Here is a 57671-nt window from a genome sequence, read left to right as displayed (position 1 = left end):
TGTAGAGCTGAATGTTACATCAATTTTCACGTAATGAATTAGCCTTCGGTAAAGAAGGACTTGAAATATTAAAAAATAGTACAGTCGGTATTTTAGGAATTGGCGGCGTAGGTTCATTTTCAGCTGAAGCGTTAGCGCGTTCTGGAGTAGGACGTCTCGTATTAGTTGATAAAGACGTTGTAGATATTACAAACGTAAACCGTCAAATTCACGCTTTAGTATCTACTGTAGGACGTTCAAAAGTAGAATTAATGAAAGAGCGTATTGCAGACATTAATCCGGAATGTGAAGTAATTGGACTAGAAATGTTTTATACAGATGAAACATATGAAGAGTTCTTTAAACACGGTTTAGATTTCGTAGTGGATGCATCTGATACGATTACGTTCAAAATCCATTTAATTAAACAATGTTTACGTCGTAAAATTAAAATTATCTCATGTATGGGTGCAGCAAATAAAATGGACCCAACTCGTTTCCGTATTGCGGACATTTCTAAAACACATACAGATCCAATTGCGAAAGTAATTCGTACGAAGCTTCGTAAAGAGGGTATTAAAAAAGGTGTAAAAGTTGTCTTCTCTGACGAAAACCCAATCGTAATTCGTGAAGAAGTACGTAAAGAAATCGTACCAGACGAGAATGCAAAAATTCGTAAAGCGAAATTACCGCCTTCATCAAATGCATTCGTACCATCTGTGGCAGGCTTAATTATGGCAAGTCACGTTGTACGTGAACGTATTAAAAATGTAGAAGTGAAACGTGTAGGGCAAGAATAAAAGAAAAGCATATATCCATTTTGGATATATGCTTTTTTATATGTATTAAAGAAATATGGAAATTTGCATCACTACTAGTTCAAATGTAAGTAAGGTTAGTAAGTAATAATCATATTTATCTGATTTATAGGCGGATGTCTTTTTTAGACTGTTAATGGTGAAAAGAGCTAAAGTCAGGACGAGAAGGTCAAGAGTTATTTTGAAGATTATTAATGAAATAGCAACCATCTCCCTTTAAAGGGAGATGGTTATAATAACACTTTAGTAAAAATTATCTAATATGTTTTAGGAGTTTTCTTGTATGACAGGGAGGAATGTTATTGTCAATCTTTGTCGTTAAATCGATATCCTTTATTGAATCGTTGATATATTGCAAGTTGTGATAGATATATTCGAAAAACCGTTAATATAATTTCATTTACCGATATCTATATATGGTTCACCGAAAACAAACAAGGATGTCACTTAGTTAAAAAAGTGACATCCTTGTTTGTTAATTCTCTGCAGAATAAATAATATCTAAATTCCCGTTTTGATCAGTTTTGAAAATCGGGGCAATTTGCTTTTCTTGCTCTTCGACTGAAACAAGTTTTCGAGCACGATCCATAATTCGAACAAGCATTGCATAATCTTCTTCAATTGCTTGTTGTTTTTTTGTGAGTACCGTTAATTTTGTTTCGAGCTCATTATTCGTCTTTTGCAGAGAAGTGAGCTGAGCTTGTAATACATCATTTTCAGTTTGCAACTTTGCAAGTGAAGGATTGTTATGTTCTAAATTTTGTAAAAATGAGATGACATTTTGCATTGTAAGATCTTGTTTACTTGGCGTAATATCTTCTGAAAAATCGGCGTCAATCACGAGTTGTTTCGTTTTCGTGAACCGATCTTTTTCTATATTAGCTTCAGAACGTTTTAATTCTTTACGTTGTTTTTTTGCAAGCTGCACCGCATCTTCGTAATTCGGTCTTACTTCAGCATTCCATCTAAAACCACAAGCTGCGGAAGTGCGGTTTAAAGCGTCGCCAACTTCATCAAACGCTTTTATTTGTGTACTTCCGCTGCGAATATGTCGCAAAACAGTTTCTGCTAAAAGGAGATCATCTTCTTTTGTCCATGCATCTTGACGTGTTTTCATAAGCGAAGCCTCCATAATGGTGACGTTTTCGTTTATGTTACCCTTTATTTTTCGTTTTATTCGAAGTTTGTAATCTTTCATAAACAGTAGAAAGTGCTTGCTCAAATTTCCCTGTCGTTTTCGGTTTATAATATTGCTTGTTTTTTATTTTATCAGGTAAGTATTGTTGCCTTACCCAGCCATTTGGATGGTCGTGTGGATATAAATATCCAATGCCTCTTCCGAGTGATTCTGCGCCTTTGTAATGACTATCTTTTAAATGGCTTGGAATGTCACCTGTTTGACCGTTGCGTAAATCGTGTAATGCAGCATCAAGTGCTTTATAAGCTGAATTTGATTTTGGTGATAAGCATAGCTCTATAACGGCATTTGCAAGTGGGATGCGTGCTTCTGGGAATCCAACTCGTTCAGCTGATTCAATTGCAGCTAGTGTACGCGGTCCAGCTTGTGGGCTAGCAAGTCCAATATCTTCATAAGCCATAATAAGAAGGCGTCTGCCAATACTTTGTAAATCACCTGCTTCAATAAGACGTGCTAAATAATGGAGCGCTGCATTTACATCACTTCCGCGTACTGATTTTTGAAATGCTGATAATACGTCATAATGAGCATCGCCGCCTTTGTCGTGAACGAAGCTCTTCTTTTGTAAGCATTCTTCTGCAATCTCGAGTGTGATTTCAGCCGCTTGATCGTCTGTAGTAAAGCTAGATAATACAGCAAGTTCAAGTGCGTTATAAGCGGAACGCATATCACCACCAGAGGCATTTGCAAAATGATGTAGTGCTTCATCTGTTACCGTTACAGCATATTCTCCAAGGCCTTTTTCTTTATCTTCTAAAGCTCTTTTTAACCCAATTAAAATATCATCTTCTGTTAGTGCGTGTAATTCGAAAATTTGACACCTGCTTCGAATAGCGGAGTTTATTGCATGGAATGGATTACTTGTCGTTGCACCAATTAAAGTAAGAAGTCCGCTTTCTAAGTGAGGTAATAGAAAGTCTTGCTTTGCTTTATCTAGACGGTGAACTTCATCTAAAATTAAAACGAGGTGTCGATGCATCTTTGCTTCTTGTACAACAACTTCCATATCTTTTTTATTGTGAGTAACAGCGTTTAATAGACGAAACGGGGTACCGGTACTTCCTGCAATTGCACTGGCAATGGATGTTTTTCCTGTACCTGGAGGACCGTATAAAATCATAGATTGAAAATGATTTGCTTGGACCATTCGCCATAAAATCTTTCCTTCACCAACTAAATGCTGTTGCCCAATAATTTCTTGAATATTTGTAGGGCGCATTCGATGTGCGAGTGGTTGTTTCATTTAGACCGTCTCCCTTAATATATAATCTCGTTCTATCGTATCATTTTTTTCTACGGAATTTGAAATAGGATGCTGTTTTATGGGAAAAATGAAGGTGAATATTTTCATTTTTCTTTCAATTGTAATAATTTCCGAGTTTTTCAATGTGATTTTATGTTATCATTTTGATACACAAGTTGAAATTTCTTATAATACTATATTATGCTATAATTTCATAGGATTTTAAATTGTGTTCTTTTTATAAATAAGATATAACCAATAGAAGTGAAAATTTGAAAAGAGGTGCAAAATAGATGAAAATTTCAACAAAAGGCCGCTATGGCTTAACAATTATGATTGATCTTGCGAAAAAGTTTGGTGAAGGTCCAATTTCATTAAAATCAATTGCGCAGGCGCATGACTTATCCGAGCATTACTTAGAGCAATTAATTTCACCACTTCGTAACGCTCGTCTTGTAAAGAGTACGCGCGGGGCATATGGCGGATATGTATTATCTGATCAACCGGCTAACATTACAGCTGGGGATGTAATCCGTGTATTAGAGGGACCGATTAGTGTTGTAGAAATGATAGAAGAAGAAGAGCCAGCACAGCGCCAGTTATGGATGCGTGTTCGTGATGCCGTGCAAGAAGTGTTAGATAGTACAACGTTAGAAGATTTAGTACGTTATGAGGAAGAAAATCACGGGGGCTATATGTTTTACATTTAATTCCTTGTGAAACGATTTGGAAAGAAGGAGATTTAATGGAACGCATTTACTTAGATCATGCTGCGACATCTCCGACTCACCCAGAAGTGGTCGAAAAGATGATTCCATATATGACAGAAATATTCGGGAACCCGTCTAGTATTCACTTTTATGGACGTCAAACTCGTCACACAGTAGATGAGGCGAGACGAGTGTGTGCACGCAGCATTCATGCGAATCCGAATGAAATTATATTTACGAGCGGTGGTACAGAAGCTGACAATTTAGCGCTTATAGGTGTAGCACGTGCGAACCGTCATAAAGGTAACCACATAATAACGACGCAAATTGAACATCATGCGATTTTGCATACGTGCGAATTGTTAGAGCGTGAAGGGTTTGAAGTGACATATTTACCTGTCGATGAAACAGGACGCATTCAAGTTTCTGACATACAAAAGGCATTAACAGAAGAGACGATTCTTGTATCTGTTATGTTTGGGAATAATGAAGTAGGGACAATGCAACCAATTGTGGAAATAGGAAAGCTGCTAAAAGAGCATCAAGCTTATTTCCATACAGATGCGGTACAAGCTTACGGTTTAGTAGAAATTAATGTGAAAGAGTTTGGTATTGATTTATTATCAATTTCAGCTCATAAAATTAATGGGCCAAAAGGTGTAGGGTTCTTATTCGCTGGTGCAAATGTGAAATTTGAGCCGTTATTAATAGGCGGAGAGCAAGAAAGAAAACGCCGTGCTGGTACGGAAAATGTGCCTAGTATTGCTGGGCTTCAGCATGCAATTCTTATAGCTGAAAAAACTCGTGAGCAAAAAAATGCCCAATATGAAGAGTTTAAAGATATAATGGTATCTGTCTTCAAAAATGAAGGCATTACTTTCGAGGTAAACGGAAACTTAGAACATCGCTTACCGCATGTACTTAATGTAAGTTTTACAGGAATGAACATTGAACCGTTTCTTGTGAACTTAGACCTAGCTGGCATTGCAGTATCAAGTGGTTCTGCTTGTACAGCTGGTTCGATTGATCCATCACATGTATTAGTAGCGATGTTTGGAAAAGACTCCGATCAAATACGTTCATCCGTACGCTTTAGTTTTGGACTTGGAAATACGAAAGAGCAAATTGAAAAAGCGGCGTACGAAACAGTGAAAATCGTGAAGCGATTAACACAAAATTAGCATGGGAGGTGACATGATGAACAAACTACCTCACGAAACACGCGTTGTCATCGGAATGTCCGGTGGCGTCGATTCATCTGTAGCAGCACTTTTATTAAAAGAGCAAGGTTATGATGTAATCGGAATTTTTATGAAAAACTGGGATGATACAGATGAGAATGGTGTCTGCACAGCAACAGAAGATTACAATGATGTAATTGAAGTGTGTAATCAAATTGGTATTCCGTATTATGCAGTAAACTTTGAAAAACAATACTGGGATAAAGTATTTACGTACTTCTTAGATGAGTACCGAGCTGGTCGTACACCAAACCCAGATGTAATGTGTAATAAAGAAATTAAATTTAAAGCATTTTTAGAGCATGCAATTGCGCTTGGTGCCGATTATGTAGCAACAGGTCATTATGCACGCGTTGCTTATATGGACGGCGAATATAAAATGCTTCGCGGCGTTGATGACAATAAAGATCAAACATACTTCTTAAATCAATTAAGCCAAGAGCAATTATCAAAAACAATGTTCCCGTTAGGTGAACTGAAGAAACCACAAATTCGTGAAATGGCGAAAGAAGCTGGCTTAGCGACAGCGGCGAAAAAAGATAGTACAGGTATTTGCTTCATTGGTGAGCGTAACTTTAAAGATTTCTTAAGTAACTACTTACCAGCACAACCAGGTGTAATGCAAACATTATCTGGTGAAGTGAAAGGGAAGCATGACGGTTTAATGTATTATACAATTGGACAACGTCATGGTCTTGGAATTGGTGGTAATGGTGATCCATGGTTTGCTGTTGGAAAAAATCTAAAAGAAAACATTTTATATGTTGATCAAGGATTCCATAACGAACTTCTATATGGTGATGAAGTTATTGCTACGAATGTAGGATGGGTAAGTAACAAAGAAAAAGAAACAGAATTTAAGTGCACGGCGAAATTCCGTTATCGTCAAGAAGACAATAAAGTAACGGTTCAAATCGTTGATGAAAATACAGTTCGTATTCTTTGTGATGAGCCAATTCGTGCAATTACACCAGGACAAGCAGTCGTTTTCTATGATGGAGATGAGTGCTTAGGCGGTGCTACAATTGATGAAGTATACCGTAGTGGTAAGAAATTGGATTATTTAGGATAAATGAGAAGCCTCTGCCGATTAGCGGTTAGAGGTTTCTTTTACATAAAGCGAATTTTCGTTCGCTTGGAAAATACATTCTTTGTTATAATTTGTTGTAGAGGTGAAGGACATGTCAAACAAACTTGAAACAGGTATTCAATATATGCAAGAAGGAAATTGGGAAGAAGCAGCTAAAAATTTTACAGAAGCAATTGAAGAAAATCCGAAAGATGCGCTTGGATACATTAATTTTGCAAATTTATTAGACGTATTAGGTGATAGTGAGCGAGCGATTTTATTTTATAAACGTGCATTAGAGTTAGATGATAAATCTGCAGCTGCTTATTATGGCTTAGGAAACGTATATTATGGCCAAGAGCAATTTACTGAGGCGAAAGTTGTATTCGAACAAGCAATGCAAGCTGGATTACAATCAGCTGATGTAACATTTATGTTAGGTATTACACATGTACAGCTTGGAAATGATCGTCTTGCACTACCATTCTTACAAAGAGCAACAGAATTAGATGAAAACGATGTAGAAGCTGTATTCCAGTGCGGACTTTGCTTTGCGCGACTAGAACATATTCAAGAGGCGAAACCTTATTTTGAAAAGGTATTAGAAATGGATGAAGAGCATGCAGATGCGTATTACAATTTAGGTGTTACTTACGTATTTGAAGAAAATAACGAGAAAGCTCTCGCTTTATTTAAGAAAGCAACTGAAATTCAGTCAGATCACTTTTTAGCTGGTAATGGCGTTCGTTTATTAGAGCAAGAAGCTGAATAAGATAAAAATATAGTTTAATGGGTAGTTATCCCTCATCTAAAAAGGTGGGGGATGTACTGCTCATTAAAGTGAAAATATCGGAAAGGAGAGGAAAGATGGGAAATCAACATGCAATGGATTTGTTTGAGGAAGAGAAAAAATTTATAAAAGCGCAAGTTCTTCATACCATTTTCCACAACGAAGAAAACCTCTATTCCGTTGTCAGTATGAAAGTCATTGAAACGAATGAAACGTATGACGAAAAGAAAGTAATGATAAACGGTCATTTTCCCCGCATGCATGAAGATGAAGTGTTTACATTGACAGGTCACTTTAAGGACCATCCAAAGTATGGAAAACAATATATGGTTGAAACATTTAAAAAAGAATTGCCGCAAACAAAAGCAGGTATGGTGCAATATTTAGCGAGTGATTTATTTAAAGGGATAGGAAAGCGTACAGCGGAAAAAATTGTGGATCATCTCGGGGAACATGCTATTTCTAAAATTATGGATGACCCTGAGGCGTTAAATGGTGTTGTTAACAAACAAAAGGCTCAGGAAATATATGAGACAATTGTTGAACATCAAGGATTAGAGAAAGTAATGAGCTTTTTAAATGGTTACGGTTTTGGAACGAAACTTTCTATTAAGATTTACCAGCAATATAAAGAGATGACATTAGAAGTGATTCGTAATAATCCGTATCAACTTATTGAAGAAGTGGACGGGATTGGTTTTGGACGAGCGGATGATATAGGGCGTGCGTTAGGGATATCGGGTAATCACGACGACCGTGTACGAGCGGGATGTTTTTACACATTAGAGAATGTCTCATTGCAACTTGGTCACGTTTATATGAGGAAAGATCAACTTGTAAGAGAAACGATGTCACTTTTAAACAATCAAGAAGGAAGAGTGACTGAAGAAGATATTATAGGTTGTATTGAAACGATGCAAAGTGAAGGGAAAGTCATCATAGAAGAAGAACGAGTGTATTTAGCAACTTTATTCTACTCTGAAAAAGGTGTTGTAAAGTCTATTCGTCGATTGATGAATCAAGAGGAAACACCTTCATTTCCTGAAGCAGAAGTGTTAAAAACATTAGGTGAAATTGAAGAACAGTTGAATGTACAATATGCACCGTTTCAGCAAGAAGCGATTCAAACGGCACTTCATAAACCGATGATGTTATTAACAGGTGGACCAGGAACAGGAAAAACAACCGTTATTAAAGGGATTGTTGAAATGTATGCGTCACTTCACGGATTATCGTTAAATCCGAATGAATACAGTGATGATAACCCATTTCCAATACTATTAACAGCTCCAACAGGAAGAGCAGCGAAGCGGATGAGTGAATCGACAGGACTTCCAGCTTGCACAATTCACCGTTTGCTTGGCTGGACGCCAGAAGGATCTTTCCAGCGTAATGAAACGGATCCTGTCCAAGGTAAGCTCCTTATTATCGATGAATTTTCAATGGTTGATATTTGGCTCGCAAATCAGCTATTTAAGTCGCTACCGACGAATATTCAAGTTATCGTTGTAGGTGATGAAGATCAGTTGCCATCTGTAGGACCTGGACAAGTATTAAAAGATTTATTAAATGCAGGTGCAGTTCCGACAGTGAAGCTTACTGAAATTTATCGTCAAGCAGAAGGCTCATCTGTTATTCAACTTGCCCATGCGATCAAAGACGGCACACTCCCGCCAGATTTAGCGCAAAATAAAAAAGATCGTTCGTTTATCAGCTGTACAGGGGCTCAAATTGTTGAGGTTGTGAAAAAAGTTTGCGAAAATGCTAAAACAAAAGGCTTTAGTGCAAGGGATGTTCAAGTATTAGCACCGATGTACCGCGGGCCTGCTGGTATTAATGTATTAAACGAAGCGCTGCAACAAGTTTTTAACCCGAAAAGGGAAAAGAGTAAAGAAATCCAGTACGGTGATGTTGTATACCGAAGAGGCGATAAAGTACTGCAACTTGTTAATCAGCCGGAGAGCCAAGTGTTTAATGGTGATATCGGAGAAATTGTTTCGGTGTTTTATGCGAAAGAAAACGTCGAGCAACAAGATATGATTATCGTTTCATTTGATGGAATTGAGGTAACGTATACAAAGCCGGATTTAAATCAAATTACACATGCATATTGTTGTTCCATTCATAAATCACAAGGTAGTGAATTTCCGATTGTTATTATGCCGATTGTGAAAAGTTACAACCGTATGTTACGCCGTAATTTAATTTACACGGGCATTACAAGAAGTAAGAAGTTCCTTATTATTTGCGGGGAGGAAGTAGCTTTCCAATCTGGTGTAAATCGCCTTGATGATGCAATGCGTCAAACGACTTTGGCTAATCGTTTGCAGGAATCACAAGGAGAAGTACAGATGGTAACAGTTAATGGCGAAGAAATGGACGTGGAAAACATTTCACCGTATGATTTCATGTAACAAGGTGAAAATATATAGTGAAACTTTCAAATGCATAGCGTTGAAAGGCTCCAGCAATGTATAAATGAATGCGGTTTGGACATAATGGCGAATAGAATCTGGGAGACTGTAAGGAGATGAAAGCCATATGTTCATTTGTCCAAATTGCAAAGGGAAAGACATTGGAAAAATAGGTGTCAACCAATTTTATTGCTGGAATTGTTATATCGAATTATCGGTTTCAAAGGGGAAAATCCATACGCATCAAGTTGAGGAAGATGGTTCATTAAGCTCTCTTGATGATTTATTTGATGAGAATGAAAGAACGATCGGATAACGAAAAGGGGGATTTACTTTGAATCTACGCAATTCATTAATCGCATTAGGTGTTGGAGCTGCAGCATATCAATATGCTCGTAAGCAAGATATGTTTTCAAAACGAAATATAAAAAAGGCGCGTAAGATGATTAAGTCTTACTTATAATCATTTTGATAAAGTGAAAAACTCCCTTATAGACAAGGGAGTTTTTTTATGCACTCATATGCAAATAAAAAAGTCCAATTTCTGAGAAAAGATAAGATAGACCGTAACAGCCGACGCCAAGTATTCCATACTGCCATAATTGCTTCGCTTTTTCTTTACGTGAGGAACGAATAAAGAACCCCTTCCAAATACCAAAGCCGATACAAATCCATTCAAGAATCATAAAAAGTGCTGATAATCCAAGCATAAACAAAACCATAATTAGCCCTCCTGATTACATTATTTCATGCTGTATTCTCAGGGGTGGTTGTCCTTGTTATGTTATTTATATGTACGTCTTTAAAAAACAGTATGGTCCGTATGAAAAGATTTTAAAAGTTTCACACATAACCTAACCCATTTATTTTCAAAATAAAGGTGGAGGAGGTTTTTCATGTGAAGAATCTTAAAATCATTTGGATATATCGTTTAGGATTATTGTTACTTGTTTTTCTTTGTTTGCTCGTCTTTTTAAAAATTAAGCCACTATGGGCACCGATTATTTTTGTATTTAAAGTAGCAATTACGCCGTTTCTTATCGCCTGTTTTATTGCGTATTTATTGCACCCTTTAATTGAAAAAATTCATAAGGAAGGGATGCCCCGTACACTTGCCATTTTGCTCATTTATATTCTTTTCTTTGGCGGAATTGGTTATGGGATTTATAAAGGAACACCAGTCGTTATTAAACAGTTACAAGAGATTAATGAACAATTTCCGCAGTTTACAAAGATGTACGATTCGTGGATGGATGGCGTTACAGAACAAACAGCGAATTTCCCTTCGTTCATTCATGAAAAGGTGAAACAACTTTTTGTGGGTGTGGAAACGAAGATTCAAGCGCTTTTAAATAAAGTGATGAGTACAGCTCGTGGTGTACTCGATTCATTGCTCATTATTTTCTTAATACCGTTCATTGTATTTTACATATTAAAAGATTATGGTGAGTTTTATCATATCTTTTGGAAACTAGTCCCAAGTAAATGGCGAGGTACGGGGCAAATGCTTGCGAAAGAAATTGATAAGTCACTTGGAAGTTATATTCGAGGACAGTTATTTGTTTGTTTAGTATTAGGGGGAGTATCAGCTCTTTCTTTTTGGTTTATCGGTATGAAATATCCATTATTGCTTGGCATTATTATTGGGGTAACGGATATAATCCCGTACTTTGGTCCTATTTTAGGAGCGATCCCGACGTTAATGATTGCAGCAACAGTATCAACGAGTTTACTTATTAAGGCGGGGATTACGATTGCTATTTTACAATTCGTTGAAAGTAACATTTTATCTCCCTACATTGTTGGTAAGTCACTTCGTATGCATCCTGTTATTATTATGCTTGCATTACTAGTTGGTGGAGAGGTAGCTGGGATTGTAGGTTTACTAATATCGGTTCCAATTTTAGCAGTTATTCGCACGGTCATTGTTCATGTAAGGCCTCTTTTGAAAAAAGAAGATGTGTAAGTATAGAAGCCCTCTATGTAAAAAAATAGAGGGCTAATCATATGTTTATTTAGAAAGTTGCTCGTGTATCTTTTGTACAAGGGAGCTCACATCATTTGTTTGAATATGTTTTATTTTTTTCCATTCATTATCATACGTAAATATAATTTGATTGCTGAAAAGACGTTTTTTTTCTTTTAGATTAGAAATTTTTCCGAAAGAGTATTCTTCAAATATTGGATTCTTACTTACATCTGGCCTTGCGACGGAACGATAAATAAATATGTCTAATGAACATGCTGCGTAAAACAATATTGTTTCGTTAGTCGTTAATATGTTTTTAGCTTTATTCAATAAGGTTGCCATAGTAATCGCTTCTGTGTTATTAATAATTTAATTGTAACAAAAATGCAATATTCAGAAAATTTTATGCGGATGTTTTTATGAAGATAGTACGATTTATTAATGAACTGCATAATATATGAAAAGGCTGTTAAGAATGAATAGTAGAATACCTATGATTAATAAGCGATTAATACAATATAAATGATTATCTACATTGACAAACTTAAGAGAATTCTATTATATTTAGTCATATAATATATTAAATCAATGACGGAACAAGTACGTTACAGTCCATTTATAGAGAGAAGCTTCCATATGGCTGAAAGAAGCTTTAAATGAAGGGTAACAGAAAGCTAATCCTGAGAGCAGCTAATCACTGCCGTCTTGCCACGTTACGGCACCATGAGGTGATGAATTGATTGTTATTGTAATCAATTCATAATTAGGGTGGTATCGCGAGTTAACTCTCGTCCCTTTTATAGGGGCGGGAGTTTTTTATATTTAAGGAGGAAAATACAATGAAACAACTAACAGGCGCACAAATTCGTCAAATGTTTTTAGACTTTTTCCAAGAAAAAGGACATGCAGTAGAACCTAGTGCATCACTAGTTCCACATGAAGATCCATCTCTTCTATGGATTAATAGTGGTGTAGCAACATTAAAAAAATATTTTGATGGACGTGTAATCCCACAAAATCCACGTATTACAAATGCTCAAAAATCAATTCGTACAAACGATATTGAAAACGTAGGGAAAACAGCTCGTCACCATACATTCTTTGAAATGTTAGGAAACTTCTCAATTGGTGATTACTTCAAAGAAGAAGCAATTACATGGGCTTGGGAATTCTTAACGAGCGACAAATGGATCGGATTCGATAAAGAATTACTATCAGTTACAATCCATCCAGAAGATGAAGAAGCATTTACAATTTGGAATGAGAAAATGGGCGTTCCAAAAGAGCGTATTATCCGCTTAGAAGAAAACTTCTGGGATATCGGTGAAGGACCAAGTGGACCGAATACAGAGATTTTCTATGACCGCGGAGAAGCTTACGGTAATGACTTTAGTGACCCAGAATTATATCCAGGCGGAGAAAACGAGCGTTACTTAGAAGTATGGAACCTTGTATTCTCTCAATTTAATCATAATCCAGATGGTTCATATACACCACTTCCTAAGAAAAACATTGATACAGGGATGGGTCTAGAACGTATGACATCTATCGTTCAAGATGTGCCTACGAACTTTGATACAGATCTATTCATGCCGATGATTGGTGCAACAGAATCAATTTCTGGTGAGAAATATCGTAATGGCGATTTAGAAAAAGATATGGCGTTTAAAGTAATTGCTGACCATATTCGTACAGTAACATTTGCTGTTGGTGACGGTGCTCTTCCTTCTAACGAAGGCCGTGGTTATGTATTACGTCGTTTATTACGCCGCGCTGTTCGTTATTCGAAGAAATTAAACATTAACCGTCCATTCATGTTTGAATTAGTACCGGTTGTTGGAGAAGTAATGAAAGACTTCTATCCAGAAGTACTTGAAAAGAAAGATTTCATTGCGAAAGTTGTGAAAAACGAAGAAGAGCGTTTCCATGAAACACTTCATGATGGTGAAGCAATTTTAGCTGAAGTTATTACAAAAGCAAAAGAAGAAAAAACAACTGTTATTTCTGGAGTAGATGCGTTCCGTCTATATGACACATACGGTTTCCCAATCGAATTAACAGAAGAATATGCAGAAGAAGCTGGTATGACAGTTGACCAAGAAGGCTTCGAAAATGAAATGGAAAAACAACGTGAGCGTGCACGTGCTGCTCGTCAAGACGTTGACTCAATGCAAGTTCAAGGCGGTATACTTGGAGAAGTTAAAGTAGCGAGTGAGTTCGTTGGTTACGGTACAGTTGCAACAGAAAGTAACGTTGTTGCACTTGTGAAAAACGGCGAATACACAGACAGCTTACAAGCTGGTGAAGAAGGACAATTAATGCTTGATGTAACACCATTCTATGCTGAGAGCGGTGGACAAATTGCAGACCGTGGTTACCTTCTTGCTGATGGCGTGAAAGTTCTTGTAAAAGACGTGCAAAAAGCACCAAATGGTCAAAACTTACACAAAGTTGTTGTTGAAGAAGGTACATTAACGAAAGATGCGGCTGTGAAAGCTATTATCGATACGAAAAACCGTAGTAGCGTTGTGAAAAATCATACAGCAACTCACTTACTACACCAAGCATTAAAAGATGTACTTGGAACACACGTTAACCAAGCAGGTTCTCTTGTAACTTCTGAACGTTTACGCTTTGACTTCTCTCACTTCGGTCAAGTACAAGCTGACGAATTAGAAAAAATTGAGCGTATGGTAAACGAGAAAATTTGGGAAAGTATTGATGTTGAGATTTCTCAAAAAGCAATCGAAGAAGCGAAAGAAATGGGCGCAATGGCATTATTCGGTGAAAAATACGGTGATGTTGTACGCGTTGTACAAGTTGGCGATTACAGCTTAGAGCTTTGTGGTGGTTGTCACGTTGATAATACAGCTTCTATCGGTATTTTCAAAATCGTTGCTGAGTCTGGTATCGGTGCAGGAACTCGTCGTATTGAAGCAGTAACTGGTAAGTCTGCATACGAATTAATGAACGATCAAGTAGGTTTATTAAAAGAAGCAGCAGGAAAAATGAAAACAAATCCGAAAGATATTTTAACAAGAGTTGATGGTCTATTTGCCGAAGTAAAACAACTGCAAAAAGAAAATGAATCTCTTGCTGCGAAATTAAGCAATATCGAAGCTGGAAACTTAACTGATTCTGTAATGACAGTTGATGGTGTGAATGTATTAGCAGCGAAAGTAAATGTTGCAGATATGAATAACTTACGTACGATGATGGATGATCTAAAAAATAAATTAGAGTCAGCAGTTGTTGTATTAGCGTCTGTTAATGACGATAAAGTAAACATCCTAGCAGGTGTAACGAAAGACTTAATTGGCCAAGGTTACCATGCTGGTAAACTTGTGAAAGAAGTAGCTTCTCGTTGCGGCGGTGGCGGTGGTGGCCGTCCTGATATGGCACAAGCAGGCGGTAAAAACCCAGCTCAAGTCGAAGAAGCTTTAGCATTTGTACAAGAGTACGTTAAATCTGTTTCAAAATAAAGAGATAGTAGTGTACAATGGTAGGGAGAGGAGAAGTTCTTCTCCCTATACTTACTATATAAGTGAGGTGCTTGAAATGGACGGTTTTGATAAAACAATGAAGTTTAGCATTCAAGATGAAAAACAGAGTGTCCATGTAAATGATGTACTTTTAACTGTGTATGATGCACTTCAAGAAAAAGGCTATAATCCGATTAACCAAATCGTCGGTTACTTATTAAGTGGAGACCCAGCATACATACCTCGCCATAAAGATGCACGTAGCATCGTTCGCAAGCTTGAACGTGATGAGATTATTGAAGAGCTTGTGAAGTCTTACTTGAAACATCATCGTGAGGAGTAGTTTATGCGGATATTAGGTTTAGATGTAGGTACAAAAACAGTCGGAGTTGCAATTAGCGACGAAATGGGCTGGACAGCACAAGGATTAGAAACAATTAAGATTAACGAAGAACGAGGTCACTTTGGTTTTGATCGTATTTCTGAGTTAGTAAAGCAGTACAATGTGGATAAAATAGTAGTAGGTTTACCTAAAAATATGAATGGTACAATTGGCCCACGTGGTGAAGCGTGCCAACAATTTGCAGAAAACCTACGAGAGCTGTTACAATTAGACGTTGTAATGTGGGACGAGCGTTTGTCGACGATGGCAGCGGAACGTCTACTCATTTCAGCTGATGTAAGTCGTAAGAAGCGAAAACAAGTAATCGATAAGATGGCTGCAGTCGTAATCTTACAAGGATTTTTAGATAGTAAATAAGAGGTGACCAAAATGGAAGAAAATCAAATTACAATTGTAGACGAAAAAGGTAACGAACATTTATGTGAAATTATTTTCACTTTTGATGCTGAAAAATTTGGTAAAAAATCATATGTAGTCTTCTCTCCAATCGGTGAAGTAGACGAAGATGGAGACCCAATTTATGATGCAATGGCTTATGAGCAAAATGAAGAAGAGGGCGGAAGCTTACTTCCAATCGAATCTGAAGAAGAGTGGGAAATGGTACAAGAAATGTTCAACACTCTTGCTGATGAGCAAGAAGCTGAATAATAAGTACTGAAAAGATGGACGACATACAGTCCATCTTTTTTTGTATTTATATGTAAAATGAAAGATTTTTTGTCGAAACTGTGTAAGTCTTTGTAGTATAATGAGACGGATTGTAGAAAAATAAAGTGTCTATTAAAAAAGATAAGTGAATTTGTTGCGTTTTTACATCGTGCTGTATAGAAAGGTGTACATACGGTCTACAATTAAGTAAGGAGGAAATGTTTTGATAGAGAATCAAGTGAAAAAGAAGCGTAGACGCATCTTTTTATTTTCGATTATTGCACTGCTTTTAGTTTGTGGTTCAGTCTATGCGTATATTTCATCCGCATTAGGACCAGTTGATAGCGGGAATAAAAAAGAGATTGAAGTAGAAATTCCTAAAGGAGCATCTACAAGTAAAATTGGAGAAATTTTAGAAGAAAAAGGCGCTGTGAAAAACGGTACAGTTTTTAGTTTTTATACAAAGGCTAAATCGAAAAGTTTACAAGCAGGTACATATTTATTAAATCCTTCGATGAATGCTAAAGATGTTATCGAACAAATGTCATCTGGCGACGTGCATCGTCCAGCTCTTTATAAAGTGACGATTAAAGAAGGGGCGCAAGTAACTGAAATTGCAGAAGCGATTGCGGCAGAACTAAAGTGGAATAAAGATGATGTTACGCGTCAATTAAACGATAAAGCATTTATTCAAAAAATGCAGCAAAAGTATCCGAAGTTATTAACGGATAAAATCTTTGATAGTAATATTAAATACCCATTAGAAGGTTATTTATATCCTGCGACGTATTCGTTTTATAAGAAAGATACGACGTTAGAAGAAATTGTAATTCCAATGCTTGAGAAAACAAATGCAATCATTGTTCAAAATGAGGCGAAAATGAAAGCGAAGAACTGGGATGTTCATCAGCTTTTAACATTATCTTCACTTATTGAAGAAGAGGCAACTGGTTTTACAGATCGTCAAAAGATCTCTAGTGTCTTTTATAATCGTTTAGCAAAAGGTATGCCGCTTCAAACGGATCCAACGGTATTATATGCACTTGGAAAGCATAAACAACGTGTATTATACGAAGATTTAAAGGTCAACTCACCGTACAATACGTATGTTGTAAAAGGATTGCCGGTAGGGCCGATCGCAAACTCTGGTAAACATTCAGTGGAAGCTGCGTTAGAACCTGCGCAAACAGATTATTATTATTTCTTAGCTGCACCAAGTGGTGAAGTGTACTATGCGAAAACATTAGAAGAGCATAATGCATTAAAGCAAAAATACATTACGAAAAAACAGTGAAATGGGGAGGGATAGCGAAAAAAGTCGCACATCCCTCTTTTTTGTGGTAAAATATATCGGGTTAAAAACTGGCAGAAGAATCGTTTTTAATATCAAAACGGGACGTACAAGCTAAGGGTAAAGCTGGCTTGTATTTTTATTGCATTCTATGTGGGAAAAGACGTCATAGAGGCACTTCTCCATGTAAATAAGGAGGACCATTTATGGAGGATGCAGTTAACGAGTACCTATTATCATTTATTGATCCGAAAGATAAATTAATTCTTGAAATGGAAGAATATGCAACAGAAAATCATGTGCCGATTATGGATCGACTTGGAATGGAATTTATGCTGCAATTTTTACGTTTAATTGGACCGAAAAGCATTTTAGAACTTGGAACAGCAATCGGTTATTCTAGTATTCGTATGATGCAAGCTATTCCAAATTCACGTATTGTGACAGTTGAGCGCAATCGTGAGCGATATGAAAAAGCACTTGAATATATAGAACGTTCCCCAGTAACAGATCGTATTTCAGTTATTTACGGTGATGCGTTAGAGACAGGTGAACAAGTAAAAGAACACGGGACATTTGACGTTATTTTTATTGATGCAGCAAAAGGACAGTATCGTCGCTTTTTTGACTTATATGAACCGTTATTAAATCCTGGTGGCGTAATTATTTCAGATAATGTTATGTACCATGGTCTTGTAACGACAAAAGAGAAAATTGAAAACAGACGTACACGTGGTTTAATCCGTCGTATTAAGACGTACAATGAGTGGCTTATGAACCATGAAGGATATGATACAACGATTTTCCCAATTGGTGATGGAGTAGCTGTTAGTAAAAAGAGAGGGTGACCAAGGTATGAAGAAACCTGAATTGTTAGTAACGCCAAGAGCGGTGGCGGATATCGAACTTCTTGCGAAAGCAGGAGCAGATGCGGTAATGATCGGTGAGCAAAAGTTTGGTTTACGTTTAGCAGGGGAGTTTTCACGTGAAGATGTAAAACAAACTGTGAAGATTGCGCATAAAAATGGTGTGAAAGTATACGTAGCAATGAACGCTATGTTCCACAACGATAAAGTAGAAGAATTAACAGATTACGTTTCATTTTTAAATGAAGTAAATGTAGATGCAATTGTTTTCGGAGATCCAGCGGTATTAATGGCTGTTCGCGAAGTGGCACCAAATATGCAGTTGCACTGGAATACAGAAACGACAGCAACAAACTGGTTCACTTGTAATTACTGGGGACAAAGAGGAGCGAAGCGTGCTGTATTAGCTCGTGAGCTGAGCTTAGATGAAATTGTTGATTTAAAAGAAAATGCTGAAGTGGAACTAGAAGTACAAATTCACGGTATGACTTGTATGTTCCAATCGAAGCGTTCATTAGTAGGAAACTACTTTGAGTATCAAGGACGTAATCTTGACATTGAAAAGAAAAAATATGAAGAGAATATGTTCTTATATGACCCAGAGCGTAACAATAAATATCCAATTTATGAAGATGAAAATGGTACTCACATTATGAGTCCGAACGATATTTGTTTCATCGATGAATTAGAGGAACTAATCGAAGCTGAAGTTGATAGCTTAAAAATCGACGGTGTACTAAAAAGTTCTGAATACATTATTGAAGTAACGAAGAAATATCGTCAAGCGATCGATTTATGCGTAGAAGATCGTGATGCATATTATGACGTGAAAGATGATCTATATAAAGGAATAGAAGAAATGCAACCAGTAAATCGTCCGTTAGATACAGGATTCTTCTTTAAAGAAACGGTTTACTAAACGAGGAGGGTGTAGGAAATGACTGTACAAGAAATTTCACGAGTGATCGATGGCAAACGTGTTATTGTGAAGAAACCTGAACTGTTAATCCCTGCGGGTAACTTAGAAAAATTAAAAGTAGCTATCCATTACGGGGCAGATGCTGTATATTTAGGTGGACAAGAATTTGGTCTTCGTTCGAATGCAGGTAACTTTACGCTAGAAGAAATGGCAGAAGGCGTTGAGTTTGCAAAGAAGTATGGAGCGAAAATATATGTAACAACAAATATCTTTGCACATAATGAAAATATGGACGGGCTAGAGGAATATTTAAAAGGGATTGAAAAAGCTGGCGTAACGGGAATTATCGTTGCTGATCCGCTTATCATTGAGACTTGTAAACGCGTAGCGCCTTCTGTTGAGGTGCATTTAAGCACACAGCAATCACTATCCAACTGGAAAGCAGCACAGTATTGGAAAGAAGAAGGTTTACATCGTCTTGTATTAGCTCGTGAAGCAAGCTATGAAGAAATGAAAGAAATTAAAGAAAAAGTGGATATTGAAATTGAAGCATTCGTACATGGTGCAATGTGTATCGCATATTCAGGAAGATGTACATTAAGTAACCATATGACAGCGCGTGATTCTAATCGTGGTGGTTGTTGCCAATCTTGCCGCTGGGATTATGATTTAGTTCAAACAGTATCACAACATAAAGATGCAAAAGAGCTTCCTCTATTCCAAGAAGGAGATGCTCACTTTGCGATGAGTCCAAAAGATTTAAATTTAATTTTATCAATTCCGAAAATGATTGAAATCGGAATCGATAGCTTAAAGGTAGAAGGACGTATGAAATCAATCCATTACGTAGCGACTGTAGCAACTGTATATCGTAAAGTAATTGATGCTTATTGTGCGGATCCAGATAACTTTGAGTTTAAACAAGAATGGTTAGATGAGCTTGATAAATGTGCAAATCGTGATACAGCTCCTGCATTCTTTGAAGGGGTTCCAGGACATCAAGAGCAAATGTTTGGAAATCATAGTAAGAAAACAACGTATGATTTTGCTGGTTTAGTGTTAGATTATAATGAAGAAACGGGCATTGTAACGATTGAGCAACGTAATCATTTCAAACCAGGACATGAAGTGGAGTTCTTTGGACCAGAAATAGAAAACTTTACGCAAACGGTGGAGAAAATTTGGGATGAGGATGGAAACGAATTAGATGCAGCGAGACATCCGTTGCAAATCGTGAAATTCAAAGTGGATCAACGAGTGTATGTGAATAATATGATGCGCAAAAGCATACTTCAATAAGAAAGAGTGATAGTCGAATGGGGACGAATAAGCCTGTTGTAATTGGAATTGCTGGTGGTTCGGGATCAGGTAAAACGAGTGTAACGAAAGCGATTTTTGACCATTTTAAAGGTCATTCTATTTTAATCTTAGAGCAAGATTATTATTACAAAGATCAAAGCCATTTACCAATGGAAGAGCGTTTAAAAACAAATTATGATCATCCGCTTGCGTTTGATAATGATCTGTTAATTGAACATTTGCAGCAGTTGCTTGCATATGAGCAAATTGATAAGCCTGTATATGACTATACATTGCATACGCGTTCAGAAGAAATTATTCCAGTTGAGCCGAAAGATGTAATTATTTTAGAAGGAATTCTTATTTTAGAAGACCCACGTCTTTGCGAGTTAATGGACATTAAATTATTCGTTGATACGGATGCTGACCTTCGTATTCTGCGCCGCATGCAGCGTGATATTAAAGAGCGCGGTCGTACGATGGATTCAGTTATTGATCAGTACGTAAATGTTGTACGTCCAATGCACAATCAATTTATTGAGCCTTCTAAGAAATTTGCGGATATTATTATCCCTGAAGGTGGACAAAACCACGTTGCAATTGATATTATGGTGACAAAAATTGCAACAATTCTTGAACAAAAAGTAAATTTGTAATAGCATAGTAAAAGATATACGGTAGGAAGGGATTTTTTCCCTTCCCATCGAATACAATGAAACATGCAACCTCATCTATATATAGGTGAGGGCATATTTATATCAACTTTCCATACATATCTTCTTGATATAAAGAAGAATTGGAAATACGGGGTTGTATGTGACAACTCCGCTAGTGCGAGGGTACTAGAAACCTCCGCTAACAATGGAAGCGGAGGAGTTTTCATATGGAACTCCTCTTTTTTTCGGGGGATTGGTATATAAAAGGAGTGGAAAATATGTCAACAGAAAAAACATACCCTATGACGCAAGAGGGTAAGCAAAAACTAGAGAACGAACTTGAGCAATTAAAAACAGTAAGACGTAAAGAAGTAGTAGAACGTATTAAAATCGCACGTAGCTTCGGGGACCTTTCTGAGAACTCTGAGTACGATGCAGCAAAAGATGAGCAAGCGTTCGTAGAAGGACGTATTACACAATTAGAAAATATGATTCGTAATGCAGTTATCATTAAAGATACTGGCGAAGTATCAACTGTTGTTACATTAGGTAAAACAGTAACATTTAAAGAATTACCAAACGGAGATGAAGAAGCGTACACAATCGTAGGTAGCGCGGAAGCTGATCCATTTGAAGGAAGAATTTCTAACGATTCTCCAATCGCAAAAAGCTTATTAGGTAAGCAAATTGGTGAGAAAGTAACAATCCAAACACCAGGTGGAGAAATGCAAGTAGAGATTGTCTCTGTAAAATAATAAAAAAATCACTCGTGTAAAAACGAGTGATTTTTTTATTTGTATAAAAGATGAAACACTCCGTCCAAACTATAATAGACGAGGTGTTTTTTTATGAAAATAAAACGGAGAATTACAATTGTTTTAATTTGTTTTATGGGCATTATGTTTTTATTGCTTTGTCGTTTAATTCAAATCCAAATTATAGATACAGAATCATTTACTGATCGCAAAATAAATTTAATTGAAAAAAGTGTTACGCAACGTACGCAATCCATTGCAGTAGACGATGGACGTGGGCAGTTTATAGATCGTAGTGGTAAAGAAATAGGTGAGGAAAAGTATCCTGTTTTAATTGTTTTTCCATTTTTACAAATAAAAAATGACATGTTAGAGAAAATCGCGCATATCATTGGTGTGTCGAGACAAGAGATCAGAAGACAAATGAAAAATAAAAAAAATGCATTTATACTGCAAGGGGAAACTGCTCCATTTCGAGTGACACGAGAGCAGATGGAGAAGGTGAATCAATTACATGTATTAGGTATTGTAGCAGCTGAAGTGCGATTAAAACAAACTGGGGAGATAAATCATTTAATTGGTGATGTAGGGGAGAACGAAAGAGAATTTCAAAAGCGATATGGAGAAGTGAAAAAAATTTCAAAACAAACGCCGATAGGTATTTCAGGATTACAGCAATCATTTGATGAATTTCTATTGACTGATGGAGAGGCAAAAGTATTATATCAAGTAGATCGGCAAGGAGAACCAATTTTCGGAAAGCAAGCGAAATACACTTCACCAGGAAATCCATTTTATCCAGTTAGGATTCAAACTACTTTACATAAAGAGTTGCAGCAAAAAGCAGAAGAAGTGATTGAAGCAAACGAAATAAAGAAGGGGGGATTAGTATTACTTGATGTAAAGACAAATGAAATATTAGCGATGGTTAGTAAGCCGTCTTTACAAGTAAGGGATGAGAATTTATATAAAACTACACTTGAAAATCAAATGTTAACGCCGCATTTTCCAGGCTCTGTTTTTAAAACAGTAGTTGCAGCTGCAGTCATTGATCAAAAAGTAAATTTGTTTAATCGGACATTTAATTGTAATAAAGATTTATATGGTGAAAACGACCCACAAGTTATGATGGGTACACTTAACTTCAAAGAGAGCTTTGCTAGGAGCTGTAACAGGACATTTTCCGAGTTAGGTAACGAGCTATTACAAAAGGATAGAACGGTGCTAGAAACATACGTAGCAGCTTTAGGAGCAAATGAAAAGGTCGGATGGAAAGGTTCTGTATTTCATACACCTCATTTCGAGCAAATGCCAGAAGAAAAAGGCTCTACTATTTGGGGGAATGAAGAAAACAAAAATAGTAAAAAAGCGGTAGAGCAAACAGCGATTGGACAGAAAGATGTACGTATATCACCTCTAGCAATTGCTAATATGATGGCGACGATTGCGAGGAATGGAGAAAAGATGGAAGTGAAAGCTGTTGAAAAAATAGTATATAAAAATGGAGCGGATTTTTTTACATTTGAGAACCATACGTTACATGGAAAACAGCTTTCGTATGAAACAGTGAAAACATTACAAGAGTTATTAAGAGGCGTTGTAACAAGGGAGAAAGGAACAGGAACGGCATTCCGCTCGTTGCCGCTCAGTGTCGCTGGAAAATCCGGGACAGCGCAAACAGGGAAAGGGACGAGGGTGAATCGCTGGTTTGCAGGTTATTTTCCGTATGAGAATCCAAGATATGCTTTAGTTGTTGTTGATCTAGAGACTGATAACAAAGTGAATAAAGTCACACCTATTTTTAAAGATATGGTAGGAGCAATCTATCAATTGGAGAATGAAAAGTAATCTTGCAATTTATAGTGAATTGTTTTCATTTCATGAAAATATCATTGTAAATGTTCAACCTTTCTAGATTTAATGTTACAATAGCAATTAGGAAAAACTGCATGGAGGTTTGGAGAATGGCAGGAGGATCAAGATTCCAACAGAAACAACAAAAACGTCGTCAAAACGGTGTTTTAAATATTGCAATCGCTATTGTATTACTATTAGTAGCTATTGTAGCATATCAATTGTTCGTTCCTAGTACGAAAGAGCAAGCATCTTCTACTGATAAGAAAGTCTCTCAACAAACAACAAAGAATGAGAAAGCTGGAAAATCAGAAGATAAAGAATCTGCTAAGAAAAAAGAAAAAGAAAAAGAGCAAGCAGAAGCTAAGCAAAAAGCTGAAGAAGAGAAGTTAAAGGCTGAGGAAGAAAAGAAAAAAGCTGAAGAAGAAGCGAAAGCTAACGAGAAAGTATCAGCTGAAAAAACTGTATCCAAGGCAAAAGAGGCTTATACAAAACCTTCTTGGAAAGCTGTAGGAACAGAACAAGGTTCATCACCAGCGATGACGTTTAAACAGGGGTCATCAGATTGGAATGAGATGCAAAGTGCAATTGCTGCAGGTATTGAAGTACCGAAGGAGCAATTAGTATTCCATTTTGTTGGAAGAGACAAAACTGGAAAGAGCAAAGCTTATGGTGACGTTCAAGATAAGCAAAGTGGAAAAAGATATTACGTAAATATTGATTGGGTAGACAATGAGGGCTGGAAACCAGTACTTGTTCAAACTCTAAACTAAAAAAGAGAAGCTCCTTAGGAGCTTCTCTTTTTTAGTTAACGCAATTTCTTTAATTTAAAATGAACAACCGCGCTATAATAAGGTCTTTTGCTTTCAGGATCCATAACCATTTGATGTGAGATGTGATGGACTTCAAGCATAAGTGCTTTATTATTATCGATTTGTTCACTAATTTTTCGTTCTAAAGAAGCTAAGTCTCCCGCTTCAAAAAATTCTACTTTATCTTCTAACATTTCAAAGGTAAATGACATGAAGACGGCCCCTCTCCTATGTAATCAACTATAGTGTAACAAAGAAAAGAAGGAAATACCATGTACATTTCAATTGACATTTTTAGAAAGAGGGAATATCATACTGATAAAACCGATAAGAAAAAGGGGAATTTTTATGGGCACAGAATTTAATGGTTTATTTGATGAGTGGGCTCATACGTACGACTCATTCGTACAAGGCGAAGATATACAATATAAAGAAGTTTTCGCCCATTATGAGGATATTCTAGAGGATGTAGTTAACAAGTCATTTGGTAATGTATTAGAATTTGGTGTCGGTACAGGTAATTTAACAAATAAATTATTACTTGCTGGCCGCACAGTTTACGGTATAGAACCGTCGCGTGAAATGCGTATGATTGCAAAAGAGAAATTGCCAAAAGAATTTTCGATTACAGAAGGTGATTTTCTTTCGTTTGAAGTCCCAAATTCAATTGATACCATTGTAAGCACCTATGCATTTCATCATTTAACAGATGATGAAAAAAATGTAGCGGTTGCGAAGTATAGTCAATTGCTAAACAAAGGTGGTAAAATAGTGTTTGCTGATACGATATTTGCAGATCAAGATGCATATGATAAAACTGTTGAAACAGCAAAACAAAGAGGTTTTCACCAGTTAGCAAACGATTTGCAAACGGAATACTATACACGTATTCCAGTTATGCAGACTATTTTTGAAAACAATGGCTTCCATGTAACGTTTACGAGATTAAATCATTTCGTTTGGGTAATGGAGGCAACTAAGCAATAGAAAGAGGGATTAGATTGAGAATTGCTGTAATTGGAGCAATGGAAGAAGAAGTACGTATTTTACGTGACAAATTAGAACAAGCAGAGACAGAAACGGTTGCAGGTTGTGAATTTACGAAAGGACTATTAGCAGGACATGAAGTAATCTTGTTAAAGTCTGGTATTGGTAAAGTAAACGCAGCGATGTCAACGACAATTTTATTAGAAAAATATAAGCCTGAAAAAGTAATTAATACTGGTTCAGCTGGTGGATTCCATCATTCTCTAAACGTTGGTGATGTAGTTATTTCCACTGAAGTTCGTCACCATGACGTAGATGTAACAGCATTTAACTATGAATATGGTCAAGTACCAGGAATGCCGCCTGGATTTAAAGCTGATGAGGCGTTAGTTGCATTAGCTGAGAAATGTATGCAAACTGAAGAAAATATTCAAGTTGTAAAAGGCATGATTGCAACAGGCGATTCATTTATGAGTGATCCGAACCGCGTTGCAGCCATCCGTGATAAATTTGAAAATCTTTATGCGGTAGAAATGGAAGCAGCAGCTGTCGCACAAGTATGCCACCAATATGAAGTTCCGTTTGTTATCATTCGCGCACTTTCTGATATTGCTGGTAAAGAATCAAATGTTTCATTTGATCAGTTTTTAGATCAAGCAGCTCTTCATTCTACAAACTTTATCGTAAAAGTGTTAGAAGAGTTAAAGTAATGTAACAAAAAGGCAACTGTCTCATATAAAGAAAATACATACAGTTGCCTTTTCTTTATTGGCAAACAAGGGGGAGAACACGATGAATGTATATCGTGGAGTTCATGAGTTAATTGGTCATACACCAATTGTAGAAATTACTCGTTTTTCACTTCCGAAAGGGGTCCGCTTATTTGCAAAGCTTGAATTTTATAACCCAGGCGGAAGCGTTAAGGATCGTTTAGGAAGAGAATTAATCGAAGATGTGCTAGAAAAAGGGCTTGTTACCCAAGGTGGAACAATTATTGAACCGACTGCTGGGAATACTGGTATTGGACTGGCACTTGCAGCATTAGAACATGATTTACGTGTTATCGTTTGTGTACCAGAGAAATTTAGTATTGAAAAACAAGAATTAATGAAAGCACTAGGTGCAACGGTCGTGCATACACCGACTGAGCAAGGAATGACCGGTGCAATTGCAAAAGCAAAAGAATTAGTAAATGAAATACCGAATTCATACTCTCCAAGTCAGTTTGCGAATGAAGCAAACCCGCGTGCTTATTTCAAAACACTAGGTCCTGAACTTTGGGATGCACTGAATGGAGAAATTAACATATTTGTTGCTGGAGCAGGAACTGGCGGTACGTTTATGGGGACTGCATCTTATTTGAAAGAAAAAAATATAGATATTAAAACAGTTATCGTAGAGCCAGAAGGATCTATTTTAAATGGTGGTAAGGCTGGTTCACATGAGACCGAAGGAATTGGACTGGAATTTATCCCGCCATTTTTGAAAACATCTTATTTTGATGAAATTCATACGATTTCTGATCGAAATGCATTTTTACGAGTGAAAGAATTAGCGCAAAAAGAAGGACTTCTCGTTGGGAGCTCTTCAGGAGCAGCATTTCATGCGAGCTTACTTGAGGCAGAGAAGGCAGCACCAGGTACAAATATTGTAACCATTTTTCCTGATAGTAGTGAGCGCTATTTAAGTAAAGACATATACAAAGGATGGGAATAAAAAATGAGAGCAAAGACAAAGTTAATTCATGGTATTCGCATAGGAGAACCTTCAACTGGATCTGTAAACGTACCGATCTATCAAACAAGTACGTACAAACAAGAAGCGGTTGGTAAGCATCAAGGATATGAATATTCACGTACAGGTAACCCAACACGTGCAGCTTTAGAAGAAATGATTGCTGTATTAGAAAATGGTCATGCTGGATTTGCATTCGGTTCTGGAATGGCTGCTATTACAGCGACAATTATGTTGTTCTCAAAAGGTGACCACGTTATTTTAACAGATGATGTTTATGGTGGAACGTATCGTGTTATTACGAAAGTATTAAACCGCTTCGGTATTGAACATACATTTGTAGACACAACAAACTTAGAGGAAGTTGTAGAAGCAATTCGTCCAAATACGAAAGCGATCTATGTGGAAACACCAACGAATCCATTACTAAAAATTACTGATATTAAGAAAATATCTACTCTTGCTAAAGAGAAAGACTTATTAACAATTATTGATAACACATTCATGACGCCATATTGGCAGTCGCCGATTTCTTTAGGAGCAGATATTGTGCTTCATAGTGCAACGAAATATTTAGGAGGTCATAGTGACGTAGTTGCAGGTCTAGTAGTTGTAAATAGCCCACAACTAGCAGAAGACCTTCACTTTGTACAAAACTCAACAGGAGGTATTCTTGGACCACAAGATAGCTTCTTACTACTTCGCGGTTTAAAAACATTAGGAATTCGTATGGAAGAACATGAAACGAATTCACGCGCTATTGCTGAATTCTTAAATAATCATCCAAAAGTAAATAAAGTATATTACCCAGGTCTTGAATCACATCAAAACCACGAATTAGCAACAGAACAAGCAAATGGATTTGGTGCTATTATCTCGTTTGATGTAGATAGTGAGGAAACATTAAATAAAGTACTTGAGAAACTGCAATACTTTACACTTGCTGAAAGCTTAGGAGCAGTAGAAAGTTTAATTTCTATTCCATCTCAAATGACACATGCATCAATCCCAGCAGATCGCCGTAAAGAATTAGGAATTACAGATACATTAATTCGTATTTCTGTCGGTATTGAAGATGGTGAAGATTTAATTGAAGATTTAGCACAAGCGCTAGCATAATAAAAATGCACTGCTAATGTGGAGCAGTGCATTTTTATTACGTTAATTTGTGAAATTTTTCACAAATTAGACATACACAAATGAAATGATTTCATGTATATTGAATTCATGAAATGTTATTCACGAGTAAACTTGTGAAATGTTTCACAAACAATGGGATTCATGTAGGACGGTAACTCTATTTTTTTCGCTAATCGGGACTTATTATGACCTATAGGGACTTATAAAGACCGTGATAACAGAATAGGAGGAAATTTACATGGTAGTCAAAGAGAAAGTTGTAAATGAAATGCAAGAGATAAAAGAGATGATTGATACGTTAGTAAATAACGGTCAACAAGCTTTACAAGCATTAGAAAGTTTTACACAAGAGCAGATTGACAACATTGTTCATGAAATGGCACTAGCGGGTGTTGATCAACATATGCCACTTGCAAAATTGGCTGTTGAAGAAACAGGCCGTGGTGTCTATGAAGACAAATGCATTAAAAATATTTTTGCCACTGAATATATTTGGCATAGTATAAAGCAAGATAAAACGGTAGGAATTATTCACGAAGATCCTCATGAAGAAATAATAGAAATTGCAGAACCTGTCGGTGTAGTAGCTGGGGTAACACCAGTAACGAATCCAACGTCGACAACAATGTTTAAAGCGTTGATTGCGATAAAAACGAGAAATCCAATTATTTTCGCATTTCATCCTTCTGCACAAAATTGTTCGGTGGCAGCAGCGAAAACCGTATATGATGCAGCAATGAAAGCTGGTGCACCAAAACATTGTATTCAATGGATTGAAAGACCGTCTGTCGAAGCGACGAAACAATTAATGAACCATGAGGGTGTGGCACTCGTTCTAGCAACTGGAGGCGCTGGTATGGTGAAATCAGCTTACTCTACTGGAAAACCAGCGCTAGGTGTAGGTCCTGGTAATGTACCGTGTTATATAGAAAAATCAGCACATGTAAAACGAGCTGTTAATGATTTAATTTTATCGAAAACATTTGATAACGGTATGATTTGTGCATCGGAACAAGCAATCATTGTCGATAAAGAAATCTATGATGATGTTAAAACAGAAATGATTGAAAACAATTGTTACTTTGTAACAGAAGAAGAAAGAAAAAAATTAGAAAAGCTCGTTATAAATGAAAATACATGTGCAGTAAATAGTGATATTGTAGGAAAATCAGCACAGTATATTGCCGAATTAGTTGGGATTACTGTTCCTGAACATACAAAAATGCTTGTAGCTGAAATTCAAGGTATCGGAGCAGCATACCCGTTATCTCGTGAGAAACTGAGCCCAGTATTAGCCTGTGTGAAGGCGAATTCATTAGAAAAAGGATTTACATATTGCGAAGAAATGTTGAACCTCGGTGGTTTAGGACATTCAGCAGTTATTCATTCTACAAATAAAGAAGTGCAAAAGCAATTTGGATTACGTATGAAAGCTTGCCGTCTCATTGTAAATGCACCTTCATCACAAGGTGGAATAGGGGATATATATAACGGATTTATTCCATCACTTACACTTGGTTGTGGTTCATACGGAAAGAATTCAGTTTCTAAAAATGTAACGGCGACTCATTTATTAAATATAAAAAGGCTGGCAAATAGAAAAAAGAATATGCAGTGGTTCAAATTGCCACCAAAGATTTATTTTGAAAAACATGCTACAGCGTATTTAGCAAATATGCCTAACATTTCACGCGCATTTATTGTAACGGATCCTGGAATGGTTGAACATGGCTATGTCGATACAGTCGCGCACTATTTACGCAAGCATGCAAATGATGTGAAAGTTGAAGTTTTCTATGAGGTCGAACCAGATCCATCAGATGAAACTGTCTTTAAAGGTGCGGAAATGATGAGAAGCTTTCAGCCAGATGTAATTATCGCACTTGGTGGTGGTTCAGCTATGGATGCAGCAAAAGGGATGTGGTTGTTCTATGAGCATCCAGAAACAACATTCTATGGCATTAAACAGAAGTTTTTAGATATAAGAAAACGCACATGTAAATACCCGGAATTAGGAAATAAGGCACAGTTTGTTGCCATTCCAACAACGTCAGGAACAGGATCAGAAGTGACACCATTTGCGGTTATTACAGATAAGAAAAATAATATAAAGTATCCGCTCGCAGATTATGAATTAACACCAGATGTAGCAATTGTTGATCCGCAATTTGTAATGACAGTACCACCACACGTAACAGCGGATACTGGTATGGATGTTTTAACACATGCAATTGAGGCGTATGTGTCTGTTATGGCAAATGACTATACAGATGGATTAGCATTAAAAGCTATTGATCTCGTATTTAAATATTTACCGAGAGCATATAAAGACGGAAATGATGAAGAAGCAAGAGAAAAAATGCATAACGCTTCTGCAATTGCAGGGATGGCATTTGCAAATGCTTTTCTAGGTATTAATCACAGCTTAGCACATAAGATTGGACCAGAATTCCATATACCGCATGGACGTGCAAATGCAATTCTTATGCCGCACGTAGTTCGTTATAATGCTATTAACCCAAGAAAACACGCATTGTTCCCAAAATATGAGTACTTTGTAGCAGATGAACGCTATGCACATATTGCGAGAATGCTAGGGCTTCCAGCAAGCTCAGTAGCAGAAGGTGTGGAATCACTCGTCCAAGCAATTATTGAGCTTGGAAAAAGCTTGAATATTAATATGAGTATTGCAGGGCAAGGAGTAGATAAAGAGCAATTTGAAGAGGTTATTGGAGTATTAGCAGAAAGGGCTTTTGAAGATCAATGTACAACTGCTAATCCAAAGTTACCGCTTATTTCAGAGCTGAAAGAAATTTATATGCAAGCATATAAAGGTGAGTAATGGTTATGAAAGAGCCGCAGTAAAGCGGCTCTTTTTTTGTTGGAAAACATCTCCCAGAATGGCTGTATTTACTGGTCTTTCAGTTTCATAGAATATGATACAGTGAAATGGAGGAGTGAGAATCTAATGAAAGAATTACAAGGGAAAATAGAAGATTATACTCGGTTCGGACAAATTCTTCTCGCTGTAAGTACATTGTTAATGGTTGGCTTGTTGATTCCAAATGGAGCAAAAGAGACAATCCAATTTTTTGTTATGATGGGGAGCATCGGTATATTTTTAAGTTTATCGTTCTTTTTCTTTCAGCGTGTGAAAGTGATGCGTGACCAGCTAGAGGAAAATGAATGTGAATAATATTGTTAACTAGAGCGCGGCGAAAAGAAAGAATCTTTTTGTCGCGCTTTTTGTTTTTTGTAGAAAAATGTATGGGTTTCATATTGACAATGATAATCCTTATCAATTAAAGTAGAGTAATAGTTAATGATTATCATTATCAATTAGAGGTGAAGAAATGAAAAAATCTATTACGCTATTTACAGCGATTTTATCTATTTTTTTCTTGTTAATAGGTTGCAGTGCCAAAGGGGACGAAAAAGCATCTGCAACCAAAACAGAAAAAGGAAAAGAGAAAATCGAAATTACCGACCTATCAGGAAGAAAGGTAACATTCGATAAAGTGCCAGAGAGTTTTGCAACATTAAGTATGGGGGATATGGATATTATTCATGCTTTAGGTGGAAAAATAGTAGGTCGTCCGGATACGAAATTAACTCTTCCAGAGGAGTTAAAGAAAGCGCAAGTAATCGGGAATGCACATCAACCGAATTTTGAGCAAATTGCTAGTTTAAAGCCCGATGTACTTGTTGCTAACAATGGGTTCCAAAAGAATGTGCCAACGGTTGAAGGACAAGGAACGAAAGTAATCATTTCTTCTGCGAATTCTGTACAAGATATTCAAAAGAATATTGAACTATATGGAACGGTAATGAAGAAAGAAGAGAAAGCAAAAGAACTTAATCAAAAAATGAATGATCAAATGAAGAAATATGAGAAAAAGAGCGATGTGAAAGCATTGCTAGTGTATGGCGCACCAGGTACTTATTTAGCGGCATTACCAACATCTTTATCAGGTGATATTTTAGAAAAAACAGGCGGGAAAAATATTGCTTCTGATTTTCCAGAAATGAAAGAATATCCGCAATATGCACAGCTAAGTGTAGAACGCATTATTGAGGCGGATCCAGATGTTATTTATTTAATTACACACGGGGATCCAAATAGTGTAAAAAAAGCATTCGAAGGCGAAATGATGAAAAATGAAGCGTGGAAAAATTTAGATGCAGTAAAACAAAACCGCGTAGTTATTTTGCCACCTGATTTATTTGGATCGAATCCTGGAACAAAAGTTACAGAAGCAATGGACTTTATGTATAAAAGTATACAAGATGTAAGGAAATGATACGTATGGAAAGTAGTGAAGTAGTAAGAGAAAAGGAACATCCTTTTGCGAAAAAAAGATGGATAATAGCAGTTACTTTAGTTGTATTAACAATTCTAGGCCTCTTTTATGGTCTTTTCGCAGGAAGTTTATCCTTTTCTGTACGAGACATTCTAACAGGTATACAAGATGAAGGTTCGACAGTTCATCGAATTGTATGGGATCTTCGCATACCGAGAGTTCTCGTTGGGTTTATAGTAGGAACATGTTTAGCTGCATCTGGTACACTGCTGCAAGGGGTTATGAGAAACCCTCTTGCAGATCCTGGTATTATCGGGGTTTCATCTGGGGCAGGCCTTGTAGCAATTGTCATCATGATTTTATTCCCACAGCATCTAGCTTTTTTACCACTAGGGGCGTTTTTAGGAGCTTTCATAACAGCGATGGTTATTTATGCTTTATCATGGCAAAAAGGGGCACCACCTTCAAGAATCGTCTTAGTAGGAGTGTCAATCAATGCATTAATTGGTGCAGCAACGTCAGCTTTAATGTTATTACATAGTGACAAAGTACAATCCGTGTTACCGTGGCTAGCGGGCGGTATTGGTGGTGTAAGTTGGGCACATTTAAACATGATTATTTATTATGCAATATTCGCCATTATATTAGCTTTCTTTGGTATTAAGCATATTCGAGTGTTAATGCTTGGAGATGAAATGGCAAAGTTATTAGGACATAATGTGGAAAAAAGTCGGTTTTATTTAATCGTAGTAAGTACATTATTAGCTGGAATTGCAGTAAGTGTGTCTGGTCTTATTGGATTTGTCGGTCTTGTCGTACCACATATGCTACGTTTATTAGTTGGAAATGATTATAGATATTTGCTACCTTTATCATGCCTTGGCGGCGGGGTATTACTTGTTTTTGCGGATGCAATAGCTCGAAGTTGGTTTGACCCAATCGAATTGCCTGTTGGTATTTTACTGTCCTTCTTAGGTGGTCCTTTCTTCTTATATTTAATTCATAGAGGAGGAAAACAACGTGATTTCCGTTAACAAAGTGTTTTATGCACACTCTGAAAGATTTCAAATGCAAAATATGAATGTACATATTAAGGCTGGAGAAATCGTTAGTTTAATTGGTCCGAATGGATCGGGAAAATCTACTTTGCTTCGTTTAATAGCAAGGCTACTGAAACAAAGCGAAGGGGACATCATTTTAGATGGGAAAAATATTCATATGATGAAGAGTGCTGATGTAGCGAAGCAATTAGCGATGTTACCACAAATGCATGATCATCAATTAGATTTGACAGTGAAAGAACTAATTGAGTTCGGAAGAGGTCCACATAAATCATGGAGTAGCCGCTTAAATAAAGAAGATCAAGAAATTGTTGATTGGGCATTGTCTGTTACAAATCTTGAAGGGTATGAATATCGTCTTTTACATTCTTTATCAGGAGGGGAACGGCAACGTGCTTGGATTGCGATGACGCTAGCGCAACGTACAAATGTCTTATTATTGGATGAACCAACAATCTTTTTAGATATCGTTCACCAGTTGGAAGTAATGGAACTTGTGAAACGATTAAATGAGGAGTTTGGAATGACAATTATAATGGTTTTACATGACATTAACCAAGCTGCTCAATATAGCGATCGTTTACTTGTATTAAAGCGAGGAAAGATTCAGTATGATGGTATACCAGAAGAAGTACTATGCCATGAAATGTTTCAACATGTATTTGGCATAGAAGTAGATATTTTTCAAGGAAATGACAAGCCGTTTTTTACACCGAAACGAATTTCTAAAAGGGGAGAAGAGCGATGCAAACAGAAGAGCGTATTACCACTGAATTAGTAAGAGAATTTGTTATGGCAGCTCACGGGGATTTAGAGAAAGTACAAGAGCTATTGGCTGAATCGCCAAGCTTACTTCACGCCTCTTATAATTGGGGTGGATCAGATTGGGAAAGTGCGTTAGGGGCATCGGCACATGTAGGTCGTAAAGATATTGCTCTTTATTTACTAGAAAAGGGTGCTCGGATGGATATTTTTGCAGCAGCTATGCTTGGTGAATTAGAAATTGTACAAGCTATTTTAGTAGCTCAACCAGAAGCATTGCATGCATCTGGTCCTCATGGTATTTCTCTTCTTCAGCATGCACGAATGGGTGGAGAGAAATCTAAGCGTGTATATGATTATTTAGCAATACTATCTTAATGAATGAAGTTCTTATGTGCGGTAAACTTTTCACTTGAAAAAATTGGAAAGTTTACCGCCCGTTAGAACGGGATAAGTATCTAGTATATTTGAAAATCCTACACCCCCCTCAATTGTAGTTTTCTTTATGCTAGTTATGATATGGATGCAGTAGACAATATTTGTCTACTGCTTTTTTTAGGTTTATAAGAATGAAAATTCTGTGTTTTTATGTTGGTTCATTTATCCCGCTATTTTCCAGGCAGTAAGACTCCCGCCTAAAAATTCAGCTAAAGTAAAGAAGTTAGACGGGAGATCCACTGCCCGTAAACGCCCGATTGGTGAAGGCTAATAATCAGTGGGGATGAACAAAATTCCCCACTAATTAAAGTTTCACTTTATAATAGATAGTAACATTTCGTATACATACAAAACATGATCGTGAAATTAAGAACAAATTAGTGGAAAGGAGTGCCAGCATGTTTCATACAGAACGTTTACAAATTCGCAAATATACAATGGATGATTTACAGTTCTACGCTTCACTATGGGGGAACGAGAAGGTAATGCGCTATATTGGAAATGGGACGTTAAAAACATATATACAGTGTAAAAAAAGTCTGGAGGAATGGGTGATTCCTAGCTATAAAAACGGTCTCGGTTTATTTGTATTGATTGAAAAGGAAACGGGAACAAGAATTGGTCATGCAGGGCTGATACAGCAGAAGATAGATGGAAAAGAGGAAATTGAAATTGGTTATTGGTTACTTCCTCAGTATTGGGGAAAAGGGTATGCAAAAGAAGCGGCGGCAGCATTTCGTGACTATGGTTTCCAAGCATTACGAATGAATAAATTAATTTCTCTTATTAATCCGAATCATCCGGCCTCAATATTTGTTGCTAGAAAAACAGGGCTCAGCTATGAGAAAACAACGTCATTTCATGGAATCGATGTTCTAGTTTATTCTATTAAGCGTGTTGGATGAAAAGATTACTTTTTTAAAGGTAAATTACATTTTTTGAAGAATGGTATATGAAAATAAAGGGAGGGGTTACATGTACATTTATCATAATGGACTTATTATTCGTGAGGGAACGAGTAGTGTACCAGCATATGCAATTAAAGCTTTGTTTGAAGATGCCGGTTGGAGTAATGATAATATCCCTTCTTGGCAAATTGAAAAATTTACGATAGCATTCGAAAATTCAACATGGGCTTTCACAATTTGGGATGAGGAAGAGATGGTTGCGATGGTTAGAGTCATTTCTGATGGAATTATGATTGCGAACATAGTAAATTTAGTTGTGAAGTGTGAATATAGAGGGAAGGGATTAGGTAAGAAGCTTGTAGCTCTTTGCCTGCAAAAACTTCCCCACGGTGATTGGTTTGCGCATACATCAGCGAACAATTTTGATTTTTATAGAAGTTGTGGATTTGAAGTTAGAGAGCTATCGAGAAACGGAACATGTGCGTATTATGGATACCAAGTCGCGAAAAGAGATGGTCACCGATAAATGAATGGAAAGTAAAAAAGTATAGCGAGGTAATTTTGAGACTTTTGATAATAGAGAATGGATTGAGGCTCGTTTTATGATAAAATAAAAGAAAATTCTGTTTATTGTTAGGGGGATAAAAATGAGTGTAAAAGCTGGGGATGTATTTAAATATGAAAGAAGATTTACTGAGGAAGAAGTTTTTGAATTTGCAAATATTACTGGTGATAAAGGTAGACACCATGTGGAATACGATGAAAATGGAAGATTAATGGTTCATGGTTTATTGACTGCTAGCGTTGGGACGAAAGTGGGAGAAGAGTTACATTACATAGCAAGAGAATTAGTAAGTGAGTTTATTAGACCAGTTTTCACAGGAGATACGATCACTTGTGAACTAACTTTAACAAATGTTGAGCAAATGGAAGGCTATAAAAAAGTTTCAATCGAGTCAGTTTATCGCAATCAGCATGAAAAGACTGTACTAGTTGGGACAAGTTATGGAATTATAAGGGGATAAAAAAGAAGCCTGTTTAACAGGCTTCTTTTTTTTATTATTTAATAAACACGTTTTCGATTTTCCGCATAACTAGAGATGAGTAATAATGCAGTTTCTTCTCCTATATTACGAACAATATGAGGAACGCATGCATTCCATGAGAAAGAATCACCTTCTTCTACAATTGCAATATCTTCACCGTGCTGAACTTCTAGTTTTCCGCGTAATACAAGGTGACATTCTTCCCCTTCATGGGCATTTGGTGAGTTTTCTTTCGGGAATCCAGTAGGGATTTCTACTAAAGATAGGCGAAGGCCCCCTTGCTCCGCAACATGTTCAATTCTTTGCTCATCTTTGCCGTATACACTGTATTTCCGTTCTTCTTTTTTGACAATTTTTAATCGATCTTTTTGCTCTAACAATAAATAGGGAAGGGGAACGTTTAAAAAATTGGAGATCGTTTCTAAAGTTGAGATAGATGGTGATGTTTTATTATTTTCAACCTGACTCATAAATCCTTTAGAAAGACCTGTTCCCTCGCAAATTTGTGCAATTGTTATGCCTCTACGTTGACGAATTTCACGTATTGCAGAACCAATATTCATAAAATCAAGCTCCTTTTTGTAAACAACTATTTGTATCATAGCAAAAAAAATATATTTTTTCCCAGTGAAAATGAATTGACGAATAAAAAAAATTAGTGTATGTTTTGTAATGTAAATAAAAGTTTTGTATAAGAAAACTATAAAGGAGAGAATGAAATGAATCAACATATTGGTAACTTAATTATTCGTATCGTGTTAGGGGTAACATTCTTCATGCACGGTTTAACAAAATTCCAATCAGGAATTGACAATATTGCAGGATGGTTTACAAGTATTGGTTTACCAGGAGGACTTGCATACGGTGTAGCAACGTTTGAATTAGTTGGAGGTCTATTATTAATTCTAGGTTTAGGTGTAAGATATATTGGATTATTATTTGCACTTGTTATGGTTGGAGCAATCGTAAAAGTGAAATGGTCAGCTGGTTTATTGGGAGATGGAAAAAATCCTGGTTTCGAATTAGAACTTGCATTATTAGCAATGGGTGCATACTTATTTGTTGCAAAAGCTGATGGTTTTGTAGATAATTTCTTAAAAGAAAAAATGTCAAAGAAGAACTAATTTAAATGGGGGGGCTAACAAGATGAGTTTTCAACTTCATCCCGATACAACACTTGATGTTGTTCATTTATACGTATCTAATGTAAAGAAATCACTAGAGTTTTATACGGAAGTACTAAGTATGAAGGTGCTAAGAGAAGAAGAAGCAGTCGTTACATTTGGGAATGAAAATGATGAACCACTTCTTATCATTGAAGAAAAGAAAGAAGCTTTTCCGAAGCAAAGAGGAAGAACAGGGTTATATCATTACGCAATTTTATTACCAAGTAGACAGGATTTAGCGAATGTTCTTCGTCATCTTGTAGAGATGGTATATCCACTACATGGCGGAGCCGATCATTACTTTAGTGAAGCTCTTTATTTAGCTGATCCAGATGGAAACGGGATTGAAATTTATCATGATCGACAAAAAGAAGTTTGGCGTGATGAGAATGGAGAACTCCCATTTGTTAGTAACCCGTTAGCTGGTGAAGAATTATTACAGCAAGGAAGTACATGGAATGGCTTTCCAGCTGGTACTGTGATGGGGCATATTCATTTTCATGTAGCTGATTTAGAGGAAGCGAAACGTTTCTATGTTGATGGTCTTGGTTTTGAAGTAACGATTCCAGCTCGTAATGGAGCATTGTTCGTATCTGCAGGTGGTTATCATCATCATATCGGTTTAAATACATGGCAAGGTGAAGGGGTACCACCGCAAATGCCAGGTTCTGTTGGTTTGAAATATTTCACAGTTGTACTAGCGAATGAAAAACAAAAAGAGCAAGTATGTGAAAGCTTAAAAAATATTGGCAAGATTGCTACGTACAAAGATGGAATATTACAAGTCGAGGATCCATTTGGACATTGTATCCATTTCAAAATAAAAGGAGAAGCCTAAAAAGGCTTCTCCTTTTATTTTCTTATAATTGCTTTTTCGTTTTGTAAAAATAGTTCATCAAATTGTTTTGCAAGCTCAAAATCTAGTTTCGTTAAACCTTTTGCATTCCAAGATGACAAAGTAATAATAACTGCTTTATACTGGATAAGGATAAATGGATGGTGATTATGTTCTTCTGATAGTTTGGCGGCTTCAGAGACAAATTCGACTCCTTTTAAGTAGTCGGAAAACATATATTTTCGTTCAATCCATTTCTCATCTTTTACCATCCATTTATCTACCTTCAATAATTCTTCGTGAACTTCTTCTTCAGTTAATCTTAGCATCATTTTTCACATCCTTTACTGGAAGTAACGCAAGACCATTGTTAATAAGGCGAGTTACAGCTTCGTCAGTTGTGAAAGTAGAAAGTTGATGTAGTAATGCTGCCGATGTTTCATGCCCTTTGTTATGCTCTAAAAGTAACTCTAATACTTCAAGGCGCAGCAACCATTCTTTCGCATAAAATTTATTTAATACTTCTTGAATTGCTACTAATTGATCGATATGCGCGTCGTGTAAAATCCCCTCACTTCGAATATCTCGAACTGTTTGATACATACGTTCAAGTTCATTCAGTACAAGTGGAGCAGGAATTTCGTGAACTTCTTCATCCATTGGGAAAAATGCTGCGGCATCTGCGGCACCTGGGAATACTGAAGTGATTTGTGAGCCAACAGCCATATCAAATGCGCCCCATGAAGCATCAAATAAAACGCGGGCGTTATAAGTAACTGTGCAATCGATAAAGGAAATAAGAGCAATTTTCTTATCGTTTTTCACAATATCTGTTACTGTTCCTTTTACATGAATACCACTTGCAAAAGTAAACTCAGCGATAGTTCCAAGTGTAATTCCTAATGATTGTAGTTGTTCGTCTGTACAATTTTCTAATGCAATATTTTCAGTGAGTAATCCAATCGGTGTTCCAAATCCGTCACTGTGTACAGAAGTAGAATGATTTGCTAACTGTTTATTATGAAGCGCTAATGCCGTTGGCGAATTTGTTCGCATGTAAATTAATTCACCTGCATCGTTTTCAATTGTCTCGCTAAATGTACCTGTAATTTGTAATCCACTATTTAGCTCAGCTGTTGCATAGTTCTCAGAGCGAATTGCTTTTTCTAAACCTTCTTTTCCACCTGTTTTAAAGGCCATTGTTTTAGAAAATGTTTCAAGCGCATCTGTTAATTCTTCAAAGGATTCACAAACAAATAGTTGTGGTTGCATTTTTGTTACGTCATAAGTTGTCCCTATACATGCTTCGATAGAAAATGGAACCTTTTCTACAGCGTCTGTTAAGCAATGTTTGCTTTCGCCAACAGAAGAAAGGAGACCAGCACCATATATCTTTGGATCATCTATATTTCCGATCAATCCATATTCTACTGTCCACCAGAAAAGACGTGAAATTTGTTCAGCTTCTGATAAACCAGAAACTAAGTTTTGTTTTTCAATTACAGCATTTTCAGCAGCCTTAACTTCATCAGGAGTAGAAGTAGGGCTTTCTTTTACTATCGTTAATGTACGAACAGCTTCAAATGCATCATGTTCTTCTTTTGTAGAGAAAGCTTTTGCACCAATTTGCCCAAAACGTTTCACATATTTTGCATATGTAGGATCAAGTAAAATCGGTGCGTGCCCTGCGGCTTCGTGTACGATATCTGGAGCTGGTGTGTACTCGATATTTTCTACTTTCCGAATATCTGTTGCGATCGGTAGTAATCCGTGTCCTTGAAAATCGAAGAATGCTACGCCGGGAATAAGTCCGTCAATCGTTACAGCGCCCCAGCCACTTGGTGCCAAACACTCATTCATTTCTTCTACTTTTGGAATTGCATCTATATTAATACCAGATGATTGTAGTCCGTTCACATAGGCTGGATGAGCAACGTCTTTTAAGAAGCTATGATTTTGTCTCATAATGTAACGCCACACAGCGTGATTCACCGGTGTGTATTGATCATAATATTGTGTGGATACGAATGGTTTTAAATGCGATGGAATTTCTGTTTTCTTTGTCATTTAGACATCCTCCTTTTTTTCTATAAAATTGAATATCGATTTCGTATAGCTTGTATCACCTCCCTTCATTATTTGTAAGCGCTTATAAAATTTTATCATAAGATTCGGAATTATTTAACATATGTTTCTGTGAGAAATAGAAAAAGCCCCTATCGGAAAATCCGATAGGGGCGAAAGAATCGCGGTACCACCCTATTTGTAAGTGAAAATATACTTACATCTCAATTAATGATAACGGAAAAATTCCGTCTTTTCCTTCATGCATAAAAGCACTACGAAAAAGAAGCTCCAGAATTGTAATTCATACTTATATATGTGCTAATTTCCACCGACCATTAGCTCTCTGTAACAGGGATATAAGATACTACTGCGATTCTTTCAACGCGTATATATGAAATTGTGTAAGAGGATGGACGCAAAAAAGTCCCTATCGGAAAATCCGATAGGGACGATAAAAATCGCGGTACCACCCTATTTGTAAACAACTAATTGTTTACCACTCACTTTACGATAACGGAAAGATCCGTCTTTCTTTTCATGCATAAAAAGCATTACGGGAAAGAAGCTCCAGAATTGTAATTCACGCTTGTATATGTACTGATTCGCACCAACCATCAGTTCTCTGAGACAGTGATATAAGTCGCTACTAGTATTCCTTCAAAGCCGATATATAATTCGTTAAACTAAACTATGTTTTGTATTATAAAACTATATTTAAAAAATTGTCAACAAAAATTTTTTATCCCGTGTTAATGAACAGTAAAATTCCTACCTCAAAATTCGGTGGGAGTAAAGAAGTGAGATGGGAGAATAACTGCCCGTAACCCCCGATTGGTGAAGGGTAATAATCAGTGGGGATGCACAAAATCTCTACTGATTAAAGTTTCACTTTATTTCACTTCAAAATTAACAGTTAAATTAGAGTTATTGCCAGCTGCATCAGTTGCTACAATGTGAATAGTATTTTTTCCTTCTTGTAATTGAGTACGATCGAAATAAATGTTATAGCTTTTCTCCCAAGGGTTCAGGAATGCCTGGTCCCATACACCATTTCCGTTAATTTCATATTGCATTCTCACTGGAATACCAGGTGCTATCCAACCAAATTCTGACATCCAATCTAGTAGAATATCATCAACTTTTCCTCTAATTACGAGATTTTCTTGGTCAACTTCGTATGTTAACTTAGGTGCAGTTCGATCAAGAAATACAGCAGCTGTTTGTTTTGTTTCTCCGCCAGAATTAGAAGCAACTGCTTCGATTTGATATAGCCCGTCAGCTAAAGGAGTGCCATCGGCTTTTGTACCATTCCATTTGAAAGGTTTATACCCAGGAGTTGCATTTTTAGCTTGATGGATAATCCCTTGATACGTTACACGTTCTTTCGTAACTAAATTTGCATGCAATGTTACATCATCCACAGGCGCAACTAAATAGTAGTTGATGAGATTATCATCTAGTACGTGGTCGCCATTTGGGCTAAAAGTAGAATTAATAATTTCAAGTCCATCGATACGTTTATAATCTTTAGGATCGATACTAAATGTGAATGGAATTCGAATTTCTTCTTTTGCCCCTTGTTCTTTTACATATACATTTCCAGTATACACACCTTGTGGTAGTGAGCTATCTACAGTGATAGTAAATGGTTTTTCGGTACTACTATTCGGTTGTATGCTAATCGATGAAGGGACAGAAGCTCTTACTTTTGTGTTTGCATCTAGTAATTCCACACGAGTTGAAAAACTTTTCTTTTTACTAGAAAGGTTTTGTAATGTAACATTTTGCGTCAGTTTTACTTTTCCGCTATTTGGCTTAATAAGACCAAAGCTGACATTGTTAGGTTTTACTAATACATTTGTTTGAGCTGCTTTCGGAATGTTAATTAAACCAGATCCTTGTGCCATAACAGGGTATGTATTTTCATTGACATCATGTAATGTTTTTGCGTTGTTAGCAAGAGCCGCTTTCAATTGTTCTGTCGTCCAATCAGGATGCATTTGACGCAAGAGGGCAACTGCTCCAGTTACTTGCGGAGCAGCCATACTTGTTCCGTTATGCGATTCATAGCTGCCTCGCGGTACTGTACTAGTAATTTGTACTCCAGGTGCAACAACATCAGGCTTTATTAGCCAACTTCCTTGTGATGGTCCTCTTGAACTAAAGTTACCGATAAGTTTTGTTTGCTTTGGTTGTCCAATTTTTATATTTTTCTTTCGTTTTGTGATTAAAGTTTTTAATTCTTCCCCATTTGTATTTGATAATTGCATTACTGGGACAGCTAGATGTTCACGTGAAAAATATTCCGGCATCATATTAACTTCTTTTTCGCTAGAGATTAATAACACACCAAGTGCACCAGCTTGCTTCGCTTGTTCTGCTTTTACTAATGTACTAGAAGTACCTTGTAAAATAAGTACGAATTTCCCCTTCACATCTTGTTTTGCATAATCATTTGGATTGCCATAACCAATATATACAAGAGGGGAATCATTTCCTATTGGAAAATCAGATTTTGATAACGGTAACCCTTGATATGTTTTGCTGGAACCAGCTACTTGGAATGTTGGAAACGGGATAGAAACCGTAGATGCTCCAACAGAAATGACACTACTTGCGTTACCGGGAGCATCAACAGACCAAGGTTTTGGTCCGTCATTTCCATTTGAAACGACAGTAGTAACACCAAGTTTCGCTGCTCGTTCTAACGTTAATGTTACAGGCTGATCAGGTACATTTAAATCCTGCCCAAGGGAGAGGTTTAACACATCCGCACCATCTTGAATCGCTCGCTCAATCCCTTGGATAATATCATCTGTTGTACCAGTTCCACCGTCATTCATTACACGATAGGCTAGAATAGAAGCGTTTGGAGCAACGCCTTTAATTTTTCCATTACCCGCAATAATTCCAGCTACATGAGTACCATGTACGTTACCATCCATTGGATCGCTATCTTCATCAACCGTGTCATATCCACTGATATAATTTGCCTTTAAGTCAGGGTGTGTATAGTCTACGCCAGAGTCGATAATGGCTACTTTCATGCCTTTTCCATCAAGCGGTTTGCCAGATGGATCTTTTAAATTCCACGCTTCAGATGCACCAATTGTCGGTCCACCGATATTTGGTGCTTCTTCGTTAGTAGTACTTTTTGATGTTTCATGCAATTTATATGTTAAGTTCGGATAGACTGCTTTTACTTCAGGTAAAGAGGCAAGAGAGGTAATTTGATCTCCAGGAACTGAAATAGAGAATCCGGAAAATAACGTATTATACACTTCTTTAATTTTTGCACCAGGTGCTTTTTCTTTTATTTTCTTAGTCGTATCTTCTTGTGCTTTTTTTAGCTCAGCATGATAAGACTGCGCATTACTATTTTGTAAATCTGGAGCATGCTGAATATTACTTTGAGCAGCGAGAGGTGCATGTTGCAATTCTACAATTACTGATATTTCTTTTGTTGTTTTCGTTTCAATATTTTGAGCAATTTTATGTTCTCCCCACTGTTCAATCGTTGTTTTTAATTGTGGACTAAATTGCTTCTCCTTTTGTAGTGATTCAGCATGAGCGCTTAAAGCTCCAAAACTAGAAAAGACAAGCGCCATGCTTAATAGTGTAGATGTAGTTTTTTTCATTGATACTCCCCCCAATAAAAAAGTTCCAATATTCAGAAAAAAATCTTACATTTTAGTTGGAAATTATAAATATAAATGTTGGCTAAACTATACTTTCGACATAATTCATACCAATCCTCTATGAATTGAAAATTTCTTGGGAAATTTTTTCTGATTATGTCGAATCGATATTTTTCACATATTGTAGGGAGAAAGTGAGGAATGCTATGAGGGAAATGGAGTGATGGTATGAAAAGGCTAATAGTAAGTGGTAGTGTAGTGTTGTTTATATTTTTATGTTCTATCACTATTACTAGCGCAGAAAATAATAGTGTGAAAGTTGCTTTTATTCGTCATCATAACCTTTGGATTAAAGTTGATGGGAAAGAAAAACAACTTACAAAAGGAGAGAATATAACAGGGCCGAAGTGGTCATATGATGGGGAGTGGCTAGCATATGTAAAAGGGAAGAAACAAAATATTCTTGAGTTATATCGGCTGAAAGACGGAAAGAAAGTTACGCCGTTTCACTCAGAAGCATCGAATTATCAATGGTCACCAACAGAAAATATAATTGCATTTATATTTACAGGTACATTAAATACATTTGATGTAGAAAAAAAGAATGCAGATTTTGAAAATGTATCGGCTGGTGTAGGGGATTATGCATGGTACCCCGATGGAAAGAACTTTCTTGTATCCTCAGAAGCGCACTTACTTCCAACAGGATGGACAGGGGCTCAGCTATATGAAGTGCAAAAAGATGCACATATGAATCCTCACAAAATGAAGCATTTGTATGCATTGCCAAATGAACATGATGATTTTCTAGCGCTAGTAGCAAGTGGCTTTAAGTGGTCACCAGATCAAAAGTGGATTTCATTTTTAGCGGTACCGACAGCTTCATGGTCAGCTGATAGTAATACGCTTTGCTTAGTTCGAGCAGACGGTAGTCGGTTTGAAATAGTAGATCAAATGCTATTAAATACAGAATGGTTCAAATGGGCGCCATCAAAAAATATATTGGCTTATATTGAAGGTAGCGGGAGAGTTGCATTAGAGAATAAACATTTAAAAATAAAAGAACTGCCAGCACTCCAGCAGCAAACATTTACGCCGAAAGGATATGTGGATTGGGATTTTACATGGAAGAACGATAATGTAATTATCGTTTCACGAGCAAAAGAGGGAGGGTTTGAAACTCTGCCAGAAAAAAGGCCATTCCCATCTTTATATGAGATAAATAGCACAAGCGATAAACAATATCAAATTACAAAGTCATCTAATAAGCAAGGCGATTATCATCCAATTTTCATGAAGAAGAGCAAACAATTAATATGGATACGTTCAAATCGTAAGAAAGCTGATATATGGCTAGCTCATAGTGATGGAAAATATGAAAAGAAGTGGATTGAAAATGTAGATGTACCAGAGTGGTATTATGAGAAATGGAATTGGGAAAATGTTATCTCGGTGAAAGAAGAATAAAAAAACTGCCTAAAAGATCATTTTAGGCAGTTTTTTACTGTTATTTGTGAGTTTTATTTGGCTTTTTTTTCGCTGGGTTTCCGTTCCCTTGGCGCTTTCTATTTTGTTCATCTTTTGCTTGTTTTTCATGTAAAGTATCTAAAAAGTCATTTGAGTTACTCATTTTTATATCTCTCCTTTTTTCATTTCGTCCTAGTTACTATAACCATTTAGGAGGATAATCATGAGTTAGAAGTTAGGCACTTAATTTTCCTCGATAATGTAAGTAAAATATTCCATACATAACAAATAGCATGAGTAAAACTTGTAACTCTACATTTTCCTTTAAAATAGCTGCGATAGGGTCTGGTAAGTATGGTGATTTATCGTTTGTGCTTAAACCTAACCATTTATTTAAGAGGCTAATGGTACAAAACATAAAAACACCGGACCAGCTTGCCGTAATTGCTTTTTGTTTAATTTTTGTTTCACGTTCATCATCTGTAATCCAAGGATTAGCAGTTTTATCACTACTAAAGAAGCCATTTATATATCCCCATACAATCATTCCAATAAAGACAATTATCCATTTCATATATGTAATTCTCCTTTCGGTGTAAAAAGTATTTTACATGTTATATTGTAATATTTTACAAACATTCGTGTCAAACCTTTTTTACATATCGGTTTTTATACAGCAGGAATAAAGTATGAGATAGGGAAGAAATATGTAAGAGGATTTCATAATGAGAGGAGGAAGGGGATGAAAATCGTCTTTGTTCGGCACGGGGAAGGGGAACATACAAGGGATTTGCCATCAAGTTTACAAGTGCTGCATCCGTCATTGACGGATGAAGGAAGGAATCAGGCTAATTCAATGCGATGTACCATTGCAGGAAACGGATATATTAATTGTTAGTCCTACACTTAGAACTTTACAAACGGCGACAATATGGAGTGCGAAAGTAGCTTGTCAAAAACTCGTCCATCCATATATATCTCCGCGTATTTTTCCTTATCGAGAAGAAGCGAGAACATTACCGTGCGATTATATAGTAGAGCAGGGAATGATAACAAAGTTATTTCCGCATTTTTCGATAGAGAAAAGCTCAAATAATCAGTTATGGAAGGAAGGTATAAACACTATTTCAGAGAATAGTTTTCAGCAAATAGTAGATGAATTTCTTCTTTGGTGTTATGAACTGAGTGCTGAAAGAATTTGCATTGTATCTCACGATGGAACAATTACAGCATATAGGCAATATTTACAGAAAGTCGTTTTAACTAGATCAGACTTTTTGAAAGAAACGGGCATATATGAAATGAATATATCCCATAAAAGTCTGATTAATAAGGGCTGATTATAGGATGGAGTTGTATGTTGAATATTGCATTAGTAGTTGGTTTTAATTCGGATTTAGAGGCGCAATCAATCCGAGCATCTCTTGAGTATTTTGGTGCAAGAGTTGTGACATATTGGATTGGTAGACCGAAAGATTTTGTGGAAGTTCTTTCTGGAAAGAACTTATTTAACGATATTAATTATATTATTTTTTGCTTTCATGGTGAAGAAGGAAAGTTTGTCATGGAAGAATTAGGCGAAGAAATATATGAACAAGATGAACCGAGAGGGTATTTTGGTACAGCAGAAATTTATAAATATGCAAAATTGCATAATACACATATTGTAAATAGCGGGTGCACGTTAGGGGAGAAAAATCTTGCAAAATCTTTTTTACATAGTGGTGCAAAATCATATATTGGATCGATTGATTATGTAGATGGAAATGCAGCACTTATGTTTACTATACGCTTATTTTATGGGGTTATTAACCATCGGAAAACGTTAGAAGAAGCGTTTCAAGAAGCGAGTTTAATTGATGAGGAGACACATACATTTCGATTCTATAATTAGTATGAAACACGTTTATTCTATATTCGAATAAACGTGTTTCACATTTAACTCACAATTTTTTTACATTTTTTTCAATGAAAATGATTATCACCTGTGGTATGATATGTTCAAGTTTTTACAGGTAATAAAAGTTACTATATAAACGTTAGTTTTTAATGTTTCATACATATGTCATGAATTATTCATAATTAACGTTTGAAAAATAAGTAACTAATGTTATTATATTAACTGTAACTAACTTAATTACAACTTTAGGAGGAAGATATGGTTATTCAATTTTTAAGAGAAAACAAAGCAGTTTCTTTTGTATTAGCAGTAATTCGAGTATATCTTGGTTACACATGGTTAATGGCTGGAATCGGTAAACTACAAGGAAAAGGATTCGATGCAACAGGTTATTTGCAAGGCGCAATTGAAAAATCTAAAGGCGCACAACCGGCTGTTCAATCTTGGTGGGCATCATTCTTACAAGAATTTGCAATTCCAAATGTAGATTTGTTTAATACGCTTGTAACATGGGGAGAAATTTTAGTCGGAATTGGTTTAATTGTAGGCTGTTTAACAAAAACAGCGGTCTTTTTTGGTCTTGTAATGAACTTTTCCTATATGTTTAGTGGGTCAATTGGTGTGAACCCTGAGATGGTTATCTTATCTATGTTTGTTCTTGTTGCCGGTATGAACGCTGGGAAATTTGGAATGGATGGCTTTGTTATCCCGAAAGTATTAGGATCAAAAACTCAAAAACGCCAAAAGCAAGCTGCTTAATATATGAAAACGGGTATCTCAAAATGAGATACCCGTTTATGTTATTTTTCAACTTTGATCGGATTGTTCTTAAAGAAGTCTTGTACATACCCGACAAATTCTTGTGGTTCTTGGCGAAATGGTGCATGATAACCTTTTTCAATAATATGTAAAGTGCTATTTTTTAAGAATTGATGATACGTTTCTCCTTCTTTCCAAGAAACGCTACTATCATTTCTGCCCCATATAATTAGAGTAGGCTGTTTCATTTCATTCGCATTAATTTTAAGACGTCTAGGCCATAGTTTCATTTTGTTATAATGCTCTTCATCGCTACGTTTGAATTTCACTTTGCTCTCATCATAATCAGTAATAGAAGAAACGGCATTTAAATCAGTCGGCAATTGTGGTTTTGGTGAGCCTTGTTTAGTAACGAATGTATGAGGACCACCTGTAGCATCAGTTAAAATAAGGTGAGTAACTGCTTCAGGATATAAATATGTTAAATTTAGAGAAATTTCTCCCCCCATGGAATGCCCCAGTATTGCGAATGAATCATACCCTAGTTTTTTCATTAATTTATAATACAAATTTGCATGAGTTGGAAAAGAATAATAAAAATCCATTGGCTTAGATGAGCGCCCGAATCCTAAAGCATCTACAGAAATAATTGTATGATCTTTTGCTAAATCGGAGTAAATCTTTTGAAAACCATCTGATGACCCTCCAAAGCCATGAATCATAAGTAAAGGTGGTTTTTCATTACCAATCTTTTTAAAGTAAATGGTTTGACCATCTATTTCTACCATTTTTTCCTCGGTAGCTAGTTTCGCTGTAATTGTATTTTTCACTTGCTTTACTTGTTCTACTGGCTTTTCTGCTGCACTACATCCTACTAATAGTGTAAGAGTAAGACAACCTACCATAAAATAGCTAAATCGCTTCAATTAGGTGTCTCCTTTCTAACATAACGCTGTATCTATCATAGCAAATAGCATATTACGATTTCCAGGAAGTTGGCTACCATTTTTTATCATAAGAGGTGAAAGGAGCGTTTCTTGGAAATTTTCTGTTTGAAGAAATTTACGAAATGTAAATTGTGAGTGTGGGACATCAATTCGTACTATACCATTCCAACATTCACATATCTTTTTTAATAATTGAATAGCATCTTCTTCTTGCTTGGCGATAAGTGGATTGATACATAATATATTGCCCTTTTGTATGCATAATGAAAAAGCTTCTATACAGTTATTTCTTTCAATTTTAAAAGAGTGTACGGTCCTTGGTAATAGCAAAGAGTAAAGTAGAGAACGATTCACACCAGTTGCAATTTGATCGAGAGAAGTAAGCGAGATAAGGTCTTCTTCTCGTACTTGTTGCAAGTGAGAAGGATACGTCTTAGTAGTTTGCTTTTCAAAACGATGAATTGTTGTTGCTGTTTGAAATCCACATGATGTGTATAGAGGTTCGCCAGCTTTTGTCGCAATAAGTGCGATTGGTTGTTTTGAATGAGTTTGTTCCAAGCAATGATTTAGCAATATACGTCCTATTCCTCGTCCTTGAAAATTAGGATGAACGATTAACATGCCAATGGAAGAGAAGTTGCTTGTAAAGGGAAATATACCTCCAGTCGCAATGAGTTTGTCTTCATGCATATAACCTACAAGTGTGCCGATAGAAAGATACATTTCGAATTGTTTTTTCATAAAAAATTCATCGTGTAACCATCCAACAGATTTGCAAAGATTAAGTAATTCAAAAATAAAAGATTTATTTAGCTTTACTATTTTCATAAAGGCTCACCGCATTTCTATTTATTTTCATAAAAATAGAGTCAAAATGTAAAATAAGAGATTTACGTTAAATGAAATCCAACTTGTTTATATTTAAATTGTAAAGGGCGGGATGGTTGATACGAAAAGACAAAGTTATACAAATTATAACTGATATTTACATAAGTTAACAAAAAATTTACATATAACTAATTTTCTCTTAATAGTCTTCCATTAAATTTGATAGTGGGAAATGAATAACCTAATTAGGGGGACAAGACAGTGAAAAAGTTTGTGAAAAAAGCATGGCCATTTGCAGTTGTGGCATCATTAGCAGTTACTTCGGTAGCAACATGGAATTTTACTCGTTCTAGTGAGGTTAATGCAGATGAGAACGGAAGCAATGCAAAGATTAAAAATGTTATCGTATTAATTGGGGATGGTATGGGCCCTTCATATATGACGGCTCACCGTTATATGAAAGATAATCCAAAAACCTTTGAAATGGAATCTACAGAATTTGATAAGCATCTTGTAGGAACACAAAAAACATACCCAGAAGATGAGCATGAAAATATTACAGACTCTGCATCAGCAGCAACAGCTATGTCAGCAGGGATTAAAACATATAATGCTGCAATTGCAGTTGATAATGATAAAGCGGAAGTGAAAACAGTTCTTGAGCAAGCGAAGGAAAAAGGGAAATCAACGGGACTTGTTGCAACTTCTGAAATTACACATGCAACACCAGCAGCTTTCGGTGCGCATGACATTAGCCGTAAAAATATGGACGCAATTGCAAATGATTATTTTGATGAGAAAATTAAAGGGGAGCATAAAGTAGATGTTATGCTTGGCGGCGGCGTAAAGAACTTTGTTAGAAAAGATCGTAATCTTACAGAAGAGTTTAAGAAATCTGGTTATAGCTATGTAACGGATCGAGATCAATTGTTAAATGATAAAAATGATCAAATTCTTGGTTTGTTTGCACCAGGTGGATTAGATAAAATGATTGACCGTAATGAGAAAACACCTTCATTAGAAGAAATGACTAATGCGGCAATTGAGCGTTTGAACAAAAATAAAAATGGTTTCTTCTTAATGGTGGAAGGAAGTCAAATCGACTGGGCTGGACATGATAATGATATCGTTGGTGCAATGAGTGAAATGGAAGACTTCGAAAAAGCTTTCAAAGCAGCGATTGAGTTTGCGAAAAAAGATAAAAATACGTTAGTTGTTGCAACGGCAGACCATGCTACAGGTGGATTATCTTTAGGTGCCAATGGCGAGTATAACTTTAAAGTAGATCCAATTAAAGCTGCAAAACGCACACCAGACTTTATGGCAAATGAGATTGCAAAAGGTGCAAATGTAGAAGAAACATTGAAAAAGTATATTGATTTACAATTAACTCCAGAAGAAATTCAAGCTGTAAATGATATAGCTCCGTCAAAAGATGTAACAAAGATTGACAATGCAATTGAAGATATTTTCAATAAGCGCTCGGTTACAGGCTGGACAACTGGTGGACATACAGGGGAAGATGTGAACGTGTATGCATTTGGTCCAGGTAAATACTTATTCTCAGGCGTTCAAGAGAATACAAATATAGCGAAACGTGTCTTTGATATTGTTGGCGGCGGCGATCCGAATAAAGGAAGACGTTAATTAAGAGCGAAAGTGAGGCGAAATGCCTCACTTTTCTTTTTAGGAGTTGGGAATATGGAAAAAATATTTAGGAAATTAAGATTCCTTCTAGTATTTGTAGTATTACTAGTTGGATGTCAACAAGAAGAGAATAACGTAGAACAAAAATCTACTACTAAAAAATCTGAGGAAAAGGTACAAATAACAAAAGAAGAAGAGAGATCTATTCAAGATGTTATTATTACATTTGTGCGAACGACGAATGAAAAAAATCTTGCAGAACATATGGAGTTATTTTCAAAGAAGATGCCTAGTGCTGAAGATTTAAAAACACAAAAAGAAGCGGCATTTCAAAAGGGAAATAAGAAGATTGAATTGGAACATATAGATATGAAAGCTAGTAAAGTAGGGTATGTTATTGTTGAAACGAAAGAAAAGGAAGTAGACGATAGTGTCACTCTTCAAAAGAAAGTACAGTATGCTCTTGGAAAAGAAGATGAGAAATGGAAGATTGAAGAGGTTCGCACGATAGAGAAAAAATAACGTGAAACTTTAATAAGTGTGGGAGTCGTACTTCCCAAAAATGGTATAAAAAAAGGTTCTCATTGGCGAGAACCTTTTTTTATAGTGGTAGCATAATTTGATTTGAGCATGCCTCAATATCATCAATATCTTGACGAATTGTGGCCATTTTATTATCAAGATCTTCAGCTTTCATTGCTGCATCATGTAGTTCATCTTTTAAATACTCCGGTATTTTCCCTTCATATTTATAATAAAGTTTGTGTTCTAAACTTGCCCAAAAGTCCATTGCCAGTGTACGTAACTGAATTTCTGCAAATACATCTTTTGTACCAGAATTCAGTGATAAAGGATATTTAATAATCATGTGTAAACTTTTATAACCGTTTCCCTTTGGATTAGCGATATAATCTTTTACCTCTATGATTTCCATATCTTCACGCTTTTGAATGACTTCTTTTAAATGATAAATATCTTCTACGAAGCAACATGTAATACGAATACCAATAATATCTTGTAAATGCGTTTGGGCATTTTCAACTGTCGGTAATAAATTTTTACGTTCAAGCTTTTTAATAATACTTTCAGGTTGTTTTAGTCTTGTTTTTATATGTTCAAACGGGTTGTAATCCTCTAAAAATTGAGCTTCCCGGTTCATAATTTCAAATTTAGTTTTTAACTCTTCTAAAGCAAATGTATATGGTAATACAAAAGCTTTCCAGTAGTTAACTGTTGATTGATTATATTCCATTTATATACACACCTTTTCCTATTTACAAGTGAGGTTGTTATTATACTAAATACCAAATCATATAAGCACAAGCGGCAAATGATGAGATCATAAAGCGATATTTAGTTTTCATACTTTCAACTCCTTTCGAGTAAGATTCTATATAAATAAACGTGATTGTTAATAAGTTCACTATGTACAATTTCTATAGTAATAGATTCGTGTGAATTTCGTATGAACTAATTGTTTCAGCTTTTTGTCTTTTTTGCTGTTAATCATAATTATTATTCGGATTTAAATTATTTTCATTTGATTTATCCATTTGTATAAATTAATGTATATTTAAATTTATAGTTATTAAGGAGGATATATGGTGAACTTTGAAGAATTAGCAATTGCTAGACGTTCTGCAATGAAATTTATACAAGGTATAGAAATTCCTGATGAGGATTTTAAAAAAATATTTGAGTTAACTAAGCTTTCTCCATCTTGCTATAATTTGCAGCACACACATTATGTTGTAATTCGTGATCAAGAGCGAAAAGAAAGACTAAAAGAATTAGCGTTCGGTCAATATAAAGTATCGAGTGCATCAGCGGTAGTGCTCGTTTGTGGTGATAAAAGAGCATACCAAAATGTTGAAAATATTTACTTCGGTATGAAAGTTTTAAAAATGATTGATGAATGCGAATATGAAGATACAATTAGGCAAACGAAAGGTTTATATGAAGGGAAAGGAGAGCGTTTCATGGAGGATGAAGCGATTAGAAATGCTTCGTTAAGCGCGATGACTTTTATGTACGCAGCTAAATATTATGGCTATGATACATGTCCAATGATTGGTTTTGATGAAAAAGCAGTACAAAGTGAATTAAATATGCCAGAGCATGTAATACCTGTTTTAATGATTACGATAGGAAAAAGTGATACGACTAAAGTTCGTCCAAGAGGATATCGAAAGCCAATTAGTGAGTTTGTTACATACGAATCGTTTTAATAAAATTTATTTAACTATAAAAACAAGGGGATTCTAAATAGAATCTTCTTGTTTTTGCAATTGACAAATAGAATGAAGTTTTATAATATATAAATCGTAATCATTACGTTTTAGTTTGCGATCTTTGAAAGAAAGGAGAATTACCTATGCGTGTAAATATTACATTAGCTTGTACGGAGTGCGGTGATCGTAATTATATTTCTAAAAAAAATAAACGAAACAATCCAGAACGTATCGAACTAAAAAAATATTGTCCACGATTAAAGCGAGTAACGTTACATCGTGAGACGAAGTAGAAGACTAGAGATATCTCTAGTCTTTTTTTGTTAATAAGTTTTGGTTTTCTTTGTTATAATTACCTTAAATTGTAACAAAGGAGAGGGTATGGTGAATCAAAAAGATAAAGAAAGAAAAGAGCACGTAGCTCATATTATTGAAATTCCAGATGAATATAGGCTTGTTGTAGATGATCAAGAAGGGGTTGATGACCCGTATCATCTATTATGGTGGGGACATAAAGATGATGAGGAGAAACAGATACAAATTACATTAAATAGACATACTGGTAATTTAATTGAATTTAGGATAGATGATGGAAATTCTTTTTCGAGTGATAAGGGAGCGATAGAGGAGAATAAAGCAAGAGAGGTTGCAAATACATTCTTAAAAAAATATACAAAAGAAGGATATGAATGCTATACATATGTAACGGTTAAGGACGACAGGCGCGGTTGGAAAGAAGTAAATTATATGCAAGAAGTGAATAGCTATCCATTGCCGAATACTGGGGGTGTTGTGCAAGTGCACCCTTCAGGTAATGTTGTGCATTTTCATTACAATGGACAAAAAGCCATAGAGAAAAAACCGTTATGGCCAAGTGAAATTGTTGGGGAGAATATCGTTTTAGAAAATTTGAAAGCTAGACAAGATATGAGACTTGTATTTGTAGATTTAACATACTCTTCATGTGAGTATGAAAACGGGGAAGAAGTAAAAGGGTACCATCTTGTATATGAACCAGAGCCTAGTCATGCGTTTATTGATGCAAGTACAGGTAAAGATTTATATGGGCCAGAACACTATAAATTACCTTCTACAGTACTTGTTGATAAACCGCTAAAGAGTAGTCAAAAAAAAGATGTGTTTGATTTATTTGATTGGGACAAGGGGAAGTTTGTCAAAATAGATGAAAAAGTAGATGAGGATGAAGTCCGGATAAAATTTGTATTAAAAGAAGAATTACAAAAAGAAATAGAAGAGAAGGATTCATATTCAATGGATGAGTTTTATAAAAAACATTTTCCAATGTTGAAACATGATGACTTCGTTGTAATTACTCTAGATAAAGAAACAAATCAATCGCTTTCTTTTTTTATGTGGAAGGATGAGAAAAAAAGGAAAACAATCTTATCAAGAGAGCAATGTTTAAGCAAGGCACTTCAATTTTTAGAGCATATTATCCCAGATGCGACAAAGTATGTTCAACTTTGGGATAATTATGAGGAGGAAGAGGGGATAGAGAGGTTTTCCTTTTCAATCTATGTAAATGACATTCATGTAGAGGGGAAATATATTATGATCAACATCAATGCAGAAAATGGTGCTGTGATGCACTACTCTGGAGAGTCTGGCAACTTTATAAAAGAATTACTTACATATGAAACAACACCAAAAGTAACAAAAGAAAAAGCGTTAGAAATATACAGAGAGGCTATCCGAGTTAAATTAGAATGGTTTGTAGATCGTGATGCAGAGGAAACGAAATACAAACTACTGTACAAACAAACGACAGATGAAAAACATAAAGAACCTTTTGATTGTAGTCGGGAAATTCGTTATATTGATGCCCAAACTGGGAGAAAGATTTGGAGTAAGTAAAGTAAAAAGAGTTATTTTTCAAAGAAAATAACTCTTTTTATTTTTATAACTTGCCTGTTCGTTTTTCAAAATTAAATGTGATAGGAAGATTGGAAGAAGAATTATCACTTTTAAATGTTACTTTCCATTCTTTAGTATGGGCTTTAATTTCAAAATTAAGAAGATTCATCGCTCTACGTTTATCTATTTCTAAAAACATATTATGAATTTCTGGTTCTTGCTGTAAATTAAGAGCCTTTAGTGTGACTGTAAATGTGAAAAAATTCTGCCCTTCATATACTATTTTTGATATTTTTGTTTTTTGTGTATTTAACAGTATATAAAAACGCTCTGATGGAGTTAATTGTACAGAGTCATCAGTAATTTCATTCTCGCTATTATGCAGTTCAACTAAGAAAGATGTACTATGGGAAGAATCTTTTTTGCTTGTAATCTGTAATTCAGTAGGAATCATCGGTATTTCATAAAAATCATTCCTTATTATGCTATTGTAATCCTCTGAAAATTTACGGACTTCTTTTGGAAAAGAGTCTTCTTGTGTACTTAAAAAAGTTTTATGTTGCTTTGGAGTTTTTTTACTAAAATTTAATGTTTCTTTAAAGTAATAATTGGATCCGGTTAAAAATAAAAAACTACAAATTAATAAAAAAATTCGATACGGATTTTGAAAGTGAAATAATAGTAGTATACATGCAATAAATCCAATTACATAGAAAATAAAGATAAGTAGTTCTAGTTTTGAGTGAAAGGAGAAACCATAATTATGAAAAAATTTCATTCCAATTATAATTTGAGCTCCAAAAAACAAAGAAATTCCAAATTGAAAAAATAATAAATCAGGCCCTCTCTTAATAACAAAAGTAATGAACGAAATGAAAAGTAAAAATACCCCTAAATAAATTGTTACATTTAATAATCGATCTAATGTAAGCATGAATAGTGTCCCCTTTAATATTCATATATAAATAACAATTTCATTTAATTATAATATAACAATAAAATATTTTAAATGTTAGAAGTGTTGAGTTTTATAAATAAACTGTACAGACACAAACAACCTCACGCCCACATACACATAATAAAGACCACTATTTTGGCGGAGGTGAAAGGTTTGAGTCTATTCGCCGCAATTGGATATATGGTTCGAGAAGTGTTTGTCTTTGTTTCTTATGTAAAGAATAATGCGTTCCCGCAGCCGTTATCATCAGATGATGAGAGAAAGTACTTAGAGTTAATGGAGCAAGGTGATGCTCAAGCGAGAAATCTTTTAATTGAACATAATTTACGGCTTGTAGCTCATATCGTTAAAAAATTTGAGAACACAGGAGAAGATGCAGAAGATTTAATTTCAATTGGTACAATCGGACTCATTAAAGCGATCGAGAGCTATTCTGCAGGAAAGGGAACGAAGCTTGCGACGTATGCAGCACGCTGTATTGAAAATGAAATTTTGATGCATTTACGTGTACTAAAGAAAACGAAAAAAGATGTTTCACTTCATGATCCGATCGGGCAAGA

General features: G+C 35.9%; 60 protein-coding genes, 1 pseudogene and 3 other annotated features (1 of these 64 only partly in view). Of the genes and pseudogenes, 46 read left to right on the top strand and 15 right to left on the bottom strand.

Annotation, left to right across the window (positions count from 1 at the left end):
• The first annotated feature begins 11 nt into the window (after positions 1-11).
• Positions 12-779: a tRNA threonylcarbamoyladenosine dehydratase gene (locus ACTJJY_RS05610; protein ID WP_000903182.1), complete on the top strand. Its 768-nt coding sequence runs from the start codon at positions 12-14 to the stop codon at positions 777-779.
• A 493-nt stretch (positions 780-1272) separates the two neighbouring features.
• Here ACTJJY_RS05610 and ACTJJY_RS05605 read toward each other — a convergent pair whose 3' ends face one another.
• On the bottom strand, positions 1273-1914 hold the full coding sequence (locus tag ACTJJY_RS05605) for an RsfA family transcriptional regulator (protein WP_440605152.1): 642 nt from the start codon (positions 1912-1914) through the stop codon (positions 1273-1275).
• A gap of 37 nt (positions 1915-1951) precedes the next feature.
• On the bottom strand, positions 1952-3238 hold the full coding sequence (locus tag ACTJJY_RS05600) for a replication-associated recombination protein A (protein ID WP_000812919.1): 1287 nt from the start codon (positions 3236-3238) through the stop codon (positions 1952-1954).
• 293 nt (positions 3239-3531) lie between these two features.
• On the opposite strand from ACTJJY_RS05600, the gene cymR reads away from it, so the two are divergent.
• The 7 genes from cymR (at position 3532) to ACTJJY_RS05565 (ending at position 9925) form a co-directional block, all read left to right on the top strand.
• Positions 3532-3948 (top strand): cysteine metabolism transcriptional regulator CymR, encoded by a 417-nt coding sequence (gene cymR / locus ACTJJY_RS05595; protein ID WP_000704116.1) that lies wholly within the window; start codon positions 3532-3534, stop codon positions 3946-3948.
• A 35-nt stretch (positions 3949-3983) separates the two neighbouring features.
• Complete coding sequence (locus ACTJJY_RS05590; RefSeq protein ID WP_098360846.1) at positions 3984-5129, top strand: cysteine desulfurase family protein; 1146 nt, start codon at positions 3984-3986, stop codon at positions 5127-5129.
• Between the two features lie 16 nt (positions 5130-5145).
• Entirely contained in the window at positions 5146-6261 is a 1116-nt protein-coding gene (gene mnmA, locus ACTJJY_RS05585; RefSeq protein ID WP_001038010.1) for a tRNA 2-thiouridine(34) synthase MnmA, read from the top strand.
• Positions 6262-6370: 109 nt separating this feature from the next.
• Positions 6371-7030 carry a tetratricopeptide repeat protein gene (locus tag ACTJJY_RS05580; RefSeq protein ID WP_440605151.1) on the top strand — a complete coding sequence of 220 codons (660 nt, stop codon included), beginning with the start codon at positions 6371-6373 and terminating at the stop codon, positions 7028-7030.
• Positions 7031-7125: 95 nt separating this feature from the next.
• Positions 7126-9462 carry an SF1B family DNA helicase RecD2 gene (recD2, locus tag ACTJJY_RS05575; protein WP_440605150.1) on the top strand — a complete coding sequence of 779 codons (2337 nt, stop codon included), beginning with the start codon at positions 7126-7128 and terminating at the stop codon, positions 9460-9462.
• Positions 9463-9589: 127 nt separating this feature from the next.
• Positions 9590-9778, top strand: a complete 189-nt coding sequence (locus ACTJJY_RS05570) for a hypothetical protein (RefSeq protein ID WP_000469281.1) — start codon at positions 9590-9592, stop codon at positions 9776-9778.
• 18 nt (positions 9779-9796) lie between these two features.
• Complete coding sequence (locus tag ACTJJY_RS05565) at positions 9797-9925, top strand: YrzQ family protein (protein ID WP_213746505.1); 129 nt, start codon at positions 9797-9799, stop codon at positions 9923-9925.
• A 46-nt stretch (positions 9926-9971) separates the two neighbouring features.
• Here ACTJJY_RS05565 and ACTJJY_RS05560 read toward each other — a convergent pair whose 3' ends face one another.
• Positions 9972-10184, bottom strand: coding sequence for a hypothetical protein (locus ACTJJY_RS05560; RefSeq protein WP_000242539.1), 213 nt, complete (start codon positions 10182-10184; stop codon positions 9972-9974).
• A gap of 176 nt (positions 10185-10360) precedes the next feature.
• On the opposite strand from ACTJJY_RS05560, the gene ACTJJY_RS05555 reads away from it, so the two are divergent.
• Positions 10361-11428, top strand: coding sequence for an AI-2E family transporter (locus ACTJJY_RS05555; RefSeq protein ID WP_000793128.1), 1068 nt, complete (start codon positions 10361-10363; stop codon positions 11426-11428).
• A gap of 45 nt (positions 11429-11473) precedes the next feature.
• Here ACTJJY_RS05555 and ACTJJY_RS05550 read toward each other — a convergent pair whose 3' ends face one another.
• A complete protein-coding gene (locus ACTJJY_RS05550) occupies positions 11474-11773 on the bottom strand; it encodes a PH domain-containing protein (protein ID WP_440605149.1) in 300 nt (99 codons plus the stop codon).
• 237 nt (positions 11774-12010) lie between these two features.
• Positions 12011-12230: a binding site (T-box leader), on the top strand.
• A 40-nt stretch (positions 12231-12270) separates the two neighbouring features.
• Here ACTJJY_RS05550 and alaS point away from each other — a divergent pair.
• The 12 genes from alaS to ACTJJY_RS05490 all read left to right on the top strand — a co-directional run bounded on the left by alaS (position 12271) and on the right by ACTJJY_RS05490 (position 24377).
• Positions 12271-14913: an alanine--tRNA ligase gene (gene alaS, locus ACTJJY_RS05545; RefSeq protein WP_440605148.1), complete on the top strand. Its 2643-nt coding sequence runs from the start codon at positions 12271-12273 to the stop codon at positions 14911-14913.
• A gap of 76 nt (positions 14914-14989) precedes the next feature.
• Positions 14990-15256, top strand: coding sequence for an IreB family regulatory phosphoprotein (locus ACTJJY_RS05540; RefSeq protein WP_000348591.1), 267 nt, complete (start codon positions 14990-14992; stop codon positions 15254-15256).
• A 3-nt stretch (positions 15257-15259) separates the two neighbouring features.
• Positions 15260-15673 carry a Holliday junction resolvase RuvX gene (gene ruvX, locus ACTJJY_RS05535; protein ID WP_001221193.1) on the top strand — a complete coding sequence of 138 codons (414 nt, stop codon included), beginning with the start codon at positions 15260-15262 and terminating at the stop codon, positions 15671-15673.
• Between the two features lie 12 nt (positions 15674-15685).
• On the top strand, positions 15686-15964 hold the full coding sequence (locus tag ACTJJY_RS05530; protein WP_000392245.1) for a DUF1292 domain-containing protein: 279 nt from the start codon (positions 15686-15688) through the stop codon (positions 15962-15964).
• Between the two features lie 223 nt (positions 15965-16187).
• Positions 16188-17258, top strand: a complete 1071-nt coding sequence (gene mltG, locus ACTJJY_RS05525; RefSeq protein WP_440605147.1) for an endolytic transglycosylase MltG — start codon at positions 16188-16190, stop codon at positions 17256-17258.
• Positions 17259-17461: 203 nt separating this feature from the next.
• Positions 17462-18103 carry an O-methyltransferase gene (locus tag ACTJJY_RS05520; RefSeq protein ID WP_000389102.1) on the top strand — a complete coding sequence of 214 codons (642 nt, stop codon included), beginning with the start codon at positions 17462-17464 and terminating at the stop codon, positions 18101-18103.
• Between the two features lie 7 nt (positions 18104-18110).
• A complete protein-coding gene (locus tag ACTJJY_RS05515) occupies positions 18111-19040 on the top strand; it encodes a peptidase U32 family protein (RefSeq protein ID WP_440605146.1) in 930 nt (309 codons plus the stop codon).
• An 18-nt stretch (positions 19041-19058) separates the two neighbouring features.
• Complete coding sequence (locus tag ACTJJY_RS05510) at positions 19059-20339, top strand: peptidase U32 family protein (RefSeq protein ID WP_000217974.1); 1281 nt, start codon at positions 19059-19061, stop codon at positions 20337-20339.
• A gap of 17 nt (positions 20340-20356) precedes the next feature.
• Positions 20357-20995: a uridine kinase gene (udk, locus tag ACTJJY_RS05505; protein WP_000537078.1), complete on the top strand. Its 639-nt coding sequence runs from the start codon at positions 20357-20359 to the stop codon at positions 20993-20995.
• A gap of 278 nt (positions 20996-21273) precedes the next feature.
• A complete protein-coding gene (greA, locus tag ACTJJY_RS05500; RefSeq protein WP_000102591.1) occupies positions 21274-21750 on the top strand; it encodes a transcription elongation factor GreA in 477 nt (158 codons plus the stop codon).
• 93 nt (positions 21751-21843) lie between these two features.
• On the top strand, positions 21844-23598 hold the full coding sequence (locus ACTJJY_RS05495; RefSeq protein ID WP_440605145.1) for a peptidoglycan D,D-transpeptidase FtsI family protein: 1755 nt from the start codon (positions 21844-21846) through the stop codon (positions 23596-23598).
• A 116-nt stretch (positions 23599-23714) separates the two neighbouring features.
• The gene (locus ACTJJY_RS05490) at positions 23715-24377 is read left to right on the top strand and encodes a YrrS family protein (RefSeq protein WP_000897094.1); all 663 of its coding nucleotides are present in this window, start codon (positions 23715-23717) and stop codon (positions 24375-24377) included.
• A gap of 35 nt (positions 24378-24412) precedes the next feature.
• Here the strand turns inward: ACTJJY_RS05490 and ACTJJY_RS05485 are convergent, their stop codons facing one another.
• A complete protein-coding gene (locus ACTJJY_RS05485) occupies positions 24413-24628 on the bottom strand; it encodes a YrzA family protein (protein ID WP_000010984.1) in 216 nt (71 codons plus the stop codon).
• A 136-nt stretch (positions 24629-24764) separates the two neighbouring features.
• On the opposite strand from ACTJJY_RS05485, the gene ACTJJY_RS05480 reads away from it, so the two are divergent.
• The 13 genes from ACTJJY_RS05480 (at position 24765) to ACTJJY_RS05420 (ending at position 36772) form a co-directional block, all read left to right on the top strand.
• Positions 24765-25403, top strand: a complete 639-nt coding sequence (locus ACTJJY_RS05480) for a class I SAM-dependent DNA methyltransferase (protein WP_000536323.1) — start codon at positions 24765-24767, stop codon at positions 25401-25403.
• Between the two features lie 14 nt (positions 25404-25417).
• Positions 25418-26113 carry a 5'-methylthioadenosine/S-adenosylhomocysteine nucleosidase gene (mtnN, locus tag ACTJJY_RS05475; RefSeq protein WP_001217027.1) on the top strand — a complete coding sequence of 232 codons (696 nt, stop codon included), beginning with the start codon at positions 25418-25420 and terminating at the stop codon, positions 26111-26113.
• A gap of 82 nt (positions 26114-26195) precedes the next feature.
• On the top strand, positions 26196-27119 hold the full coding sequence (locus ACTJJY_RS05470; RefSeq protein WP_440605144.1) for an O-acetylserine dependent cystathionine beta-synthase: 924 nt from the start codon (positions 26196-26198) through the stop codon (positions 27117-27119).
• A gap of 3 nt (positions 27120-27122) precedes the next feature.
• A complete protein-coding gene (locus ACTJJY_RS05465) occupies positions 27123-28256 on the top strand; it encodes a bifunctional cystathionine gamma-lyase/homocysteine desulfhydrase (RefSeq protein ID WP_001201921.1) in 1134 nt (377 codons plus the stop codon).
• 259 nt (positions 28257-28515) lie between these two features.
• Positions 28516-31119: a bifunctional acetaldehyde-CoA/alcohol dehydrogenase gene (gene adhE / locus ACTJJY_RS05460; protein ID WP_440605143.1), complete on the top strand. Its 2604-nt coding sequence runs from the start codon at positions 28516-28518 to the stop codon at positions 31117-31119.
• 126 nt (positions 31120-31245) lie between these two features.
• A complete protein-coding gene (locus ACTJJY_RS05455; protein ID WP_377824031.1) occupies positions 31246-31473 on the top strand; it encodes a YrhC family protein in 228 nt (75 codons plus the stop codon).
• A gap of 157 nt (positions 31474-31630) precedes the next feature.
• Complete coding sequence (locus ACTJJY_RS05450; protein ID WP_440605142.1) at positions 31631-32578, top strand: ABC transporter substrate-binding protein; 948 nt, start codon at positions 31631-31633, stop codon at positions 32576-32578.
• Positions 32579-32583: 5 nt separating this feature from the next.
• Positions 32584-33612, top strand: coding sequence for a FecCD family ABC transporter permease (locus ACTJJY_RS05445; protein WP_002082127.1), 1029 nt, complete (start codon positions 32584-32586; stop codon positions 33610-33612).
• Positions 33599-34417 (top strand): ABC transporter ATP-binding protein, encoded by an 819-nt coding sequence (locus ACTJJY_RS05440; protein ID WP_440605141.1) that lies wholly within the window; start codon positions 33599-33601, stop codon positions 34415-34417. Before ACTJJY_RS05445 ends, ACTJJY_RS05440 begins: the two co-directional genes overlap by 14 nt.
• Positions 34384-34779, top strand: coding sequence for an ankyrin repeat domain-containing protein (locus ACTJJY_RS05435; protein ID WP_029443341.1), 396 nt, complete (start codon positions 34384-34386; stop codon positions 34777-34779). Before ACTJJY_RS05440 ends, ACTJJY_RS05435 begins: the two co-directional genes overlap by 34 nt.
• Positions 34780-35165: 386 nt before the next feature.
• A complete protein-coding gene (locus ACTJJY_RS05430; protein WP_141542485.1) occupies positions 35166-35744 on the top strand; it encodes a GNAT family N-acetyltransferase in 579 nt (192 codons plus the stop codon).
• 70 nt (positions 35745-35814) lie between these two features.
• Positions 35815-36273, top strand: a complete 459-nt coding sequence (locus ACTJJY_RS05425; RefSeq protein WP_000276127.1) for a GNAT family N-acetyltransferase — start codon at positions 35815-35817, stop codon at positions 36271-36273.
• A gap of 121 nt (positions 36274-36394) precedes the next feature.
• Positions 36395-36772 carry an enoyl-CoA hydratase gene (locus ACTJJY_RS05420; RefSeq protein ID WP_440605140.1) on the top strand — a complete coding sequence of 126 codons (378 nt, stop codon included), beginning with the start codon at positions 36395-36397 and terminating at the stop codon, positions 36770-36772.
• A gap of 38 nt (positions 36773-36810) precedes the next feature.
• On the opposite strand, the gene ACTJJY_RS05415 is transcribed toward ACTJJY_RS05420, so the two are convergent.
• Positions 36811-37356 carry a helix-turn-helix domain-containing protein gene (locus tag ACTJJY_RS05415; protein ID WP_001020693.1) on the bottom strand — a complete coding sequence of 182 codons (546 nt, stop codon included), beginning with the start codon at positions 37354-37356 and terminating at the stop codon, positions 36811-36813.
• A gap of 156 nt (positions 37357-37512) precedes the next feature.
• On the opposite strand from ACTJJY_RS05415, the gene ACTJJY_RS05410 reads away from it, so the two are divergent.
• Together ACTJJY_RS05410 and ACTJJY_RS05405 are read left to right on the top strand one after the other, a co-directional pair.
• Positions 37513-37917 carry a DoxX family protein gene (locus ACTJJY_RS05410; protein ID WP_001071553.1) on the top strand — a complete coding sequence of 135 codons (405 nt, stop codon included), beginning with the start codon at positions 37513-37515 and terminating at the stop codon, positions 37915-37917.
• A gap of 22 nt (positions 37918-37939) precedes the next feature.
• Positions 37940-38797, top strand: a complete 858-nt coding sequence (locus tag ACTJJY_RS05405) for a VOC family protein (RefSeq protein WP_000009848.1) — start codon at positions 37940-37942, stop codon at positions 38795-38797.
• 14 nt (positions 38798-38811) lie between these two features.
• Here the strand turns inward: ACTJJY_RS05405 and ACTJJY_RS05400 are convergent, their stop codons facing one another.
• The 3 genes from ACTJJY_RS05400 to ACTJJY_RS05390 form a co-directional block, all read right to left on the bottom strand.
• Positions 38812-39126, bottom strand: a complete 315-nt coding sequence (locus tag ACTJJY_RS05400) for a 4a-hydroxytetrahydrobiopterin dehydratase (protein WP_000979537.1) — start codon at positions 39124-39126, stop codon at positions 38812-38814.
• Complete coding sequence (locus ACTJJY_RS05395) at positions 39107-40861, bottom strand: aromatic amino acid hydroxylase (RefSeq protein WP_440605139.1); 1755 nt, start codon at positions 40859-40861, stop codon at positions 39107-39109. The genes ACTJJY_RS05400 and ACTJJY_RS05395 overlap by 20 nt, the downstream gene beginning before the upstream one ends.
• A 163-nt stretch (positions 40862-41024) precedes the next feature.
• Positions 41025-41252: a binding site (T-box leader), on the bottom strand.
• Between the two features lie 50 nt (positions 41253-41302).
• Positions 41303-41531 (bottom strand) — a binding site (T-box leader).
• Between the two features lie 220 nt (positions 41532-41751).
• On the bottom strand, positions 41752-44499 hold the full coding sequence (locus tag ACTJJY_RS05390) for a S8 family serine peptidase (RefSeq protein ID WP_440605138.1): 2748 nt from the start codon (positions 44497-44499) through the stop codon (positions 41752-41754).
• A gap of 228 nt (positions 44500-44727) precedes the next feature.
• Between ACTJJY_RS05390 and ACTJJY_RS05385 the strand changes: the two genes are divergently transcribed.
• A complete protein-coding gene (locus ACTJJY_RS05385) occupies positions 44728-45966 on the top strand; it encodes a TolB family protein (protein ID WP_440605137.1) in 1239 nt (412 codons plus the stop codon).
• A 40-nt stretch (positions 45967-46006) separates the two neighbouring features.
• On the opposite strand, the gene ACTJJY_RS05380 is transcribed toward ACTJJY_RS05385, so the two are convergent.
• Positions 46007-46129, bottom strand: coding sequence for a DUF4023 domain-containing protein (locus ACTJJY_RS05380; protein WP_000071861.1), 123 nt, complete (start codon positions 46127-46129; stop codon positions 46007-46009).
• 72 nt (positions 46130-46201) lie between these two features.
• Entirely contained in the window at positions 46202-46540 is a 339-nt protein-coding gene (locus ACTJJY_RS05375; RefSeq protein WP_000871148.1) for a hypothetical protein, read from the bottom strand.
• A 168-nt stretch (positions 46541-46708) separates the two neighbouring features.
• Here ACTJJY_RS05375 and ACTJJY_RS05370 point away from each other — a divergent pair.
• The 3 genes and pseudogenes from ACTJJY_RS05370 to ACTJJY_RS05360 all read left to right on the top strand — a co-directional run bounded on the left by ACTJJY_RS05370 (position 46709) and on the right by ACTJJY_RS05360 (position 48625).
• A pseudogene (locus ACTJJY_RS05370) lies at positions 46709-47306 on the top strand (histidine phosphatase family protein).
• Between the two features lie 17 nt (positions 47307-47323).
• Positions 47324-47860, top strand: a complete 537-nt coding sequence (locus ACTJJY_RS05365) for a delta-aminolevulinic acid dehydratase (RefSeq protein WP_440605136.1) — start codon at positions 47324-47326, stop codon at positions 47858-47860.
• Positions 47861-48124: 264 nt separating this feature from the next.
• The gene (locus ACTJJY_RS05360) at positions 48125-48625 is read left to right on the top strand and encodes a DoxX family protein (protein WP_000236608.1); all 501 of its coding nucleotides are present in this window, start codon (positions 48125-48127) and stop codon (positions 48623-48625) included.
• 41 nt (positions 48626-48666) lie between these two features.
• Here the strand turns inward: ACTJJY_RS05360 and ACTJJY_RS05355 are convergent, their stop codons facing one another.
• Positions 48667-49551 carry an alpha/beta fold hydrolase gene (locus ACTJJY_RS05355; protein ID WP_157417535.1) on the bottom strand — a complete coding sequence of 295 codons (885 nt, stop codon included), beginning with the start codon at positions 49549-49551 and terminating at the stop codon, positions 48667-48669.
• Between the two features lie 15 nt (positions 49552-49566).
• The gene (locus tag ACTJJY_RS05350; protein ID WP_440605135.1) at positions 49567-50400 is read right to left on the bottom strand and encodes a GNAT family N-acetyltransferase; all 834 of its coding nucleotides are present in this window, start codon (positions 50398-50400) and stop codon (positions 49567-49569) included.
• Between the two features lie 261 nt (positions 50401-50661).
• Between ACTJJY_RS05350 and ACTJJY_RS05345 the strand changes: the two genes are divergently transcribed.
• On the top strand, positions 50662-52047 hold the full coding sequence (locus ACTJJY_RS05345; protein WP_000714904.1) for an alkaline phosphatase: 1386 nt from the start codon (positions 50662-50664) through the stop codon (positions 52045-52047).
• 54 nt (positions 52048-52101) lie between these two features.
• Positions 52102-52569 (top strand): hypothetical protein, encoded by a 468-nt coding sequence (locus ACTJJY_RS05340; protein ID WP_440605134.1) that lies wholly within the window; start codon positions 52102-52104, stop codon positions 52567-52569.
• 79 nt (positions 52570-52648) lie between these two features.
• Here ACTJJY_RS05340 and ACTJJY_RS05335 read toward each other — a convergent pair whose 3' ends face one another.
• A complete protein-coding gene (locus tag ACTJJY_RS05335) occupies positions 52649-53299 on the bottom strand; it encodes a GTP pyrophosphokinase (protein WP_000456213.1) in 651 nt (216 codons plus the stop codon).
• Positions 53300-53648: 349 nt separating this feature from the next.
• Between ACTJJY_RS05335 and ACTJJY_RS05330 the strand changes: the two genes are divergently transcribed.
• From ACTJJY_RS05330 to ACTJJY_RS05320, 3 genes are all read left to right on the top strand, one after another.
• Positions 53649-54275 (top strand): nitroreductase family protein, encoded by a 627-nt coding sequence (locus ACTJJY_RS05330; RefSeq protein WP_000245980.1) that lies wholly within the window; start codon positions 53649-53651, stop codon positions 54273-54275.
• 146 nt (positions 54276-54421) lie between these two features.
• A complete protein-coding gene (gene rpmG / locus ACTJJY_RS05325; protein ID WP_001265617.1) occupies positions 54422-54571 on the top strand; it encodes a 50S ribosomal protein L33 in 150 nt (49 codons plus the stop codon).
• Between the two features lie 88 nt (positions 54572-54659).
• The gene (locus ACTJJY_RS05320; RefSeq protein WP_440605133.1) at positions 54660-56153 is read left to right on the top strand and encodes a YcdB/YcdC domain-containing protein; all 1494 of its coding nucleotides are present in this window, start codon (positions 54660-54662) and stop codon (positions 56151-56153) included.
• 43 nt (positions 56154-56196) lie between these two features.
• Here ACTJJY_RS05320 and ACTJJY_RS05315 read toward each other — a convergent pair whose 3' ends face one another.
• Positions 56197-57087 carry a hypothetical protein gene (locus ACTJJY_RS05315; protein WP_440605132.1) on the bottom strand — a complete coding sequence of 297 codons (891 nt, stop codon included), beginning with the start codon at positions 57085-57087 and terminating at the stop codon, positions 56197-56199.
• 177 nt (positions 57088-57264) lie between these two features.
• Between ACTJJY_RS05315 and sigK the strand changes: the two genes are divergently transcribed.
• Positions 57265-57671 carry the 5' portion of an RNA polymerase sporulation sigma factor SigK gene (gene sigK, locus ACTJJY_RS05310; protein ID WP_000051382.1) on the top strand. 307 nt of this gene lie beyond the right edge of the window, so only the first 407 of its 714 coding nucleotides appear in the window; the start codon lies at positions 57265-57267; its stop codon lies off the right edge, out of view.

Origin of the sequence: Bacillus sp. 22475 (assembly GCF_052044835.1) — a bacterium.
Classification (GTDB): domain Bacteria; phylum Bacillota; class Bacilli; order Bacillales; family Bacillaceae_G; genus Bacillus_A; species Bacillus_A cereus.
The sequence above is the reverse complement of the archived record's forward strand: the minus strand, read 5'-3'. Positions and strand labels throughout refer to the sequence as shown.

Coding starts and splice junctions, on each gene's coding strand:
- ACTJJY_RS05610 (WP_000903182.1), top strand. CDS start 12: ATGTTACATCAATTTTCACGTAATGAATTAGCCTTCGGTAAAGAAGGA.
- ACTJJY_RS05605 (WP_440605152.1), bottom strand. CDS start 1,914: ATGAAAACACGTCAAGATGCATGGACAAAAGAAGATGATCTCCTTTTA.
- ACTJJY_RS05600 (WP_000812919.1), bottom strand. CDS start 3,238: ATGAAACAACCACTCGCACATCGAATGCGCCCTACAAATATTCAAGAA.
- cymR (WP_000704116.1), top strand. CDS start 3,532: ATGAAAATTTCAACAAAAGGCCGCTATGGCTTAACAATTATGATTGAT.
- ACTJJY_RS05590 (WP_098360846.1), top strand. CDS start 3,984: ATGGAACGCATTTACTTAGATCATGCTGCGACATCTCCGACTCACCCA.
- mnmA (WP_001038010.1), top strand. CDS start 5,146: ATGAACAAACTACCTCACGAAACACGCGTTGTCATCGGAATGTCCGGT.
- ACTJJY_RS05580 (WP_440605151.1), top strand. CDS start 6,371: ATGTCAAACAAACTTGAAACAGGTATTCAATATATGCAAGAAGGAAAT.
- recD2 (WP_440605150.1), top strand. CDS start 7,126: ATGGGAAATCAACATGCAATGGATTTGTTTGAGGAAGAGAAAAAATTT.
- ACTJJY_RS05570 (WP_000469281.1), top strand. CDS start 9,590: ATGTTCATTTGTCCAAATTGCAAAGGGAAAGACATTGGAAAAATAGGT.
- ACTJJY_RS05560 (WP_000242539.1), bottom strand. CDS start 10,184: ATGGTTTTGTTTATGCTTGGATTATCAGCACTTTTTATGATTCTTGAA.
- ACTJJY_RS05550 (WP_440605149.1), bottom strand. CDS start 11,773: ATGGCAACCTTATTGAATAAAGCTAAAAACATATTAACGACTAACGAA.
- alaS (WP_440605148.1), top strand. CDS start 12,271: ATGAAACAACTAACAGGCGCACAAATTCGTCAAATGTTTTTAGACTTT.
- ACTJJY_RS05540 (WP_000348591.1), top strand. CDS start 14,990: ATGGACGGTTTTGATAAAACAATGAAGTTTAGCATTCAAGATGAAAAA.
- ruvX (WP_001221193.1), top strand. CDS start 15,260: ATGCGGATATTAGGTTTAGATGTAGGTACAAAAACAGTCGGAGTTGCA.
- ACTJJY_RS05530 (WP_000392245.1), top strand. CDS start 15,686: ATGGAAGAAAATCAAATTACAATTGTAGACGAAAAAGGTAACGAACAT.
- ACTJJY_RS05520 (WP_000389102.1), top strand. CDS start 17,462: ATGGAGGATGCAGTTAACGAGTACCTATTATCATTTATTGATCCGAAA.
- ACTJJY_RS05515 (WP_440605146.1), top strand. CDS start 18,111: ATGAAGAAACCTGAATTGTTAGTAACGCCAAGAGCGGTGGCGGATATC.
- ACTJJY_RS05510 (WP_000217974.1), top strand. CDS start 19,059: ATGACTGTACAAGAAATTTCACGAGTGATCGATGGCAAACGTGTTATT.
- udk (WP_000537078.1), top strand. CDS start 20,357: ATGGGGACGAATAAGCCTGTTGTAATTGGAATTGCTGGTGGTTCGGGA.
- greA (WP_000102591.1), top strand. CDS start 21,274: ATGTCAACAGAAAAAACATACCCTATGACGCAAGAGGGTAAGCAAAAA.
- ACTJJY_RS05495 (WP_440605145.1), top strand. CDS start 21,844: ATGAAAATAAAACGGAGAATTACAATTGTTTTAATTTGTTTTATGGGC.
- ACTJJY_RS05490 (WP_000897094.1), top strand. CDS start 23,715: ATGGCAGGAGGATCAAGATTCCAACAGAAACAACAAAAACGTCGTCAA.
- ACTJJY_RS05485 (WP_000010984.1), bottom strand. CDS start 24,628: ATGTCATTTACCTTTGAAATGTTAGAAGATAAAGTAGAATTTTTTGAA.
- ACTJJY_RS05480 (WP_000536323.1), top strand. CDS start 24,765: ATGGGCACAGAATTTAATGGTTTATTTGATGAGTGGGCTCATACGTAC.
- ACTJJY_RS05470 (WP_440605144.1), top strand. CDS start 26,196: ATGAATGTATATCGTGGAGTTCATGAGTTAATTGGTCATACACCAATT.
- ACTJJY_RS05465 (WP_001201921.1), top strand. CDS start 27,123: ATGAGAGCAAAGACAAAGTTAATTCATGGTATTCGCATAGGAGAACCT.
- adhE (WP_440605143.1), top strand. CDS start 28,516: ATGGTAGTCAAAGAGAAAGTTGTAAATGAAATGCAAGAGATAAAAGAG.
- ACTJJY_RS05455 (WP_377824031.1), top strand. CDS start 31,246: ATGAAAGAATTACAAGGGAAAATAGAAGATTATACTCGGTTCGGACAA.
- ACTJJY_RS05450 (WP_440605142.1), top strand. CDS start 31,631: ATGAAAAAATCTATTACGCTATTTACAGCGATTTTATCTATTTTTTTC.
- ACTJJY_RS05445 (WP_002082127.1), top strand. CDS start 32,584: ATGGAAAGTAGTGAAGTAGTAAGAGAAAAGGAACATCCTTTTGCGAAA.
- ACTJJY_RS05435 (WP_029443341.1), top strand. CDS start 34,384: ATGCAAACAGAAGAGCGTATTACCACTGAATTAGTAAGAGAATTTGTT.
- ACTJJY_RS05425 (WP_000276127.1), top strand. CDS start 35,815: ATGTACATTTATCATAATGGACTTATTATTCGTGAGGGAACGAGTAGT.
- ACTJJY_RS05420 (WP_440605140.1), top strand. CDS start 36,395: ATGAGTGTAAAAGCTGGGGATGTATTTAAATATGAAAGAAGATTTACT.
- ACTJJY_RS05415 (WP_001020693.1), bottom strand. CDS start 37,356: ATGAATATTGGTTCTGCAATACGTGAAATTCGTCAACGTAGAGGCATA.
- ACTJJY_RS05410 (WP_001071553.1), top strand. CDS start 37,513: ATGAATCAACATATTGGTAACTTAATTATTCGTATCGTGTTAGGGGTA.
- ACTJJY_RS05405 (WP_000009848.1), top strand. CDS start 37,940: ATGAGTTTTCAACTTCATCCCGATACAACACTTGATGTTGTTCATTTA.
- ACTJJY_RS05400 (WP_000979537.1), bottom strand. CDS start 39,126: ATGATGCTAAGATTAACTGAAGAAGAAGTTCACGAAGAATTATTGAAG.
- ACTJJY_RS05395 (WP_440605139.1), bottom strand. CDS start 40,861: ATGACAAAGAAAACAGAAATTCCATCGCATTTAAAACCATTCGTATCC.
- ACTJJY_RS05390 (WP_440605138.1), bottom strand. CDS start 44,499: ATGAAAAAAACTACATCTACACTATTAAGCATGGCGCTTGTCTTTTCT.
- ACTJJY_RS05385 (WP_440605137.1), top strand. CDS start 44,728: ATGAAAAGGCTAATAGTAAGTGGTAGTGTAGTGTTGTTTATATTTTTA.
- ACTJJY_RS05380 (WP_000071861.1), bottom strand. CDS start 46,129: ATGAGTAACTCAAATGACTTTTTAGATACTTTACATGAAAAACAAGCA.
- ACTJJY_RS05375 (WP_000871148.1), bottom strand. CDS start 46,540: ATGAAATGGATAATTGTCTTTATTGGAATGATTGTATGGGGATATATA.
- ACTJJY_RS05365 (WP_440605136.1), top strand. CDS start 47,324: ATGTTGAATATTGCATTAGTAGTTGGTTTTAATTCGGATTTAGAGGCG.
- ACTJJY_RS05360 (WP_000236608.1), top strand. CDS start 48,125: ATGGTTATTCAATTTTTAAGAGAAAACAAAGCAGTTTCTTTTGTATTA.
- ACTJJY_RS05350 (WP_440605135.1), bottom strand. CDS start 50,400: ATGAAAATAGTAAAGCTAAATAAATCTTTTATTTTTGAATTACTTAAT.
- ACTJJY_RS05340 (WP_440605134.1), top strand. CDS start 52,102: ATGGAAAAAATATTTAGGAAATTAAGATTCCTTCTAGTATTTGTAGTA.
- ACTJJY_RS05335 (WP_000456213.1), bottom strand. CDS start 53,299: ATGGAATATAATCAATCAACAGTTAACTACTGGAAAGCTTTTGTATTA.
- ACTJJY_RS05330 (WP_000245980.1), top strand. CDS start 53,649: ATGGTGAACTTTGAAGAATTAGCAATTGCTAGACGTTCTGCAATGAAA.
- rpmG (WP_001265617.1), top strand. CDS start 54,422: ATGCGTGTAAATATTACATTAGCTTGTACGGAGTGCGGTGATCGTAAT.
- ACTJJY_RS05320 (WP_440605133.1), top strand. CDS start 54,660: ATGGTGAATCAAAAAGATAAAGAAAGAAAAGAGCACGTAGCTCATATT.
- ACTJJY_RS05315 (WP_440605132.1), bottom strand. CDS start 57,087: ATGCTTACATTAGATCGATTATTAAATGTAACAATTTATTTAGGGGTA.